The 45,618-nt window shown below is 68.2% G+C and carries 37 protein-coding genes and 1 pseudogene; 11 read left to right on the top strand and 27 right to left on the bottom strand.

The genetic code is table 11. From position 1 onward, the window contains the following. The 4 genes from E3T25_RS07930 to E3T25_RS07915 form a co-directional block, all read right to left on the bottom strand. A partial coding sequence (locus E3T25_RS07930) for a PadR family transcriptional regulator (RefSeq protein ID WP_134373532.1) occupies nucleotides 1–462 on the bottom strand: 462 nt, incomplete at its 3' end. A 2-nt stretch (nucleotides 463–464) separates the two neighbouring features. After that, nucleotides 465–1,346: a DUF4097 family beta strand repeat-containing protein gene (locus E3T25_RS07925; protein WP_166785973.1), complete on the bottom strand. Its 882-nt coding sequence runs from the start codon at nucleotides 1,344–1,346 to the stop codon at nucleotides 465–467. Nucleotides 1,347–1,550: 204 nt separating this feature from the next. Continuing rightward, nucleotides 1,551–2,225, bottom strand: a complete 675-nt coding sequence (locus E3T25_RS07920) for a universal stress protein (RefSeq protein ID WP_158250183.1) — start codon at nucleotides 2,223–2,225, stop codon at nucleotides 1,551–1,553. Between the two features lie 120 nt (nucleotides 2,226–2,345). Continuing rightward, a complete protein-coding gene (locus E3T25_RS07915; protein WP_104169461.1) occupies nucleotides 2,346–3,140 on the bottom strand; it encodes a CPBP family intramembrane glutamic endopeptidase in 795 nt (264 codons plus the stop codon). A 433-nt stretch (nucleotides 3,141–3,573) separates the two neighbouring features. Between E3T25_RS07915 and E3T25_RS07910 the strand changes: the two genes are divergently transcribed. Both E3T25_RS07910 and E3T25_RS07905 read left to right on the top strand, forming a co-directional pair. Beyond that, nucleotides 3,574–4,761, top strand: a complete 1,188-nt coding sequence (locus E3T25_RS07910) for a M20/M25/M40 family metallo-hydrolase (RefSeq protein ID WP_241980735.1) — start codon at nucleotides 3,574–3,576, stop codon at nucleotides 4,759–4,761. A 287-nt stretch (nucleotides 4,762–5,048) separates the two neighbouring features. Next, a complete protein-coding gene (locus tag E3T25_RS07905) occupies nucleotides 5,049–6,200 on the top strand; it encodes an NRAMP family divalent metal transporter (protein WP_134373538.1) in 1,152 nt (383 codons plus the stop codon). 453 nt (nucleotides 6,201–6,653) lie between these two features. Here E3T25_RS07905 and E3T25_RS07900 read toward each other — a convergent pair whose 3' ends face one another. The 6 genes from E3T25_RS07900 to E3T25_RS07875 all read right to left on the bottom strand — a co-directional run bounded on the left by E3T25_RS07900 (nucleotide 6,654) and on the right by E3T25_RS07875 (nucleotide 12,862). Beyond that, a complete protein-coding gene (locus E3T25_RS07900; RefSeq protein WP_134373530.1) occupies nucleotides 6,654–7,355 on the bottom strand; it encodes a GntR family transcriptional regulator in 702 nt (233 codons plus the stop codon). 97 nt (nucleotides 7,356–7,452) lie between these two features. After that, nucleotides 7,453–9,225: an acetyl/propionyl/methylcrotonyl-CoA carboxylase subunit alpha gene (locus tag E3T25_RS07895; protein ID WP_134373528.1), complete on the bottom strand. Its 1,773-nt coding sequence runs from the start codon at nucleotides 9,223–9,225 to the stop codon at nucleotides 7,453–7,455. Nucleotides 9,226–9,352: 127 nt separating this feature from the next. Continuing rightward, the gene (locus E3T25_RS07890; protein ID WP_338145474.1) at nucleotides 9,353–10,996 is read right to left on the bottom strand and encodes a 5-oxoprolinase subunit B/C family protein; all 1,644 of its coding nucleotides are present in this window, start codon (nucleotides 10,994–10,996) and stop codon (nucleotides 9,353–9,355) included. A gap of 4 nt (nucleotides 10,997–11,000) precedes the next feature. Continuing rightward, complete coding sequence (locus E3T25_RS07885; protein WP_134373524.1) at nucleotides 11,001–11,774, bottom strand: LamB/YcsF family protein; 774 nt, start codon at nucleotides 11,772–11,774, stop codon at nucleotides 11,001–11,003. Nucleotides 11,775–11,871: 97 nt separating this feature from the next. Then, nucleotides 11,872–12,531, bottom strand: a complete 660-nt coding sequence (gene yczE, locus E3T25_RS07880) for a membrane protein YczE (protein WP_166784770.1) — start codon at nucleotides 12,529–12,531, stop codon at nucleotides 11,872–11,874. Between the two features lie 127 nt (nucleotides 12,532–12,658). Beyond that, nucleotides 12,659–12,862: a dodecin family protein gene (locus tag E3T25_RS07875; RefSeq protein ID WP_104102676.1), complete on the bottom strand. Its 204-nt coding sequence runs from the start codon at nucleotides 12,860–12,862 to the stop codon at nucleotides 12,659–12,661. 126 nt (nucleotides 12,863–12,988) lie between these two features. On the opposite strand from E3T25_RS07875, the gene E3T25_RS07870 reads away from it, so the two are divergent. Further along, nucleotides 12,989–16,198 (top strand): efflux RND transporter permease subunit, encoded by a 3,210-nt coding sequence (locus E3T25_RS07870; protein WP_134373522.1) that lies wholly within the window; start codon nucleotides 12,989–12,991, stop codon nucleotides 16,196–16,198. Between the two features lie 218 nt (nucleotides 16,199–16,416). Here the strand turns inward: E3T25_RS07870 and E3T25_RS07865 are convergent, their stop codons facing one another. Continuing rightward, nucleotides 16,417–17,031 carry a DUF4232 domain-containing protein gene (locus E3T25_RS07865; RefSeq protein WP_158250305.1) on the bottom strand — a complete coding sequence of 205 codons (615 nt, stop codon included), beginning with the start codon at nucleotides 17,029–17,031 and terminating at the stop codon, nucleotides 16,417–16,419. Between the two features lie 142 nt (nucleotides 17,032–17,173). Here E3T25_RS07865 and E3T25_RS07860 point away from each other — a divergent pair, with 142 nt between their 5' ends. Next, a complete protein-coding gene (locus E3T25_RS07860; RefSeq protein ID WP_104102667.1) occupies nucleotides 17,174–18,535 on the top strand; it encodes a protein kinase domain-containing protein in 1,362 nt (453 codons plus the stop codon). A 65-nt stretch (nucleotides 18,536–18,600) separates the two neighbouring features. On the opposite strand, the gene E3T25_RS07855 is transcribed toward E3T25_RS07860, so the two are convergent. The 7 genes from E3T25_RS07855 to E3T25_RS07825 form a co-directional block, all read right to left on the bottom strand. Continuing rightward, the gene (locus E3T25_RS07855) at nucleotides 18,601–19,881 is read right to left on the bottom strand and encodes a hemolysin family protein (protein WP_104102664.1); all 1,281 of its coding nucleotides are present in this window, start codon (nucleotides 19,879–19,881) and stop codon (nucleotides 18,601–18,603) included. A 444-nt stretch (nucleotides 19,882–20,325) separates the two neighbouring features. Next, nucleotides 20,326–21,522, bottom strand: a complete 1,197-nt coding sequence (gene hutI / locus E3T25_RS07850) for an imidazolonepropionase (protein ID WP_134373520.1) — start codon at nucleotides 21,520–21,522, stop codon at nucleotides 20,326–20,328. After that, complete coding sequence (locus E3T25_RS07845; RefSeq protein ID WP_241980733.1) at nucleotides 21,519–23,042, bottom strand: formimidoylglutamate deiminase; 1,524 nt, start codon at nucleotides 23,040–23,042, stop codon at nucleotides 21,519–21,521. The genes hutI and E3T25_RS07845 overlap by 4 nt, the downstream gene beginning before the upstream one ends. Then, nucleotides 23,039–24,259, bottom strand: coding sequence for an allantoate amidohydrolase (locus E3T25_RS07840; protein WP_198415649.1), 1,221 nt, complete (start codon nucleotides 24,257–24,259; stop codon nucleotides 23,039–23,041). The genes E3T25_RS07845 and E3T25_RS07840 overlap by 4 nt, the downstream gene beginning before the upstream one ends. Nucleotides 24,260–24,272: 13 nt before the next feature. Next, nucleotides 24,273–25,961, bottom strand: coding sequence for a urocanate hydratase (gene hutU, locus E3T25_RS07835; protein ID WP_134373518.1), 1,689 nt, complete (start codon nucleotides 25,959–25,961; stop codon nucleotides 24,273–24,275). Nucleotides 25,962–26,006: 45 nt separating this feature from the next. Continuing rightward, the gene (locus E3T25_RS07830; protein ID WP_134373516.1) at nucleotides 26,007–26,678 is read right to left on the bottom strand and encodes an IclR family transcriptional regulator; all 672 of its coding nucleotides are present in this window, start codon (nucleotides 26,676–26,678) and stop codon (nucleotides 26,007–26,009) included. Between the two features lie 215 nt (nucleotides 26,679–26,893). Further along, the gene (locus tag E3T25_RS07825; protein ID WP_134373514.1) at nucleotides 26,894–28,414 is read right to left on the bottom strand and encodes a SulP family inorganic anion transporter; all 1,521 of its coding nucleotides are present in this window, start codon (nucleotides 28,412–28,414) and stop codon (nucleotides 26,894–26,896) included. Between the two features lie 236 nt (nucleotides 28,415–28,650). Here E3T25_RS07825 and E3T25_RS07820 point away from each other — a divergent pair, with 236 nt between their 5' ends. Beyond that, nucleotides 28,651–29,013, top strand: coding sequence for a MerR family transcriptional regulator (locus tag E3T25_RS07820; protein ID WP_233191505.1), 363 nt, complete (start codon nucleotides 28,651–28,653; stop codon nucleotides 29,011–29,013). Between the two features lie 1,027 nt (nucleotides 29,014–30,040). Here the strand turns inward: E3T25_RS07820 and E3T25_RS07815 are convergent. After that, nucleotides 30,041–30,559, bottom strand: a complete 519-nt coding sequence (locus E3T25_RS07815) for a hypothetical protein (protein WP_134373510.1) — start codon at nucleotides 30,557–30,559, stop codon at nucleotides 30,041–30,043. A gap of 634 nt (nucleotides 30,560–31,193) precedes the next feature. On the opposite strand from E3T25_RS07815, the gene E3T25_RS07810 reads away from it, so the two are divergent. From E3T25_RS07810 to E3T25_RS07790, 4 genes are all read left to right on the top strand, one after another. Further along, on the top strand, nucleotides 31,194–31,541 hold the full coding sequence (locus tag E3T25_RS07810; protein ID WP_134373508.1) for a DUF3140 domain-containing protein: 348 nt from the start codon (nucleotides 31,194–31,196) through the stop codon (nucleotides 31,539–31,541). Between the two features lie 1,018 nt (nucleotides 31,542–32,559). After that, complete coding sequence (locus E3T25_RS07800) at nucleotides 32,560–32,733, top strand: CsbD family protein (RefSeq protein WP_134373504.1); 174 nt, start codon at nucleotides 32,560–32,562, stop codon at nucleotides 32,731–32,733. Nucleotides 32,734–32,851: 118 nt separating this feature from the next. After that, nucleotides 32,852–33,097: a hypothetical protein gene (locus E3T25_RS07795; RefSeq protein WP_134373502.1), complete on the top strand. Its 246-nt coding sequence runs from the start codon at nucleotides 32,852–32,854 to the stop codon at nucleotides 33,095–33,097. A 372-nt stretch (nucleotides 33,098–33,469) separates the two neighbouring features. Continuing rightward, nucleotides 33,470–34,714, top strand: coding sequence for an IS256 family transposase (locus E3T25_RS07790; RefSeq protein WP_134373500.1), 1,245 nt, complete (start codon nucleotides 33,470–33,472; stop codon nucleotides 34,712–34,714). A gap of 314 nt (nucleotides 34,715–35,028) precedes the next feature. On the opposite strand, the gene E3T25_RS07780 is transcribed toward E3T25_RS07790, so the two are convergent. The 5 genes from E3T25_RS07780 to hutH form a co-directional block, all read right to left on the bottom strand. After that, nucleotides 35,029–35,397, bottom strand: coding sequence for a hypothetical protein (locus E3T25_RS07780; protein WP_134373498.1), 369 nt, complete (start codon nucleotides 35,395–35,397; stop codon nucleotides 35,029–35,031). A gap of 426 nt (nucleotides 35,398–35,823) precedes the next feature. Beyond that, the gene (locus E3T25_RS07775; protein ID WP_134373496.1) at nucleotides 35,824–36,453 is read right to left on the bottom strand and encodes a Pr6Pr family membrane protein; all 630 of its coding nucleotides are present in this window, start codon (nucleotides 36,451–36,453) and stop codon (nucleotides 35,824–35,826) included. Nucleotides 36,454–36,977: 524 nt separating this feature from the next. After that, the gene (locus E3T25_RS07770) at nucleotides 36,978–37,247 is read right to left on the bottom strand and encodes a DUF4913 domain-containing protein (protein WP_134373494.1); all 270 of its coding nucleotides are present in this window, start codon (nucleotides 37,245–37,247) and stop codon (nucleotides 36,978–36,980) included. Between the two features lie 152 nt (nucleotides 37,248–37,399). After that, nucleotides 37,400–39,082, bottom strand: a complete 1,683-nt coding sequence (locus tag E3T25_RS07765) for a M23 family metallopeptidase (RefSeq protein ID WP_134373492.1) — start codon at nucleotides 39,080–39,082, stop codon at nucleotides 37,400–37,402. A gap of 165 nt (nucleotides 39,083–39,247) precedes the next feature. Further along, on the bottom strand, nucleotides 39,248–40,798 hold the full coding sequence (hutH, locus tag E3T25_RS07760; RefSeq protein ID WP_104102589.1) for a histidine ammonia-lyase: 1,551 nt from the start codon (nucleotides 40,796–40,798) through the stop codon (nucleotides 39,248–39,250). Between the two features lie 115 nt (nucleotides 40,799–40,913). Here hutH and E3T25_RS07755 point away from each other — a divergent pair, with 115 nt between their 5' ends. Continuing rightward, nucleotides 40,914–41,678, top strand: coding sequence for an IclR family transcriptional regulator (locus E3T25_RS07755; RefSeq protein WP_104102587.1), 765 nt, complete (start codon nucleotides 40,914–40,916; stop codon nucleotides 41,676–41,678). Nucleotides 41,679–41,868: 190 nt separating this feature from the next. On the opposite strand, the gene E3T25_RS07750 is transcribed toward E3T25_RS07755, so the two are convergent. The 3 genes from E3T25_RS07750 to E3T25_RS07740 form a co-directional block, all read right to left on the bottom strand. Beyond that, the gene (locus E3T25_RS07750; RefSeq protein ID WP_134373490.1) at nucleotides 41,869–42,936 is read right to left on the bottom strand and encodes an alpha/beta hydrolase; all 1,068 of its coding nucleotides are present in this window, start codon (nucleotides 42,934–42,936) and stop codon (nucleotides 41,869–41,871) included. A gap of 97 nt (nucleotides 42,937–43,033) precedes the next feature. Then, complete coding sequence (locus E3T25_RS07745; protein ID WP_134373488.1) at nucleotides 43,034–44,146, bottom strand: FUSC family protein; 1,113 nt, start codon at nucleotides 44,144–44,146, stop codon at nucleotides 43,034–43,036. 62 nt (nucleotides 44,147–44,208) lie between these two features. Then, the gene (locus E3T25_RS07740) at nucleotides 44,209–44,688 is read right to left on the bottom strand and encodes a GNAT family N-acetyltransferase (protein ID WP_134373486.1); all 480 of its coding nucleotides are present in this window, start codon (nucleotides 44,686–44,688) and stop codon (nucleotides 44,209–44,211) included. A gap of 262 nt (nucleotides 44,689–44,950) precedes the next feature. On the opposite strand from E3T25_RS07740, the pseudogene E3T25_RS07735 reads away from it, so the two are divergent. Continuing rightward, nucleotides 44,951–45,618 (top strand): annotated as a pseudogene (locus tag E3T25_RS07735) (DEAD/DEAH box helicase); the annotation flags it as partial.

Here is a 45,618-nt window from a genome sequence, read left to right as displayed (position 1 = left end):
GCCGGCGGCGGCCCCGGCCGCGGTGCGCGCGGCATTGCCGGCGGCGGTGCCCGCCTTGCGTGCGCTGCGGGCATCCCCCGCCTGGCGCTTGGCGGAGGCCAGGTCGAGGCGCAGATTGCGCATCGCCTCGCTGACTCCCGACCGCACGTCGTCGGCCAGTCGCCTCACGGAGTCGGCGACCTCGGTCTCGAGGTCGTGCAGGTCACCCTGGCGGGCCTGGAGTTCGGCGCGGCCGGCGTCGGTGATCTCGTAGACGGTCTTGCGGCCATCCGTCGATTTGGTCACGAGTCCTTCCTCTTCAAGCTTGGCCAGGCGCGGGTAGATCGTGCCGGCGCTCGGGATGTACGTTCCGCCGAAGCGGTCGCTGAGCGCCTGGATCAGTTCGTAACCGTGCCGCGGCTGCTCGGCGAGCAGGCTGAGCAGGTAGAGGCGGAGGCTGCCGTGGGCGAAGACGGGGGTCATTCTCAGACCTCCCCGTTGGCGCGGGCGTCGCCCGGTTCGGTGTTTGTTCGTTCGCCGGCCGGGCCCGCGGACGCAGGCTCGGTGCTGCGACGCACCACCGTGATGTCGCCCGACACCGAGTTGGCCTGCAGCTCGAGCCAGCTGCCGTTGAGTGTGCCGGTGCTGGACTCGAAGCCCTTTCCGAAGGTGCCGCGAATCGTCTGGTCGTCCAGCTGCAGCGTGCCCGAGACGGTGTTCAGCCGGTAGCGCGTCGCCACATCGGCGCCGAGGCGCACGGTGAGGCTGCCGCTGATCGTGTTCGTGTTGATGGAATCGGGCGTGCCCTCGATGTCGAGGAAAACCTCGCTGTTAACCCCGTCGAGACTGAAGCGACGGATGGCCCCGCTCGCCGTGCAATCGCCGGAGACCGTGTGGGCGATGATGCTGCCCTCGAGGCCGCGCACCGACAACTCGCCGTTCACGGCGTTGAGCTCCAGGTCCCCGGTGACGCCGTCAACCACGATGTCGCCCGACACAGTGCTCAGCCGGGCGCCGTTCGTGAGGCCCGAGATCAGGGCCTCGGCCGAGATCACGCCGAGCTTCAGGGCCACGCCGCGGGGGACCAGGATGCTGACGTCTGCCTTCGCGGTGCCGCGGAACGATGCGAAGACCTCGATGAAGTTGTCCCAGCGCAGCTGCGGGTGGTCGATCTCGAGCGTGTCGCCGTCGACCGAGATCTTGAGGTCCTTGCCGGTCACGCTGTGCACCTCGATGCGAGTGCCCGGCTCGTCGTGGCCGATCACGTCGATCTTTCCGCCGATCATGCCCACCTTGAGCGCCCGAACGACCTCGATGTCGATCACCGTGGTCTGCCCGGGGCTGACCAGCCATTTTTCCAAAGCCATGGAATTCTCCTTTTCGGGGGCGGCGTCCGCGCAACGGATGCTCACCACCTGTTCACGATATATCGCGTCTTGTTGAGATTCACGATATATCGCGAGTGGCGAGCGGACAAGCGCCGGCGGGAACTCTCAGCCGGGGTTCAGCTCTCGGTCCAGCTTTCGGTTCAGGCTTCGATTCAGGCTTCGATTCAGGCTTCCGTACGGCGGTCAACTCTCCGGCTCGATGGTCAGGCCGAGGCGGGCGGCGCGCTCGGCCGACTCGATCGATTCGACCGGGGCGGCTCGCACGGTCAGCAGCGGGATCGGGGCTTTGTTGGCGATCTCCCGCGCCACGCTGCCAAGGAAACGCGAGCGGCGCTGCCGGTGGGAGCCGAGCGCGAAGAGGTCGTAGGCGCCGGAGCCCGCCCGGCGCAGGATCTGCTCGGCGGCGCCCCCTGTGGCCCGGGTGCTGAACGGGTGCACCGCAAGGTCGGCCAGCTGACCGACGGCGGCGGACTGGATGCCGGCGGCGATGCGGTCGAGCCTGTCGGGGGAAACGTCGCGCGCGACGTCGTAGTCGAGCACCGTCAGCAGCGTCACGGTCTGCAGCCTCGCCCCAAGGAGCAGCACCACCGTGACGGCGGCGTGGTCCGCGGCCTCGGAGCCGTCGATGCAGACGAGCACCCGCACGTCTCCCTCGAGGGATTCCCCGGGAATCACGGCCGCCTCGGCCAATTCCTCCCGCTCGAGGTAGACGGCCAGGCCGGCCAGCGCGATGGCGAAGGGGCCGGCAGCCAGACCGAGAACCACCCAGATCGGGGCGTCGTGGCCGCGGCGGATCATCACGAACGCCGACGCAAGTCCCACCAGGACCCAGCCGACCGCCACCAGAAGCGGTGTCACCCAGACGCCTTCTGCCCACATGCCCTCAGCATTGGCGGCCCGCGCCGAACTTGCAAGGGGGCGAGGTCCGGCGGCCGGGGCATCCGTCGACCGGCTCGCCGCCTGAGCGCCGCCTGAGCTTCAGTACAGGAAGATCGGCAGCCAGTCGCGGGTGTGGGCGTGCACGATCACGAGGAAGACGACCGCGTCGAAGAGCAGGTGCACGATCACCACGTAGGTCAGTGATTTGGTGAGCGCGAAGGTGTAGCCCTGCAACAGTGCGAAGGGGAACGTCATCAGCGGCCCCCAGCTCTGGTAGCCCAGTTCCCACAGGAACGAGGTGAAGATCACGGCCTGCAGGAGATTGGCCTGCCAGTCGGGGAAATGACGCCTGAGCAGGGCGAACGCCGTGCAGATAAAGAAGAGTTCGTCCCAGATGCCGACGAAGCCGACGCCCACGAACAGGCGGGCGATCTCGTCGGGGGCGGTCACGGCCGGCCAGTTCTGGTAGGCGCCGGAACGGATGAAATAGGTCGGCAGAATCAGATAGCCCAGCAGCAGCACAAGCGGCAGGTACCAGCGTTCGAGGGAGGTCCAGCGCTGGCCGGTGCGGATCGGGAACCGGATCGCGTGGTCGCCGAACGCGTAGCGGGAGAGCAGGTAGGGCACGAGCACGGCGACGGTCAGCACGGTCCCCATCAGCGCCATATTCGGGTAGCTGATGTCGGCCTCGACCGAGATGGTGCTGATGATCAGCAGCCCGATCGCGATCAGGAGCAGATCCTTGAACAGGGCCCGGTCGATGGCGAAGGCGAGCCCGATGGCCGCGGCGAGTAGCGCGTAGCCGGGCAGCGGCTCGCGCGCCCCGAACAGCAGCACGGCGGAGGCGGAGAGCAGCGCGGCGGGGACGAGTCCCCAGGAGGCGCGCGGGCGCATCCGTTCGCTCGACGTTGCCGGTCCGGCGCCGCTGCCGGCGCTCGTGCCGCCTGTGAATGGGCTGCCCGTGCTCCCACTCGTGCCCGCTGCCCGTTTCGCTGACCCTGCCGCGCCATCGCCCATGAGATATGGTACCCAACCCGGGCGGGGAACGGCCGGTGCGTCTCGCCTCGCGACCGGGCATCGAGGCCCGGCGATGAACCAATTCGACGGAGATTTTGGGAGCAAGGAAGGTTTTCCAGGGTTTAAGGACCGATTCGGACGAAATCTCCGTCGAATTCGTTCGGGGGGTGCGGGCGGAACGTGTCGCCGGCTGCCCGGCCGGCTACCTCGCCGGCTACCCGGTCGCGAGATCGGGTGAATCGTCGCCGTGCAGCCCTGAAACCGACGTTTCACCCGCTTTCGCGGTCTGCGGCGCCGCTAGGTTGAGGGTGTGCATTCAGAGAGCGAACCGGTGGGCGTGGTGCAGAGGCTCATCGGCATCGATTCCGTCAACTCCGACCTGGTGCCGGAGGCTGCAGGCGAACGGATGATCGCAGCTTGGTGCAAAGACTGGCTCACCGCGCGGGGGTTCGAGGTGCACCGCCTCGAGGAGCATCCCGGGCGGCCTACGATCGTCGGCATCCGGCGCGGCACCGGGGGAGGGCGTTCCCTGATGCTCAACGGGCACCTCGACACCGTCGGCGTCGGCGGTTACGCCGGGGATCCGTTCGCGGGCGAGCTGCGGGACGGTCGCGTCATCGGCCGGGGAGCATTCGATATGAAGGGCGGCGTCGCGGCGATCCTGGTCGCGGCGGCGCGGGCGACGGGAGTCGGGGGAACCGGGGCCCATGCGGCCGGGCCGGCCGGGGCATCCGTTCTCGCCGGAGACGTCATCGTCACCCTCGTGGCGGACGAGGAGTTCGGCAGCCTCGGCACCATGGAGGTGCTGCGCAGCTTCCGCGCCGACGCGGCGATCGTCGCCGAGCCGAGCGAGCTGTGCCTCACGCTCGCCCATCGCGGTTTCGCCTGGTTCGAGGTGGAGCTCACCGGGCTCGCCGCCCACGGATCCCAGCCGGAGCGCGGCATCGACGCCATCGTGCACGCCGGGCTGGTGCTGCGCGCCCTCGATGAGCTCCGGGCCGACATCGAGGCGGCGCCGGCGCATCCGCTGCTCGGCCACGGTACCGTGCGCGTGTCGACCATCGCCGGGGGTTCGGATGCCGCCACCGTCGCCGCCGCCTGCACGCTCACGATCGAGCGGCGCATGCTGCCCGGCCAGAGCCCCGACCGGGTCGAGGCCGAGCTCCGGGCGCTGCTGGAGCGGCTCGCCGACGTCGTCGTCGGGTTCCGCTTCAGGCTGACGCGGCTCGTGGCGCGTGCGGCGTTCGAGGCCGATCCGGAGTGGCCGATCGTGCGTCTGGTGACCGAACGAGCGACGGAGGTGCTCGGACGCCGGCCGGATGTCCGCGGCGAGCCGTTCTGGACCGACGCCGGGCTGCTGCACGAGGCCGGCATCCCCTGCCTCGTCGTGGGCGTGGACGGTGGCGGAGCGCACGCCGACGCGGAGTGGGCGGACGCGGCATCCGTCGACGCGCTCACCGAGATTCTGACCCGCACGATCGCCGATTTCTGCGGGTAGTCCGCGCGCCCGGCGATCCCGCCCGAACCCTGCCTCGGCCCCATCGCCGTCCCTGCCCCGCTGCACCCGGCCGGCCGGGGGAGTCCATGTGGGCCTCATGGTTGTGCTGATTGTTGAACAATATGTAGGCTGGCTCGACATCAGTGACCGCCGGTGCTGACCTTCCGAGAAGTGAGCGCCCCATGGTTTTCAACGTCGTCCGCGCCAGGATTCGAGCGAAAACCGCAGGCGTGAAGAAGAAGCTGCGCGGCCCGCGCCGGGCGCAGCGTAGCGCGCTCCTCGGCGCCATGTTCCTGATGGCGACCAGCGCCGTCGGACCCGGCTTCATCGTGCAGACCACAAGCTTCACGGTGCAGCTCGGCGCAGCCTTCGCCTTCGCCATCCTGGTCTCGATCCTGGTCGACATCGCGGTGCAGCTGAACGTCTGGCGGGTAATCGGCGTCAGCGGTAAGCGAGCGCAGGTACTGGCCAACACAGTGCTGCCCGGCGCCGGCTGGTTCCTGGCCGCGCTGATCTGCCTCGGCGGGCTCGTGTTCAACATCGGCAACATCGCCGGTTCCGGCCTGGGTGTCAACGTGCTCTTCGGCCTGGACGCCAAGCTCGGCGGCATCCTCTCGGCGGCCGTCGCGATCGCGATCTTCCTCAGCAAACGGGCCGGGCTCGCGCTGGACAAGGTCGTCGTCGTACTCGGGGCCGTGATGATCGTGCTGATCGCCTACGTGGCGATCGTGTCGAATCCGCCCCTCGGCCTCGCGGTCAAGAACGCGGTGCTGCCCGACGACATCGACGTCCTCATCATCACTACCCTGATCGGCGGCACGATCGGCGGCTACATCACCTACGCCGGCGCGCACCGGATGATTGACGCCGGCGTGACCGGACGGGCCCAGATCACCGAGATCACCCGCAGTTCGGTGCTGGGCATCATCATCACCGGCGTGATCCGGGTGCTCCTGTTCCTCGCCATCCTCGGCGTGGTCGCCGGGGGTTTGGACCTGACCAGCGACAATCAACCCGCGGAGGCCTTCCAGGCCGCGGCCGGCGAGATCGGGTTCAAACTTTTCGGCATCGTGCTCTGGGCCGCGGCCATCACCTCGGTGATCGGGGCGGCGTACACCTCGATCTCGTTCGTGACCACTTCACAGACCTCGCCCCGCACCCGCAGCATCGCCACCGTCGTCTTCATCGCCGTGTCAACGTTGGTCTACACGCTGCTCGGCCAGGCCCCGGCCACGCTTCTGATCATGGCCGGCGCGGTCAACGGGCTGATCCTCCCGTTCGGCTTCGCTGTCATCCTCTGGGTGGCCTGGCGCCGCCGCGACCTGCTCGGCGGCTACGTCTACCCGAAGTGGCTGCTGGGCATCGGCGTGCTGGCCTGGCTGCTGACGCTGTTCCTCGGCTATCAGTCCCTCGGCGGACTCGCGACGCTTTGGGGCTGACGGATGTGCCCGACCCCCACCCTGCACGGCCCGCCGCGCGCCGCCGCTCCGACGGCCCCCGAAGACCCCCGAAGACCCCCGAAGACCCCTTGAGACTCCCGAAGTCCCCTTGAGACTCCCGAAGGCCCCCGAAGGCCTCCATTTCTCGCTGCTGTCCGCCGACCCGGTGCCCCCTTTCTCCGTCGCCGACATCCACCCCGCTGCCTGCTTGATCGCCCGCCTCTGTGGCTAACTCAGGAGTTTTGTTTGCGTGGTCACCGGCTGGTGCTGGCCGCCGCACTGGTCCGCGGCTGCGGTGCGCGGCCCGGCGGGATCTCCTGAGTTAGCCACAAACCAGCGCAGCGCGGAGGAACAGCGCGGAGGAACAGCGGAGGAACAGCGCGGACGCGCAGCACAGCCGCACGCAGGCAGCTGAGGGGAGCGGGGCCGGGCAGCCGTGCCGGATACCGCCGGCTAGCGGACGGACTCGGCCACGATCGACAGCAGCTGGGCCTCGGCGCGCTGCAGGTAGCCGGTGAGCAGGGCCGCGGCATCCGTCGACCGGCCGGCCGCCAGCAGCTCGACGATGCGGGCGTTGTCGTCGACGTAGGGCGCGTGGAAGGTGGCCTCCTCGCCCATCGAATGGAAGACCAGGCGCATCTCGGCGAGCACCTGCGCCATCAGCAAATCGAGGCGGTCGCTGCCGGCCAGGGCCACGACGCCGGCGTGGAACTCCTGGTTGGCACCGGCCATGCCCGGGACCGATCCGGCCTCGCGGGCCTTCCGCGCGCTCGCGACGGTCTGGCGCAGTCCATCCAGCCTCGCCGGGGTGAGCTCCCCGGCCGGTGTGAATGCCAGGGCACCCGGCTCGAGGTAGCGCCGCACCCGGTAGATCTCCCTAATGTCGTCTGCGGTGGGCCGGGCGACGAAGACGCCCTTGTTCGGGATGCGGGTGACCACCCGTTCGGCGCTGAGCGTCGCGAAGGCCTCGCGAAGGGTGTTGCGCGAGACGCCGAGCGCGTCGCAGAGCGGCTCCTCGGGGAGCTTCGTGCCGGGCGGCAGGTGGCCGGCCGCGATCCGCTCGCGAAGCACCCCCGACACCCACTGGCCGGTCTCGGCGTGACGCGCCGACGCGGTGCGGTGACGCAGGTCGGCGAGGGTCTCGGCGAGGGTCATGGTGCCCACGATACCGCCCGGTCGGAGCGGCGGCCCGAGGACGGGCGGGGTGTTCCGGCGGTTCCGGCGGGCAGCCGGAACCGGGCGACGGATACGCTCAGTCCCCGATCGAGGCGACCGCGCTGTCCACCGCCACCGTGTCGCCGGGCTGAACCAGCTGCTCCCGCAGGATTCCGCTGCGGTGCGCCACTACGATCGACTCCATCTTCATGGCCTCGAGTACGAGCACCGGGTCGCCTGCGGCCACGAGCGCACCGGATGGGGCCATCCACTTCACGACCGAGCCGCCCATGCTGGCCCGGAGGGTGTTTGGGTCTGCGGCGGGGGCCGAGTGGCCCCCGGTGGGAAGGCCGTCGGCAGCGGTGACAGCGGCCGCACCGGCCGCGCCGCCCAGCCCGCGAAGGAGACTGTCGAGGAGGGCGGCAGGCAGGCCGAGCGCCATCCGTCGCCCGTCGACCTCGATGGTGATGGTGTGGCGGGCGGCCTCCGGCGGCACGGGATTGAACTCGGGGTCGCTGGGCAGTTCTTCGGAGAAGTCGGCCTGGATCCAGCCGGTGTGCACGTCGAGGTGGTCGGGCGCGGTGAATGCCGTCGAAGTGACCACGGCACGGTGGAACGGCAGCACGGTGGGCAGGCCGGTGATCTCGAACTCGGCAAGGGCTCGGCGGGCGCGGCGCAGGGCCTGCTGCCGGTCGGCGCCGGTGACGATCAGCTTGGCGAGCAGGGAGTCGAACCGGTCCGGCACGATGCCGCCTGCCCTGACCCCGGAATCGACCCGGATGCCCGGCCCGGTCGGCACGGTAAAGGTCGCCACGGTCCCGGGGCACGGCAGGAACCCGCGCCCCACGTCTTCGGCGTTGATTCGGAACTCGAACGAGTGCCCCCGCGGTTCGGGGTCGGTGAAGATGGGAACGGGCCCGCCGGCTGCGATCTGCAGCTGCGCCAGTACCAGGTCGATGCCGCTGGTCTCCTCGGTGATCGGATGCTCGACCTGCAGCCGGGTGTTCACCTCGAGGAACGAGATGGTGCCGTCCTGCGCGAGCAGGTACTCCACGGTGCCCGCGCCGGTGTAGCCGGCGGCCCGGCAGATGGCCTTGGCCGAGGAATAGATCTGGTTTTTCTGCGCAGGGGTGAGGAACGGCGCGGGCGCCTCTTCGACGAGCTTCTGGTTGCGGCGCTGCAGCGAGCAGTCGCGGGTGCCCACGACGATCACGTTGCCGTGGGTGTCGGCGAGGATCTGCGCCTCCACGTGGCGGGGTTTGTGCAGGAACCTCTCGACGAAGCACTCGCCGCGGCCGAAGGCGGCCGTCGACTCGCGCACGGCCGAATCAAAGGACTCCTCGATCGCATCCATGTCCCAGACGACCTTGAGGCCGCGGCCGCCGCCGCCGAACGCCGCCTTGATGGCCACAGGCAGGCCGTGCTCCATGGCGAAGGCGCGCACCTCGGCGGCGGTCTCCACGGTGCCCTCGGACCCGGCGACCAGGGGAGCTCCCACCCGGATGGCGATCTCACGGGCGGAGACTTTGTTGCCCAGCACCCGGATCGCGGCGGGCGTCGGACCGATCCAGAGAAGTCCCGCGTCGATCACGGCCTGAGCAAAGTCGGCGTTCTCCGAGAGGAAACCGTAGCCCGGGTGCACGGCGTCGGCGCCGGAATCCCGGGCGATGCGCAGCAGCTTGGCCACGTTGAGGTAGCTGTCGGGCGGGCTGTCGCCGCCGAGTGCCCAGGCCTCCGTGGCGGCCGAGACATGCAGGCCGTCGGCGTCGACGTCCGCGTAGACGGCCACGGAGTCGAGGCCGGCGTCGTCGCAGGCGCGAGCGATGCGCACGGCGATCTCGCCGCGGTTGGCGATCAGAACTTTCTGCATGGTTCGGCTCTCATTCGGGGCGTGTGTTCGGGGGGTGTTTGGGGCACGCGCGGGGGCTGCGCCGCTCAGCGCGTGGCGTGCCGGCAGCGCAGCGGCGCAGCAACCGCGTAGCGCGTGAGGGCGGGTATCAGGGGGAGGCGGGGACGGGGTCGGCTGGAAGGGGCTCGGCAGGCACGGGCGTGAAACGGATGCGCGCACCCGTCGGCAACTGTGCCGCGAGGTCGAGGTCCTCGGCGAGCACGACGCCGATCACGGGGTAGCCGCCGGTGACCGGGTGGTCCGCGAGGAACAAAACCGGCAGGCCCGACGGCGGCACCTGGATGGCCCCGCGGGCCGTACCCTCGCTGGCCAGCTCACCCGGCCGCGACCGGGCGAGCGGCTCACCGGCCAGCCGCAGGCCGATCCGATTCGACTGATGGGTGACGGTCCACTCCGCGTCGCCGAACCGGTCGACGGATGCCGGCTCGAACCAGTCCGCGCGGGGTCCCGGCACGAAGCGCAGCACGGTGACCTCGGCCGGGGCCGGCGGCGGGGTCTCGGGGTGGTGCACGGCGCTGCCGGGGGCGGGCGGCAGCATCCGGAGCACGGTGCCCGAGGTCAGCGGGGCCGGACCGATGCCGCTGAGGGTGTCGGTGGACCGGCTGCCGAGCACCGGGTCCACGTCGATGCCGCCGCGAAAGGCCAGGTAGCTGCGCGCGCCCGAGCGGGGGGCTCCGAGCGACAGGGTCTGCCCGGCGAAAAGGGAGACGGCGGAATCCATCGGCAGCTCGCGGTGGCGGCCGGCGGCATCCGTCACCGTGAGCGGCAGAACGGCACCGGTGACGGCGAGCACCTGGTCTGCCAGCGCGGTCAGGGACAGGCCGCCGAGGGCGTTCTCGAGCACGGCGGCCGTGGCCGGATTTCCAACGACCCGGTTGGCGCGCCGCAGGGCGCCACGGTCGAGTGCGCCGGACGCGGTCACGCCTTGGTCGGCGTAACCGGGGCGGCCGAGGTCCTGCACGGTCGTCTGCGCGCCGGGGGAGAGCACGCGGATGCCGGTGGCGGGGGTGGGGGCCGCGGTTGCCGCGACATCGGGAGTGGCCGCCGCTGCCGGAGTCCCAACCGCGACTGCGGTCTCCGGTACGAGGACCCCCGCGGCTGCGACCTGCTCGCGCACCGCGCGGAACCGCACCCGGTCACCCGGGCGGATCAGGGCCGGCTGCGAACGCTTTAGGTCCCAGAGCAGGGCGTCCGTGCGGCCGAGCAGCTGCCAGCCGCCGGGGGAGGCGCGGGGGTAGACGGCGGAGTAGTCGCCGGCCACGGCCACGGAGCCGGTGGGCACCGAGCTGCGCGGCGAGCTGCGCCGGGGCACGGTCAGCACGGCGCTCGCGCCGGTGAGGTAGAGGAAGCCGGGGGCGAAGCCGCCGAACGCGGCGGTCCAGTCCTGGCCGGTGTGCGCGGCGATGACGCCCTCGCTGCTGAGGCCGGTGTGCGCGGCGACGTCGGCGAGGTCTTCCCCGTCGTAGACGGTGTCGATCCGCACGAGCGCGGCGTTTGCGGGGGCGGCCGGCAGCACCTGCAGCTGCCGCAGGGCGTCGGCGAATCCCCGTGCGGCGGAGGCAGAGACGCCGGTGATCAGCACGGTTTCCGCGGCGGCGAGCACGTCGAGCTGCCCGGCCAACGGATGCCGCTGCAGGTGTGCCTGCAGGTCGAGCACGTCGGCCAGGCTGGGCAGTCCGACCAGCACGGCGCGGTCGCCGACGGCTCGGATGATGCGAACGGGATCGGACACGGGGCTAGACGAAGCTTCGAATGCGGATTCCGGCATCCTGCAGCGCGGAGCGCACCGCACCGACCAGCGCGACCGCGCCGGGGGTGTCGCCGTGCAGGCAGATGCTTTCGGCCGTCACCGTGAGGAGGCTGCCGTCGACCGTGCGCACCTGGCGGTCACCGGCCAGGCGGAGCGCCTGCTCGGTGACAGCGTCGGGGTGCAGCAGCACGGCGCCGGGCCGGGACCGCGAGACCAAAGAGCCGTCGGAGTTGTAGGCGCGGTCGGCGAAAGCCTCCACGACCGTGCGGAGCCCCGCCGCGTCGGCGAGGCGCTGGATCTCGGAATCGGGCAGCACCATCACGGGCAGGCTCGGGTCGACGGCGCGGATCGCGTCGACGACGGCCTGCGCCTGCACCTCGTCGTGCGCGATGGTGTTGTAGAGGGCGCCGTGCGGTTTGACGTAGCTGACCCGGGTTCCGGCGACCGCGGCCAGGGCCTGCAGCGCGCCGATCTGGTAGATCACCTCGTCGGTGAGGTGACCGGGCTCCATGTCGATGAACCGGCGGCCGAAGCCGGCCAGGTCCCGGTAGCCCGGGTGCGCGCCGACCGTCACGCCGGCTGCGGCGGCGGCGGTGCAGGTGGCGCGGATCGTGCTCGGATCCCCGGCGTGGAAGGCGCAGGCCACGTTCACGCTGGAGACGGAGGAGATGATCGCTGCGTCGTCGCCGAAGGACCAGTTGCCGAAGGATTCCCGGACATCACTGTTTAGATCGATGCTGTCTGAATCGATGCTGGACATCCGGGTCTCCGTCCGTGGAAGTTTGGTTAAGGATGCACCACTTCCACAGATTGTTCAACAATGTATTGGCGGGTGGAAGCCCGATTCGGCGCCGGAGTCAGTTCGCGGGGCTGTCGATCGAGGGCTCGGAGGGCGGCACGGAACCCTCGAGGGTCTCCTCGAGCCGGGCGTCGTCGTTCTGGGGCAGGGTGATCGCGAAGAACGGGATCGTCCAGTGGCAGAGCGGGCCGACGAGCACGGCGAAGAGCACCGTGCCGATGCCCACGTTGCCGCCGAGCGCCCAGCCGATGCTGAGCACGGTCACCTCGATGCCCGTGCGCACGATCCAGATGCGCCAGCCGGTGCGCTGGTGCAGGCCCGTCATCAGCCCGTCGCGCGGGCCGGGGCCGAAATGCGCGCCGATATAGAGGCCGGTAGCGATCGCCAGCACCAGAAGCCCGGCCGCGAACAGCAGGATGCGCACCCACAAATCCTGCCCCGTCGGGATCAGCCAGAGGCCGACATCCGCCGCCGGCCCGACGAGCAGGGCGTTCAGCACGGTGCCCACGCCCGGCTTCTGGCGCAGCGGGATCCAGAGCAGCAGCACGACGCCGCTGATCAGGATGGTGACCAACCCAAAACCGAGGCCGGTGCGGCCGGATATGCCCTGGGTGAGGACGTCCCACGGGGCCACGCCGATCTCGCCGCGCACAATCAGCGCGATCCCCAAGCCGTAGAGGAAGAGGCCGATGAGGAGCTGGACGAGGCGACGGGTCATGGAAGTACATCCAATTGCACTATCGGCCCGTTATCAAGTTGCCAGGCCGACCCGGCCCGGCGTCGCGGATGCCGCCTTCCGCGCCGCCGGCGACCTGTCGGGCCGGCCGCTCGTGCGCAGACCGTGCCTAGTCGTCGAGAACGAAGGTGACTTCGATCACGACGTCGTACGAGGTAATCTCACCGTCTGTCACCTCCACCTTCTGTTCCTTGACCCAGGCGCCGGAGACCCCGCGCAGGGTCTTGCTCGCCCGGGCGATGCCGACGGCGACGGCATCCTCGAAGGATCTGTCGGACCGGATGCTGAGTGTTGTTACGCGTGCCACAGACATAATTGCTCCTTGTCGTTCGGGTTGATGGTGCGTCTTGCGGCCGAGGGTACGCCCCTCCGCCTGCCTCGGCCCGACGGATGCCCCGGGCAGGGAAGTCTGCACACCCTGCAATGAGATACTGAACGGGTGCATTTTCTCGCTGTCTTGAGCATGAAGAACCGGGCGCTGATCGCGCTGATCACCATCGTCGTCGCCGTTTTCGGCAGCCTCGCCCTGACCAGCCTCAAGCAGGAGCTGATCCCTTCCCTGCAGCTGCCGCAACTGGTGGTCTCGACGAGCTACCCGGGCGCCTCGCCCGAGGTCGTCAACGACGACGTGTCGACGCCGATCGAGACGGCGATCCAGGGCATCCCCGGGCTCGAATCCACCTCGACGACCAGCAGCACCAACGCGTCGCTGGTCAGCGCCACGTTCACCTACGGCACCGACCTGGTCAAGGCCGAATCGCGCATCAGCCAGGCCATCAACCGCATCAAGTCGACCATGCCTGAGAACCTCGACCCGCAGGTGCTCTCCGGCAGCATCGACGACTTCCCGGTGCTCTCCCTCGCCGTGTCCGGCGGCGACCGCGACACCCTCGCCGACGACCTCAAGCGCAGCGTACTGGGCGACATCCGTGATGTGCAGGGCGTGCGCGAGGCAGCCCTGGTCGGCGACGTCGGCCGCCGCGTGACCATCACGCCGGATGCCGCGAAGCTGGCCGAACGCGGCCTGACCAGCCAGGGCATCCGCAGTGCGCTGGAACAGAACGGGTCGCTGATCCCGGCCGGTTCGCTGACCGAAGACGACACCACCCTCTCGGTGCAGACCGGCTCGAAGCTCGGCGAGGCCGAGGACATCGCGGCGCTTCCGATCCTCGCCCCGGTGCCCGGCGCGGGTCTGACCACCATCGGCGACGTCGCCAACGTCGCCCTCGGCGAGAACCCGGTCGCGAGCATCTCCCGTGTCGACGGGCAGCCGGCCCTGACCATCGCGGTCACCAAGGTGCCCGCAGCGAACACGGTCGACGTGTCCGAGGCCGTGCGCGCGATCCTGCCCCAGCTGGAGGCGGCGGTCCCCGGCGCGACCTTCACGGTCGTCTTCGACCAGGCTCCGTTCATCCAGGAATCGATCGACGCGCTCACCGAAGAGGGCCTGCTCGGACTGATCTTCGCCGTTCTCGTGATCCTCGTGTTCCTGCTCTCGGTGCGGGCGACCCTGGTCACGGCGATCTCGATCCCGACCTCGGTGCTGATCACCTTCATCGGCCTGCAGGGCGTGGGCTATTCGCTGAACATCCTCACCCTCGGCGCCCTCACCATCGCGATCGGGCGCGTCGTAGACGACTCCATCGTGGTGATCGAGAACATCACCCGCAACCTGGTCGAGGGCGCCGACCGCGCCGCGACCATCGTGCGCGCGGTGCGCGAGGTGGCCGGGGCGATCACGGCATCCACCATCACCACCGTCACCGTGTTCCTGCCGATCGCGTTCGTCGGCGGCTCGACCGGGGAACTGTTCCGGCCGTTCGCGCTAACCGTCTCGATCGCCCTGCTCGCGTCGCTGCTGGTGTCTCTGACCATCGTGCCCGTGCTCGCATACTGGTTCCTGCGGCCGGCCAGGGCGGTCGCGCCCGCCCCGGTGGTTGAGCTCGTCGAAACCCCCCTGGCCCTTACTGCGGAGGTCTCGACAGGCTCGCCCATCGTCAGCGTCGAGCCCACGACCTCGCGCCGCACCCGCCACAACGGCAGCGCGGACGCCCCGCCCGAGGAGCGCCCGAGCCGCCTTCAGACCGGCTACCTCCCGGTCATCCGCTGGACCCTGAACCACGCCGTCGCGACACTCCTGGTCGCGGTGCTCGTTCTGGGCGGCACGGTGGCCCTGGTTCCCTATATGAAGATCAACTTCCTCGGCTCGACCGGGCAGACCACCTTCCAAGTCACCCAGACACTGCCGGTGGGCACCAGCCTCGCAGCTCAGGACGACGCCTCCACGGCCGCCGAGAAGTCCCTTCGCGGCACCGACGGCGTCGAAATCGTGCAGGTCTCCATCGGTGGCGGCAACGCCCTGGCCGCATTCGGCGGCGGCGTGTCGTCAAACACCGTGACCTACTCGATCACCACCGACGGGGAGGCCAACCCCGACGAGGTTCAGGATGTCGTGCGAGACCAGCTCACGGCCCTGAACGGAAGCGGAGAATTCTCGATCTCGTCCGGCGGAGGGTTCGGCGGGACATCCGATATCGCCGTGGATGTGACCGCGGCCACGAACGCCGACCTGCAGAGGGCCACCGACGCGGTGCTCGCCTCCGTGGAGGACCTCGACGCGATCAAGGAGAGCTCAAGCAATCTGGCGGCCTCACGCCCCTACATCGCGGTGACCGTCGACCGGGATGCCGCGGGTGCCGTGGGCCTGAGCGAGCTCGCCCTGGGCGCACTGGCGTCGCAGGCCATGCAGCCGAGCGTGATCGGATCCATCGTGATCGACGAGACGACCCTGTCGGTCTACCTGCAGTCCGAGGCTCCGCCGACGACGACGGCCGAGCTCGCGGCCCTGAGTATCCCGACCCTGGCCGGACCGGTTGCCCTGGACACCCTGGCCACGGTCGAGCAGGTCGAGGGTCCGTCCACCCTCACCACGACGAAGGGGCTGCGCACGGCGACCGTGTCCGCCACCCCCAGTATCGACGACCTGGGTGCGGCCAACGCGCAGATGACGGCAGCCCTGGCCGACACCGCTTTGCCGGAGGGCGCGACGGCGACCCTCGGCGGGGTCACCGCCGACCAGACCGAGGCGTTCGCGCAGCTCGGGCTCGCGCTGCTGATCGCCATCCTGATCGTCTACATCGTGATGGTGGCGACCTTCCGGTCGCTGCTGCAGCCACTGCTGCTGCTGGTGTCGGTGCCGTTCGCGGCGACCGGCGCGATCGCCCTGCAGGTGATCACCGGCATCCCGCTGGGTGTGCCCTCGCTGATCGGCGTGCTGATGCTGATCGGCATCGTCGTGACCAACGCCATCGTGCTGATCGACCTGGTCAACCAGTACCGGCGTCGCGGGCAGTCGGTGCGGGAGGCGCTGGTCAACGGTGCGTCCCGTCGTCTGCGCCCGATCCTGATGACCGCGCTCGCCACGATATTCGCGCTGCTGCCGATGGCGGTCGGCCTCACCGGAACGGGTGGTTTCATCTCGCAGCCGCTGGCCCTCGTTGTCATCGGCGGGCTGGTCTCCTCGACCGTGCTGACCCTGGTGGTGCTGCCCGTGCTGTACTTCCTGGTCGAGGGCGGCCGGGAGCGCCGGGCCGAGCGGCGCGAGCTGCGCGCATCCGCCGGCGCCATCTCCGACGTGTCCCGTGCCTGACTTCTGCACAGTGTGAGCCGCGCGGCGAACGGCCGTATGTTTCCGCGCATCCGCCGGGCCGAGCGGCGCGCATTCGCCGGGGTTGTGCACGCAACGCTGCGGCTAACTCAGGAAACCTGTGTCGGCTGCAGCCCCTGCCCCCGGAATCAGGCAACGGATGCCGCGGCCTGCCCCGGATCTCCTGAGTTGGCCACCGTGCGGCCGAAGCCGGCCCGGCTCTAGAAGCTGACCGGGGCCGGGGCCAGCGGGCCGGTGCGCACGAGCACGGTGCTGTCGTCGTCACAGCCCTCGATCGGGTTCGGCGTGGCCACCCGGCTCGCGGTGTCCCAGCCGGGCAGCGTCACGTCGAGGGCGCCGACCGGCACGAGGGGACAGCCGTACGCGCCGGCTTGGCCGAGGTGCAGCAGGCTGTACGCGGATGTCCCGGGCGCCAACGCGAGGACCGCCACCGGGTACCAGCGTCCCGGCTCGGTGTCGGAAGCGGACCCGACCGGCACATTCGGGGCCGCGCCGACCAGAGTCGTCACCGGGTAGCCCTCGACCGTGCACGCCGCCGGGCCGGTGTTCGTGAGGCGCAGGTCCCAGTAGAAGTTGCCCATGCCGCTGTCCTGAGGCCTCGACTGCAGCGACAGCGCCAGTTGGTTCGGACCGCAGGTGCCGGCGGAGGCCGAATCGGCGGGAGCGGGTGTCGAGGACTGCGTGGCTGGGGAGGTCGGGGTCGAAGCTGCCGTCGGGGTCGAACCGGGCGGCGAGACATCGCCGGTCGGGGGTGAACCCGGCCCCGCGCATCCGGCCAGCACCAACGCCGCCGCGCACCCCAGTCCGACTGCCATTGACCGCCCTCGACCCCGCATCACCGTCATAGCCCCAGTTTCACACTGCCTGGGCGTTGTCGCCCAGGGACACGGGCGCGGGCCAAAGATGTGTAACATCCCCCGCGAAGCTGACCTAGACTCATTTCCAAAGGGGGGTCTGATGACCACGCAATTTCCGAAGTTCCTGGAGGCACGCTACCGGGTTAAGGACCTGATCGGCCGCGGCGGAATGGCCTCGGTCTACCGGGCCACCGACGAGCGTCTGGGTCGGGACGTGGCGATCAAGATCTTCGAACTTCGCGCCACCGACGTGCCCAATATTCAGCGCCAGCAAGCCGAGATCAACGTGCTGGCAAGCCTGAACCACCACAGCATTGTCACCCTGTTCGACGTCGGTGTGGACCGGACCGAGGCGGACCACCCGCAGATCTTCCTTGTGATGGAGCTCGTGGACGGCGTCAACCTGCGTCAGCGACTCGACCGGGATCCGATGTCGACGCGGCACATCGCCCAGATCGGTTACGACCTGGCGGAGGGGCTCGACTACATCCACGGGCGCGGCGTCATCCACCGTGATATCAAACCGGCGAACATCCTCCTCGCGGAATACAGCTCGGATTCCCGAGCGCGCGCGCGGCTGACCGATTTCGGCATCGCCCTGTTCCCGGACAGCGCGCGGGTGACCACCCAGGGGATGACGACGGGCACGGCCGCCTATCTCAGTCCGGAGCAGGCCCGGGGAGAGAACCTCGGCCCGGCGAGCGACATCTATGCGTTGGGGCTCGTGCTCCTGGAATGCTTCACCGGTGAGACGGCGTTCCCCGGGGAGCCGATCCCGTCGGCCCTGGCCAGACTCCAGCGCGACCCTGCCATCCCGCAGGAACTCGCCCCGGAGTGGCGGCACCTTCTGTCGACCATGCTGGCCCGCAAGCCGGAGCAGCGCCCGCCGACCGCGGAGGTGGTGCTCGCTCTGCACCAGGCTGTTATCGCGGAAACCGGCCGCCATCGTAGTGCCGTGGATCACCTCGTCAGCGACGAACCCGCACGGCTGCACGAGGTCGCGCGCCTCGACATTCTCGACACTCCCGCCGACGGCGCCTTCGACCGGATTGCCGCGCTCGCCGCCCGGTTGTGCGATGTGCCGATCGCGATCGTCAGTATCGTCGACACCGACCGTATCTGGTTCAAATCGCATCACGGCCTCGACCTCGAGGAGATCCCCCGCGATCCGGGCCTCTGTGCCTCGGCCATCATGTCCGAGGGACCCTGGGTGGTAGAGGATGCCCGCACCGACCCGCGCGCGCTCGCAAACCCACTCGTGGCCGAGGAATTCGGCCTGCAGTTTTATGCCGGAGTACCCCTGACGACCCGGAACGGTTACAACCTCGGCACCCTGTGCGTTATCGACTTCCGACCGCGCGCCATCACCGCGCCCGAGCTCCGCACCCTCACCGACCTTGCCGCTCTGGTGATGAGCGAACTCGAACTGCGGCTGGAAAGCCGGCGCGCCGCTCTTTCCTGAAGGGAAGCGGCCCCATGAGCGGTCAGGCGGTGTGGCCAGGCGCAGTGGTCACGCGGAGTCCTCGCTCAGCCAGCACCGACCTCGATGACGCTGACGCGCAGCCCGTCGAGAGCGGCGACCCGCAACTGGTAGTCCCCGGCCGAGACGGTGTCGCCCACCTGGGGCATGCGTCCGAGCCGGTAGGTCACGAAGCCGGCCGCGGTCTCATAGGGGCCGTCCTCGAGTTCGACTCCTGTGGCATCCGTGAAGTCTTCGATATTCAGGCCGCCATCCGCCAGCCGGGCCTGGCCGTTCTCGTCGGAGTGTCCCTCGGGCACAGGCAGGTCGTATTCGTCGTGGATCTCGCCCACGAGCTCCTCAACGAGATCCTCGAGAGTCACGATACCGTCGGTGCCGCCGTATTCGTCGACGACGATCGCGATGTGCACGCCGGCACGGCGCAGCTGGGTCATGGCCGGCAGGATGCGATTGGTGCCGGGAAGGAAGACGATGGCCCGCACCACCTCGGCTACGGTCGTCGCGCCGGGGTGGGCGTCGGGGTCCAGGAGATCGCGCACGTGTACGAAGCCCAGCACCTCGTCGATTGAGCGGCCGATCACCGGGTAGCGCGAGTGCGGCAGCGACCGGATCTCCTCCAGGGCGGCGGGAATCGTCTGCGTGCCGACCAGGAAGTCGACGTCTCCGCGATGGCGCATCACCTCCTTGACCAGCCGGTTGGTGGCGTCGAGCACTTCACTCAGGATGTGCCGTTCCTCGACCTCGAGGCCCTCGTGTGCGTCGACGAGGTCGCGCAACTCCTCATCAGACACGAGCTCGCTCCGGGCGTGCGGGTCTCCGCCCAGGAGCCGCACAACGGCGTTCGTCGAGACGGACAGCAGCCAGATCACGGGGCGCATCAGGGTCGCGAAGACCTGGAGCGGTGGCGCGAGCGCGAGCGCGAAGCTGCTGGCCTTCTGCAGCGCGAATCGCTTCGGCACGAGTTCCCCCAACACCAGGGAGAGGTAGGCGACGAGGAGCGTCAGACCGACCAAGGCAAGCGTGTCCGCGGCGCCTTTCGACAGCCCGAGTACCACCAGCAGTGGGGCGAGGTCGGGCGCCAGCGTGGAGGCACCGTAGGCGGCGGACAGGAATCCGGCGACGGTGACGCCGATCTGCACGGCCGCCAGAAACCGGTTCGGGTCCCGGGCCAGGTGGGCGACCGTTTTGCCACGGGTGCTTTCGCGTTCCAGCGCGCGCAGCTGGCTCTCGCGCAGGGACACCAACGCCAACTCGGTCGCTGCGAACACGCCGCCGATGAGCACGAACAGCAGCACGAGCGCCAGGTTGAGCCAGGTATAAACGTCCATGCCGGTCATTCTAAAGCCGTTCGAGGACTCCACCCGGGCCGCGCCGCTGCGTCGGCTCCTCCGGCGTGTGGCTAACTCAGGAGATCCGGCGAGTCGGCTGCTCATCGGGTCGCGGTGCCGCGGAATTGCAGGGGGCGTGGTGACGAAGCCAGCCATTCTCCTGAGTTGGCCACGGGCGGGTGGGCTCCTGGCCGGCCGGCGAGCTGCCTGGACGTCGGCTGGCTGGCTGTCCGGCGACGGAGTGTCCTGGCCCGGGAGGTGGTCTTCAATGCCTCGCGTGCATAACTCCTGCGATTTCTCGGGACCGGCGCCGGACATCCGCGGAATTCCGGGGGTGCCCGATGAGTGATTGAGCAATGTGCAGGAGTCATGCACGACGGGGTGGGTTGGAGGGGGACGGCGAGGGAGAGGGGACAGTGAGGGCGCGAGGCGGGAATCCCCCGGTCAGGCCGGGAGCGGTGATGGGCCGCGGCGGCCGGCCCGCACACCCTGCCGCCAGACCGCCCAGGTCAGCGGCACGCCGGGGCGGTAGGCGAGATGAGCGACGGATGGCGCGTCAAGCACCTGCAGGTCGGCCCGCCCGCCCACGCGCAGGGCTCCGACCGCGTCCGTTCCCGTGTCGCGGCCGAGAGCCCGGGCTCCGCCGCGGGTCGCCGCCCACACCGCCTCCTCGATCGTCAGACCCATTTGTAGCACCGCGGTGGCCACGCAGAACGCCATCGACGTCGTGTAGGAGCTGCCCGGATTGCAGTTGGTGGCCAGGGCGATGCTCGCGCCGGCGTCGAGCAGCCGCCGGGCCGGCGGGAACGGCTGCCGCGTGGAGAGGTCGCAGGCGGGCAGGAGGGTGGCCACGGTGGCTGAGGCGGCGAGGGCGTCGAGGTCCGCCGGCTCGAGGTGGTTGCAGTGGTCGACGCTCGCCGCGCCGAGCTCCACCGCGAGGCGCACCCCGCCGCTGAATCCCAGCTGGTTGCCGTGCAGGCGCAGGCCGAGGCCGGCGGCGCGGCCGGCCAGCAGCACCTCCCGGCTCTCCGCCACATCGAACGCCCCGACCTCGCAGAACACGTCGACGAACTGTGCGTGCGGAGCCACCAGGGCGAGCATCGGCCCGGTGACCAGGTCCAGGTAGTCGCGCCGGTCGATGCCCGGCGGCACGATATGCGCGCCGAGGAATGTGACGACATCGGCGACGGATGCCGCCACCCGAGCCGACCGCGCCTCGCTCGCCAGGTCGAGGCCGTAGCCGGTCTTGCTCTCGAGGAACGTGGTGCCCTGCGCCTCCGCCTCTCGCCGCAGCCGGGCCGCCGTGGCCGTGAGCTGCGCCTCGGTTGCGGCGCGAGTGGCAGCCACGGTGGTCAGGATTCCCCCCGCCGCGTAGGGCTGCCCGCCCATCCGGGCCTCGAATTCCGCGGCCCGGTCGCCCGCGAACACCAGGTGGGTGTGGCTGTCGACCCAGCCGGGCAGAGCGGCCCGGCCGCCGGCATCCGTGCGGACATCGGCCGCCGGTGCCGCGGACGCCGGTCCGATCCACGCGATGCGGCCGCCCTCGATCACGAGGGCGGCGTCGGCGAGGCGCGGGGCGCCGTCCGCCTGCGTGGTCAGTTCCCGGATACCGGTGATCAGCTCGGTCGGTTCGGGGGTCATGGTCGTTCTCCTGACGCGAGCGCGGCGGTGCCGTCGAGCGCGGCGAGGGCGTCGCGCAGCAGGAGCTCGGGTCGCAGCTCGGGTCGCAGCTCGGGTTGCAGCGTGCTCGGCGGGCGCCCGCCAGGCCCGCCCGCGCCACCCACCAGCACCCCGGAGTCGGCGACGACGCGTCCGCCCACGATCACCCGGCGCACGTCGGCGGCCGTTGCGGTCAGCGGCAGCTGCTCCGGCAACGATCCGGCTGTGCGGATGCTGTCGCTCGCCACCTCCACGAGGTCGCACAGGTCACCGGGGATGAGGCGCTGCCGGCCGAGTCCGAGCGCGGCATAGCCGTGGTCCGAAGCGGCCACGAGCAGTTCGGCGGGCGTGAACCGGCCGCGCCGGCCCGATGCCAGGCGCTCGCCGGCCTCCAGGCCGCGCATCTCGAGCAGCGGGTCGATGACGGCGTTCTGGTCCGAGCCGAGGGCTATCCGCGCGCCGGCCCGCTGCAACGCCAGGGCCGGCCCGATCCCGTCGCCGAGGTCTGCTTCCGTGGTCGGGCAGATCACAACCGAGGCCCCGGATGTCCCGATCAGCGCCACATCCTCGTCGGTGAGGTGCGTGGCGTGCACGACGCTCAGCCGCGGAGCGAGCGCCCCGATCCCGGCCAGCACCTCGGTTGGGGTCCGGCCGTAGGCGGCCCGGCAGTCCGCGTTCTCCTGAGGCTGCTCCGACAGGTGGATGTGCAGTGGAACGGCATCGGGCAACCCGGCGAGCGCCTCCCGGATCGCGGTCGGGGACACCGCCCGCACCGAATGGATCGCCGCGCCCAGGGTGATGCGGGCATCCGTGCCGGCCTGGATGTCGGCCTGGCTGTCAGCAGGGGAGCCGTCGCCGTCATCGGCCGTGGCAGCACGGCCGAGCGCTGCGCGCAGCGAGTGCCACCGGGCCAGCCAGGCGGCCGCCGATCCGTCGCCGAAGGCGCGCTGCGCGGGGGCGAGGGGCATCCCGATCCCGCCGTCGAGGTAGAGCGTGTCGAGCAGCACCAGACGGATGCCCACCTCCCGTGCCGCGGCCGCCAACGCCAGTTCCATGGCGTGTTCGGCGGGGTAGCGGGAGCCGCCCGGCCGGTGATGCAGATAGTGGAACTCGCCGACTGCCGTGAAACCGGAGGCCAGCATCTCGGCGAACACCGCCCGTGCCAGCAGGAAGTACCGCTTGGGGTCGAGGCCGGCGGCCACCTGGTACATGGCCTCCCGCCACTGCCAGAAGTCGCCGCCGGCGTCGTGGGTGCGGCCCCGCAACGCCCGGTGGAAGGCGTGCGAGTGCGCGTTGGCCAGCCCCGGCAGCACGGTGCCGAGCCGCACGTCGCCGGGCCGCGGCTCGGAGCGCGGTGTGACAGCCTGAAGGCGCCCGTCCGTGCCCACCTCCAGCCGCACGCCGGGCAGGGCAGCCCCGTCGACCAGCGCCAGTTCGCACCAGTAGGCGGCCACCGGTGTCCCCGACTGTCCAGCCCCAGCCTCGACCCCCCGCGCGCTCACAGCACGCTCCGCAGCAGGGTCTCCAGGGCGTCGATCCCGGCGACGCAGTCGCCCACCTCGGCGAATTCCTCGGGGGAGTGCGAGACGCCAGTGGGATTGCGCACGAAGAGCATGGCGCTCGGCACGCTCGCTGCGAGCACGCCTGCATCGTGCCCGGCGCCCGTCGGCAGGGCCGGAACGAGGGCGTCACCGCCGAGCACCGACCGGAATCGTCCCACGAGCTCGGGGTCGAACGTCACCGTTCCGGTCCAGGACTCCTCGGTGACGGCCACGGAGCATCCGTTCACCAGGGCGGCCTCGCCGACGGCCGCCTCGATTGCGGCGACTAGGTCGCGGGTCTCGGCGTCGGTGGGCGCGCGGGCGTCGAGCCAGGCGTGCACGGATGACGCGATCACGTTGGTCCCGCCCGGCACCACCTCCAAACGGCCGACCGTGGCGCGCGCGCCGGGGTGGTTCTCGGCGGCATCCTGCACGGCGACGATCGCGCGGGCGGCGGCCACGAGCGGGTCGCGGCGGTCTTCCATCGGGGTGGCGCCGGCGTGGTTGCCCTGGCCGGTCACGGTGAGGCGCCAGCGCCCGTGCGCGAGGATCGACGACGCCACCGCCACGGGCCGGCCGAGGTCGACCAGGCCGCGGCCCTGCTCCACGTGCAGCTCGATGAAGAGGCCGATTCGGGCCAGGGCGTCCCGGTCGGCGCCGAGGTGCGCAGGGTCGAGCCCGGCGCGGCGGGCAGCCTGGGCCAGGGTGATCCCGTCGGCGTCGATGAGTGCGCGGGCCCGGTCGGCGTCGATGCCGCCGGTCAGCAGCCGGGAGCCTAGGCAGGCGATCCCGAATCGGGAGCCCTCCTCCTCGGCGCAGACGAGCACAGCGCAGGGGCGGGACGGCGTGAACCCGGATGCCCGCAGCCGCGCCACGGCCTCGAGCGCACTGACCACGCCGAGGGGGCCGTCGTAGGCGCCGCCGCCGGGAACGGAATCCAGGTGGCTGCCCGTGACCACGGCATCCGGCCCCGGCTCTCCCCACCAGGCCCAGAGGTTGCCGTTACGGTCGGTCTCGACGTTGAGCCCGAGGCGCTCGGCGCGCAGGGCGAACCAGGTCCGCAGCTCGAGGTCGGCACCCTGCCAGAGGTGCCGGGAGTAGCCGCCGCGGCGGGAGTCCCGCCCGGTGTCGGCGATCTCGGCGAGTCCGGCGAGCATTCCGTGGGCGAGCTCGCTCATGCGCACACCCCACTCACTCCGACTCCCACATCGGCACGCGCAGGCCGCGCTCCCGGGCCACCTCCTCGGCCCGCTGATACCCGGCGTCGACGTGCCGCATCACGCCGGTGCCGGGGTCGTTGGTGAGCACCCGGGCGATCTTCTCGGCGGCCAGGGGGGTGCCGTCGGCCACGATCACCTGGCCGGCGTGGATGCTGCGGCCGATCCCGACGCCGCCGCCGTGGTGGATCGACACCCAGGTGGCGCCCGACGCCGTGTTCAGCAGCGCGTTCAGCAGCGGCCAGTCGGCGATCGCATCCGACCCGTCCAGCATGGCCTCGGTCTCCCGGTAGGGCGAGGCGACCGAGCCGGAGTCGAGGTGGTCGCGGCCGATCACGATCGGCGCGCTCAGCTCGCCCGACGCCACCATCTCGTTGAACTTCAGGCCGGCCCGGTGCCGTTCCTGGTAGCCGAGCCAGCAGATCCGGGCGGGCAGGCCCTCGAAGTGCACGGTGTTCTGCGCCTTCGTGATCCAGCGGCGCAGGTGCTCGTCCTCGGGGAACAGCTCCACGATGGCCCGGTCGGTCGCCGCGATGTCGGCCGGGTCGCCCGAGAGCGCCACCCAGCGGAACGGGCCTTTGCCCTCGGCGAACAGCGGGCGGATGTATGCGGGCACGAACCCGGGAAAATCGAACGCCCGCGCGCAGCCGCCGAGCTCCGCCTCCGCCCGGATCGAGTTGCCGTAGTCGAAGACCTCGGCACCGGCATCCTGGAAGCCCACCATCGCGGTGACCTGTTTGGCCATGGATGCCCGGGCGCGCTCGGTGAACTCCTCGGGCTTCGCGGCCGCGTAGTCGTGCCACTCCTCCGCAGTGACACCCTCCGGCAGGTAGGCCAGCGGGTCGTGCGCGCTGGTCTGGTCGGTGACGATGTCGATCGGCACCCGCCGCTCCAGCAGCTCGGCGAACACGGTCGCCGCGTTGCCGACCACGCCCACGGAGAGGGCGCGCTTCTCGTTCTTCGCCGCGAGTACCCGGGCGATGGCGTCGTCGAGGGTGGGTGCCAGTTCGTCGAGATAGCCATGCTCGACCCGGCGCAGTAGCCGGGACTCGTCGACGTCGACGATCAGCACGGCGCCGCCGTTCATGGTCACGGCCAGTGGTTGCGCGCCGCCCATGCCGCCGGCCCCACCGGTGAGGGTGAGCGTGCCGGCCAGGGTGCCGCCACTGTGTTTGTGAGGCCCGCCCTCACGGGCGGCGATCTTTGCGGCCACGGCGGCGAAGGTCTCATACGTGCCCTGCAGGATGCCCTGGGTGCCGATGTAGATCCACGAACCCGCCGTCATCTGGCCGTACATCGTCAGGCCGAGGGCCTCGAGGCGGCGGAACTCCGGCCAGGTCGCCCAATCGCCGACCAGGTTGGAGTTGGCGATCAGCACCCGCGGCGCCCACTCATGCGTGCGGAACACGCCGACCGGCTTGCCGGACTGCACCAGCAGCGTCTCGTCCTTTTCCAGCGTGGTGAGCGTGCGAACGATGGCGTCATAGGCCTCCCAGTTGCGGGCGGCCTTGCCCGTGCCGCCGTAGACCACCAGGTTCTCCGGGTGCTCGGCCACCTCGGGGTCGAGATTGTTCATCAGCATCCGCAGCGGGCCCTCGGTCTGCCAGCTCTTCGCGGTCAACTTGGTGCCGCGGGCGGCGCGCACGGGGCGGGATTCGGACATCACTGTCTCCTAAGGGGTTCGGGGGTTCGGGCGATTCGGGGTCGATCAGTCCGTAGGGAGGTTGGGGACGGCACGGCTGAGACCGGCGGACACATGCCCGGCAGCCTGAACCAGCAGCGGGCCGTAGCGACGGATGTCCGCGGTCTCCACCCGGTAGCTCGGGATGACCAGGCTCAGGGCGGCGATTGTTCTGGCCTCCGAACGGATCGGCGCGGCCAGGGCCGTGACATCCGTTTCGACGCCGCGTTCGACGACCACGTAGCCGGTCTCCGGGGTATGCCCGGTGAGCACCTGCCCGGCCGCGGAGCGTTCGAGCGGCACGGTGCGGCCGACCCAGCTCGTGTGCCGCACCGAGTGGGTGCCCTCGACGATGGCGATGTAGAGCCCGGTGGCGTTGTGGCCCTCGACGCTGAGGTAGACGGACTCGCCGGTCTCGGCGACGAGCCGCTCCATGGCCGGGCGGGAGAGGGTGACCAGCGACTCGCTGCTGAGCGACTGCGCGCCGAGCTGGATGATGCGGCTGCCCGGCAGGTAGGCGCCGTCGTCGGTCTTGTGCACGAAGCCGCGGGTCTCGAGCGTGCGCAGCAGGCGCAGGGCGGTGCTCGGTGCGAGGGCGACGGCGCGTGAGCTCTCCGAGAGCGTGAGCCCGTCGGCGTCGCAGATCACGGCGAGCAGGTCGAGGGCTCGTTCCACGGTTCGGGTGGACGACTCGGCCATGGGTGCTCTCCCGGTTCTCGTGCGGATGCTGATGTCATCCAGTAAAACTCAAGTGTCACTCTATGGCAAGGGGCGGATGGGGGACCCGTTCCCATTCACCGGGTCCAAGGCATGACCGCGAACACCGCTCACGTCCTCGCCGACTCCTCCACCTCTCGCGAACTTGTCTACGCCGCGGCGGGGAGTCGACGAGGGATGCTGCTCAGCCGGTCGGGTCAGTGACCTCCGCCGAGGTTGCCGGCGAGGCGGGCGTGGATATTGGTGCTGGCATCGTTCATACCCACGATCACGGCGCGTTTGCCGAGACGTTCATATTTGTTCGTGATGGAGTCGAGGGCTGCGACGGTGGAGGCGTCCCAGATGTGGGAGGCGGCCATGTCGATGACGATGCGGTCCGGGTCTTCTGCGTACTCGAACTGGGTGGTGAGGTCGTTGCTTGACGCGAAAAAGAGCGCGCCGGTCACGGTGTAGTACGCAGTCGGGACAGACTCATCATTGGACAAGCTGCGTTCAACGTCTACGAGGTGCGCCACCCGGCGGGCGAAGGCGACCATTGCCACGAGAACCCCGACGACTACGCCGATGGCGAGGTTGTGGGTAATTACGACCACGGCGACTGTGGCGACCATGACCGTAGTTTCGCTTTTTGGCATCCTCTGAAGTGTGGACAGACGGATGCTGTGCCAGTCGAAGGTCAGCACCGAGACGATGATCATCACGGCCACCAGGGCGGCCATGGGGATGATGGCGACGACATCGCCGAGAGCGACGACCAGGATCAGCAGGAATACGCCGGCAAGGAACGTGGAGATGCGGGTTCGGGCGCCGGAGGCCTTCACATTGATCATGGTCTGGCCGATCATGGCGCACCCGCCCATGCCGCCGAAGAAGCCGGAGAGCATGTTGGAGACGCCTTGACCCCAGGTTTCGCGGGTCTTGTGGGAGTGGGTGTCGGTGACCTCGTCGACGAGTTTGGCCGTCATTAGGGACTCGAGGATGCCGACCATGGCCATGGCCAGCGCGTAGGGGGCGATGATCGTGAGCGTCTCTGCGTTGAGGGGAACGTTTGGGATGAAGAGTTCGGGGAGGCTCTTGGGCAGTTCGCCCTGGTCGCCGACGGTGGGCACGTTGATTGCGATGGTGACGGTTGCGATGGTCAGCACCACGATGGCGACCAACGGGGCGGGGATAATCTTGGTGAACCGGGGCATGATGACCATGATGATGATTCCGATCGCCACCAGCGGGTACACCATGAACGGCACCCCGAGCAAATGCGGCAACTGTGCGATGAAGATGAGGATGGCCAAGGCGTTCACGAATCCGACCATGACGCTGCGCGGGATGAAACGCATGAGCTTGGCCACACCCAGCACGCCCAGGATCACCTGCAGGAGCCCGGCCAGGATGACCGTGGCGATGAAATAATCCATGCCGTACTCGCGTGCTACCGGGGCGATCACTAGGGCGATGGCTCCCGTTGCGGCGGTGATCATCGCGGGGCGGCCGCCGAGGAACGCAATGGATACGGCCATCACGAAGGACGAAAACAGTCCAACCCGTGGGTCGACGCCAGCGATGATGGAGAACGAGATCGCTTCCGGGATCAGCGCCATCGCGACGACGAGGCCGGCGAGAACTTCTCGGGTGAGGAGCCGCGGAGTTCGAAGTGCTGTCATCACCGATGGTTCGGCTTTGTAACGGTCGGGCGTGGGGGATTTTTGAGCGAGTGCCATGGGGCCTCCAGGGACGGGGCTCGCGGTGGCGGGCCAGAATAGGGCGAAGGGGAAGGGGAAGGGGAAGGGGAAGGGGTGCGCCCGGTGCGCACAATCATCCGCCGATACGGCGAGGATGGATGGTGGGCTGTCACACATTGTCAGCCGACGATCACAACTCTACCCTAACGTTAGGGTTATGTTCGAGTCCACGCATGAGAGGTCCCGCCATGTCATCGACTGAGCCAACGGCAACTATGCATATCGGCGAACTGGCCGAACGCACCGGACTGTCACTGCGAACCATCCGCCACTACGACGAAATCGGTTTGCTCAGGGCCTCAGGCCGGACCGATGGCGGCTTCCGCCTCTACACGGACGAAGATCTGGCCCGGTTGATCCTGATCCGGCGCATGAAGCCGCTGGGCTTCTCGCTTGAAGAAATGATGTCGCTCCTCAAGACCATCGACACACTGGACGGCGCCATCGAGGGTGCCGACATTGCCGCCGTGAGGTCAGACCTGGAGTCCTTCATCGCACAGGCCGAGGAGCGGCGCCAGGGTCTGCGGGATCAGCTCGCAATGGCCGACGAATTCCTTGCTCTTCTGCGCCAGCAGTGAGCGAGTGCCCTGCGGTGGACTCAGGTGGCTGAAGGTTTAGAACAGCTCACTTCTGCGAATTCACGGGACTCTGAGTAGTGTGACCCGCTGTCGCCCTGACGACCGCCGCTCGAACGCAAACGGCATCGCTGACGGTGACGACAGCTTTTTCGAAGAATGTCCTTGCCGTCGAATCCGCTGCAACATGTGAAGCCCGCGGACTCGGCAAGGCCGTGCTGTCCGTGAGCCTAAGCGTCTCTGACGACGAGCGCCTCAATGAAGTGCCGGGCCAGCGAGCCCCGCCGATCGAGATCGATGCCCCTCTGGCGCTGGAGCCGGGAACCCCGAAGGCAAAGCAGTTTCGGGCTCCCGCTTCTCTCAGACGTTGGCGACTGCTGGTCCAGCCACTTCGACTTCACAATTTGTCATTGTCGATGTCGACGAGTTCGACGCCATCCGGGCCAGCGAGATAGCGACCCCACGCGGAGGCAATGCGTCAGCGAATATCGACGTAGTCCTCACACTCGACTCCTCGGGATCGATGTCGTGGAATGACCCTGGTGGGGCCTGCAAGACGGCCTCGAAGTCCTTCGTCGATTCTCTGCGAACCGGGGATCAGGCTGCTGTTGTGGACTTCGACCATTCAGCATCGGTGTATCAATCGATGACCACAGACTTCGAACTCGAGCCGCGGCAAGCGATACCATCGTTTACACGGTCGGCCTCGGGTACGGGACCAACACCGCCCTTCTGAGCTCGATCGCGGCCTCGACCGGCGGAACATAAGAACAGGCGCTGAGGGAAGCCAGAACCACTACAGCCACCCACATCGACAACCAGTTTCTGTGCGCCATGCATTCAGGATGGCCTAATTCACCAAAGACCTTCCAACGAACACGGCCCGAGACATCGAACGTCCCGTTCACGCTCAGGTAACGAGACACTTCAGTAATTTCTGCTGTCCAGCCCACGGCCACGTGATTGACGATTCGGGCACCGCATGACTCCACGCGGCATCAGATCCAGCGCCGCTTCCAGCGGGTCGGTTTCAGCCGAGTGCGGCAGAGCCAAGTGCCGGGTAATCGGGCGGGAGATAGGCCCCGACCGTGAGTGTGTACATTGCCGGCATGTCCCACGCGCCGGGGACCTCAATCTCCTGGGTCGATGCTCCTGGATCAATCGAGGCAATCTCGTAACCGTCCTCGGAGGAGCCCCAGTGGCCCTCTGCATCCTGAACCAGTGCGTCCTGCTTCAGGTACAGACGAAGGTCCGTCTCGTCTCCGGTCCGGAAGTTCTCGAGCACGATCCAAACCGAACCGCCCTCCCGGCGCTGGATATCGACGGTGCCGGTGGTTTCTGCTGCCTGCGAGACGAACTCCCCGCTGAGAGGCAGTTGCTGCTCGAACTCGCTCAGCTCAGGCGTTTCGGCGGGGGCGGATGTAATCGGCGAGCTTGAGGTGGGCGTTGGTGGCGACGAAACAGGATTGGACGCAAACGCGCATCCGCCCAACAAAGCGACCGGAATCCCGATCGCGCCAATCCATCGAAATGCCCGTATCCGCCCCATGCCGTCCACCCTAGATGCGCGCACCGCATCAAACAGCGATTCGACGCAAGCGAGGCAGCATCACTTGTTGGCAGAGGTTATGAATGCCCCGCCTGCAGCCCCGGCGAACAGCAAACATCAACGCCGCACGTCCTGGACGGCAAATCCTCGGCAGTTCGGCTCTCCGCCAGCAAGGGCTGGCACCCACTGGGAGAGCCAGTCACACACGCAGTCCTAAATCGTGCGACGCAGACTTACGTGCTCAACCTAGATTCCGGTGTCCATTACCCGGACGAGCAATGGCAGTGGTTTGGCACCGCCGACGGAGATTCGCCGTGGGTGCCATTGTCCCTGATCAATATAGACCGGGACGAATCCGGCAAAGCGGCAAGCGAGATCGGCGTCGAGAATAGTTGGAACGCTCGTTCACCTAATATCTCGTACGGAGCTACGACTTTGGGTAACGGGGGCTGAGAGTTCTTCCTCGAACGGATCGAACCGTTTGAGGAATTGACGCAAGCCCTACTCGCCAACATTCGTGCAGACGGGTTCAGAGATTGAATGTGTGGCTCGACCCTACTTCGTGAAAGTTGAGATCACACGCAAAGCCTGAACGACCCTTGTTGCCGCGCATCATCACCGCAATGATGGATTTATGGCAGATAAGCAGAACGATGTCGATGAGATCTGGGATGACTGGAAAGACGCGGTCACGATGACCGCCAGTGAGATCGAATCGTGGCTCGACACGGACGAATCCAAGGAGGTCGGACAAAAAATCGATGGCAGCGGAGAGTCCATCGGGCACAAGTCCGGTCGCAGGATCGTGACAATTCTTGGAACGAAGAAAGCCGATCTGACTGCGTCCGATGTCGAACACATGCATAAGGTGGTCAGCTACGTGAAGCGGCACAAGGCACAGGGACCGGATTCTGATATCGAGCACTCACGATGGCGATACTCGCTGATGAACTGGGGAAATGATCCACTGAAGAAGGTATGACGTAATAGAAAGGTGCGGAGTTCACCAAGCGCGCCGCTGCATGAGCGCCTGTTTCATCATGGGGCGGGTTCGGGAGGTGCGACGATTTCGGTGAATCCGGCTCGGTGGAACATGAAAACGGGGTTCCGACAAGTCTCACAAGCAGCGTTTTGGCGCACCTGTATATAGGCGTGTTAGCGCCGACGCAGCGTGGTTCGTCCTGTGCGTCGTGGCGTTTGGGACTGCCCCGCCGACGCAACGATCGCTGAAAAGGGTCTCGCACGAGCGACCACCGCACCGATCCCCCGGAAGCTGGTCAGCGTCCCCGCCTGGATCTCCTCCTCCCCGCGGCGCACTACGCTGCACCTGCCCGAGCACTGGCACTGTGAGAAACCCTGGACGGCCCTGTTCGACCAGAACTTCCGCCCACGACAACCCGCCTAATCGGACCAACCAACCAGCCAGCATCGGCATCAACTGGAGTGCCAGGGATCACCCCGGGCCGCGGGACCCAGACCTCACCCGCACTTGAATCTCCCCAAGCCCGCCAAACCGAAATCAGGACTCGCTCAGAGGCACACCGGTGGATTGAGGCTAGGAGTCAGCGGCCCCCACGCCCGATAGACCTCAGAGCCGCGTTCACGCCGAGGGCTGTCCGGGCGCGGGCGCGGGGTGCAGGTGCTGCGTGTTCACGGGCTTCAAGTTCGACCACGTCTGCCTTCTATCGCATTTGCGCGGCGCAGATCCAACTTGTCACGCTTGCGGAGCTCCTGATCACAACGGCGCACGACGTAGAAAACCAAGCTGACGACCATCAAAACAACAACGATCACGGCGACGANGATCACGGCGACGATCCACAACACATCGGCGGTATCCATTCGTGTTCCGCCCTTGGTAACGCAGGCGTTGGCGGTCTAGATGGCTTTCCTGAAAATGCGCTTCGCATGCTAGCCCCCCCCCCCCGGGTGCACTCCCCGCAGGTGTGTACATACGAGTTGATGCATATGATTATTGCGGAAACGAAAGGAATGAAAACTTGAGCGGCACTGACAAATTCAAGAATGACGGAGAAAAAGTCATCGGTATGGCTAAAGAAGCGGCGGGTGATGCCACGGACAACGACAAACTCCAAGCCGAAGGCAGGGCCGATCAAACAAAAGCCGACCTGAAGCAGGCGGGCGAAGACATCAAAGTCGCCTTTCGAGGTTGATCATCATCGCGCCCGAACGGCAGCGCCAGAACCGAGAGACTCCTCGGAGGATCGCGCGCCGCGCCGTCACGCTTATCGTTCGCCGCTACCGACAAAACTCGGAGATTAGAGGATCAGCATGAATGGCAATGGCAGCACCCAGAATGAACCGATTGAGGCCCAGCACTCTCAATCGGATGACGACAAGGTCGCGGGGATTCTCGCACAGGAGGAGGCAGACCTCGCTGGCCACAGCAAGCCCCAAGTTCTCGACGCGTTGCGTGAAAGATTCGCAAATACTGGTTACACCCTGAGCGAGGCAGCTCTCCAGGACCATGCACGTCGTATTGCCGGACTGGACCCGAATGATTTCTCAAGCAAGTGACCGTGACTAAGTAGCGGCGCGCGGCGGCAAATTTTTTTGGATGCCAATAGGAGCCAGCGAAACCAGGCGGCGATGCAAATGTCTCGTTAACTCAGGACGCGGCCAGTATTTGACTTGAGCGACACTCCGAAGTGCGCTTCGACGCTGCCCGTATTCCCCGGGTGAGCCCACCGTCGTTTCTCTGCCCCGTCGCAGCTATGGCCTGGAGAATCTTGGCCCGGCGTCATCTTGAACTTGAAATGGTACCCACCGGGGTTACGTCCCCGTGAGTGGTGTGGTTTCCCGCTCTTGAGTGTTGCTTCGTCAACGTGAAGAGCCACCGTGGGATGGTCAGTGAGTACCGATCAAAGAACTCACAAAGGACACCACACGATGGCTCTAGACCAGTCTGCCCTGCTCGACCTGCTGGGAGAACTCAAACTCACCGATGTCACCGACCGCATCCGCGTCGCGACCGAAACCTTGTATCAAGAATTGATCGATGCGGAGGCGACCGCGTTCATCGGTGCAGCCCCGTTTGAACGCTCCGGCGACCGCACCACCCGCCGCAACGGCACCCGAGCGCGCACCCTGACGACCACGGCCGGGGGCCTCGATCTGAAGATCCCGAAGCTGCGCGCCGGGTCGTTCTTCCCCGCGCTCCTGGAGCGTCGCCGTCGGGTCGACCAGGCGTTGTTCGCTGTCGTGATGGAGGCCTACGTCCACGGTGTATCGACCCGGAAGATCGACGACCTCGTCAAAGCGCTCGGTGCTGACACCGGGATCTCCAAGTCGGAAGTGTCCCGGATCTGCGCAGGCCTGGACGCCGAGGTCGCCCAGTTCCGCGACCGCACCCTCGCCGCGCAGGACTTCCCCTACGTCTTCCTCGACGCAACCTACTGCAAAGCCCGCGTCGGCCACCGGATCGTGTCCCAAGCCATCGTCGTCGCGGTCGGCGTCGCGGCCGACGGACGCCGTGAAGTCCTGGGTTTCGACGTTGGTGACAGCGAGAACGAGGGCTTCTGGACCAGCTTCCTGCGGTCGTTGAAGACTCGCGGTCTCGACGGGGTCAAGCTGGTCATGTCTGACGCTCACACCGGCCTGAAGAAGGCCATCGGGACCGTGTTCCAGGGCGCCGGCTGGCAGCGCTGCCGGGTGCATTTCATGCGCAACGTCCTCGCCGTGGTGCCGAAGGGATCGCAGGAGATGGTCGCCTCGATCATCCGCACCATCTTCGCCCAACCCGACCGCGAACATATCGAGAAACAGTTCCGCGAGGTGACCACGATGCTCTCCCGCTCGCACCCGAAGGTCGCCGCGATGCTCGTCGACGCGCAACCCGACCTCCTCGCCTTCGCCGGCTTCCCGAGGCGGCACTGGCGCCAGATCTGGTCCACGAACCCGCTCGAACAGGTCAACAAAGAGATCAAACGCCGCACCGACGTCGTCGGCGTGTTCCCCAACGCGGCAGCCCTCCTGCGCCTGGCCGGGTCGGTGTTGATCGAGCAGCACGACGAGTGGGAAGCCGGCGAAAGACGCTACTTCTCCGAAGCATCAATGCTCAAGCTGGCCACCATGAACAACCCCATCGAGGTCATCGACGAGGCGGTGATACTCCCCGAACTCGCCGCCGCCTAAGCTAGAACTACTGACCTGCACGGTGTTGAGAAATTCCACCACTCAGCGGGACGTGACCCCCACCGGGCCTGCCTCTCGCTCGCGCCACTGCGAGCCCGGTAACGGTGTGCTCCGAAATGGGTGGTCGCTCCGATTCGGCCAGGCCGCGAAGATCCCGAATACGATCTTTCCGGGGTGACGTCCGTCTGATCTGACCGGTGTGTACCCGGCGCCTACGACTCGGTCAAGGGCAGTGACGGGGACGAAATTATCGCACTTACATGCGACGTTGTCCTCGTCACTGGCGTGCTGATGAGCCATCCGGGGACCGGGACTCATCCGAGCAGAGTGGTATCCGTTTCTCGGGCCAGGCACTCGGTCTGAGCGTGAAACTCGGCGTGGTGTTCCGCTGTCCTAATAATGATGGACCAAGGCGACCCGTCCAGTCCCGACAACATCGTCGCATTTTGCCAGACGTACAGCCACAGGCCGAGCATGGCCTCGTCGACCGCGGCCGGGGTCTTTAGATGGTGGTTGCAGATCGCAAACGTCGTGACACTCAAGTGATCGTAGATCAGGCCGAACGCGGCCTGATTACCGGAAGCCATGCTGAGCATCAGCGTCTGTTGATCGGATGCCTCAGACTTCGGCGTCACTGCACTGGTCCGCTTCGATAGCTGGCGTCCGTTGACATTGTGCTGCACATAGGTTCTCCACTGCTGAAATGCCGAGGCTCGTGACATGTGGTGAAACTTGATTATGACCAAGTGATCTACGTGCGATACAGGTTGAGGTCATCGCGACACTAGCACTCGCTGCCGGTCTGGGGCTGTCTCCTGACCGGTTGAGTCGTGATTCGAGAAGATATCAGTGCCGGACACCGACGCCTCACCGGAATTTACAACGCCGGTGGAAGCGAAATGGACTTTCCACATTTCTGCTGACTACCGCGGAAGTCGCAGGCCATATTGGCCAACTCCTCTCGGCCGACGACGACTGGCCGATCAGTGGCCTCACCCAAGATGAAGTGGTCCTCCTCCTCGGCGAAATCAGCGGTTGGGGAGCCTACGACGCACGGCTATTGGTCATGCCACCGGACGCCTCGGTTCCGAACACCGTAAGGGGTTCGGCTACCGTATCTCTGCCAGCGCGGGGCTGCGAAGGGGGTTCAACCGACTTAAGGTCCAGATGACGGCGGCGAAAATGACGGTGGCAACAGCGATAGCAAGGGCATAGAGCGCGACGATGCCGTATCCCTGTGCCGGGTTCAAGAAGGGGTAAGGCACCCATCCGTCGGTTGCCCCGCGGAGGAGCACGACCATGATCCACACGATGGGGTAGATGAGGGCAATCCATAGTTCGTTCCATCGGAGTGGGCTGCGGTCGTTGAAGATCAGCCAATCGAGGGCTGCGTAGAGGGGCAGGACGACGTGCAGCACGGTGTTGGCCCAGGCCAGAGAGACGCCTCCTTCGAGCCCGGCGAGCAGCAAGTTGTAAACGAATCCGGTGATAACTATGTAGGTTGTGGCACACCCGCGCGCTAATACCAAACGTAGGGATTGGTGTCTCCCGGAGAAGGAAACGAAGGCGGAGACTGCCAGCACAATGACCACAATGATGTTGCTCTGCATCGTGAAAAACCCAAAAAAGTTGAAGGGGTTGATCGTGGCGTGGGTGGCTGTGTCGAAGAATGTCGACACGATCGCCGCTATGCCGAGGAGCACGATGGTCAGGCGAAGTGAAGGAGCAAGGAGTTTCATATTTCGTCTCTGATCGGTGGCGCGGGTGCTGTGCACCTCTGTGTCAAGAATCCTAAGGGCTGCGACTTACACGGCAGATGCCAGTGCTGGGGAACTGATGCCCCTGAATTTGATTTCACGGCCCGGGGTGCATGCGCGAAGGATCGATGGGGCCATTAGCTCCCAGGCCTTTCGGTCGCTGGCGCACGAGCCACGACCGCGGTTCTCTGCGGGACCTGGACGGGTCGGCCAGGCATTCGCCCGGCTCGCGCGGCGTGACTATGTCAGTCGCGAAGCAGCGCATCGCAGCGAACGCATCCGAGAGCGCGCTGCTCCTTTTCCTGCCCAAGGGCGCAGTGGTGTTGACCATGACGCGGACAGCGTTTGAGAACTCCGCCCGTGCAGTTGAGTTCGGGCAGCACTGCTACGGGGCCCGACTTCTATAGCTTCGAAAACACCCTCGTCGACAAATGATCGGGCACCTGACCCGGAATCTCAGGGATGCAACAACCTAAGTATCGAGACTGTCGCTGCGGTGCGTCCCGCTAGAGTTCCACGCCGTTAGGCGGCATCAACGCGGGCACGATCCTGGCGGTTGTGCCCTTGCGGCGGTAGAGGTGTCCTTGCTCAGGGTCGCCGTCCATGACGCTGGCGTCGGCTTGAATGATGGCGTGCCAGAGGGCCTTGAACCGGGCGACTTCTCCCGGGTGGAGCCACCAATGGGCGCACCACGGTATGGGTTTAGTTCCGACGACCTCGACAGTGGCGAGGTCGCTGGTGAGCCAGTCGAGGAACATTTGGCGGACGTCGACCATGGCCTCGTCAATGCTCGGTCGAGTCGCAGTCGTCGTGCTCCGCCATGTGCTGCCAAGTTGATCATGGAGTGGTTTGGGTCGGCGTTTATCTGCACGGCACGCGCGGCCGCGTCGGGCGTAAACGACCCCAGTTTGGCGCGCTCACGAGGCACTCAGCCGAACTGCACGCCGCGCTGCACCAGGAACGGCTGCGGGTCGACGGCGGTGCCGTCCGTTCGCACCTCGAAGTGCAGGTGGCAGCCGGTGGAGGCCCCGGTGCTGCCGACGCTCGCGATGACCTGCCCGGCGATGACCGTCTCGCCGACGCTCACGAGGGTCTGGCCTTCGGCAAGATGGGCGTAGCCGGTGGCGATACCGTTGCTGTGGTTGATCAGGATCCAGTTGCCGTAGGTGCCCAGAGGTGCTGCCGTGGCCACGACCCCCGCGCTCGCCGCATAGACGGCCGCCCCGCACGCCGCGCCGATGTCGGTGCCGCCGTGGAAGTCGTTCACCTCTGGCAGCGGTTTATCGTGCCGGGGACCGAAGGCATCCGTCAGGGAGCCGACCGCCGGCGCGGCCCAGCCCGCACTGCTCGGCTGGCCTCGGAGCCGGCCGCCGAAGTCGTCGGTGCCGGCCGCGGGAACCAGGTTGGGCAGCGGTGTCAGAACCAGGGCGACCGGCGTGCTCGCCGCGAGATCGGCGACCTTAGCGGAGGCCGCATCGAGCTCCTGCTGGGCGCCCTCCATGGCGAGGCGGGTGTCGGCGAGCGGGATGGCCTCGATCGCTGCCCGAAGTGCGGCGTCCTGGTCCTGCAGCGCATTCTCACGTTTCGTGTCGGCGTCGACCTGGGCCTGCACCTCGTCGAGGCTGTTCGTGAGCCGGTCCAGGCTTTCGAGCGTGGCGAGCCGGGTGAGCAAATCATTACCGTCGCTGCTGCCCGCGAGCAGCACGTCCACGGCCTCGGGCCCCGATCGCTGCAGGGTGGCGCGAACGAGCGTCGCCAGCGCCCGCCGGGATGCCTCGGCCCTGGCGGCGGCGTCGGCGCCGTGGTCGCGCACCAGATCGGCCTGAACGACAGTGGCGTCATAGTCGGCCTTGGCCCCGGCGTAGGCCAGTTTCGCTGCGTCGTAGGCGGCCTGAGTGGCGGCGGCGGCCGTTCGGGCGTCTGCTGCTGCTGCCCGGGCGGCGGATGCCTGGGCCTCGGCCGTGCGGGCGGCCGCGGCCGCTTGCTGGGCTGAGAAGGCGGCGGCCTGCGCTTCTACTGCTGCTGCAGCTCGATCGGCTGAGGCTGATCCGGCATCCGCGGTCAGCTCTGCCGGTGCCGGTGCCGGTGCCGGTACCTGTGCAGTCGGCTCGGCGGCCGGTTCAGGCTCCGTGGGTGCGGACGGCTCTTCGCCCGACGCTGGGGGAGTGGTGGGTGTTGGTGTCGGGGTCGGCTCACCCGTCGGCTCCGTGGTGGGGGCTGGAGCCGGTGCCGGTTCGAGCGTGGGGGTAGGGGTGATTGTTGGATCGGGCTCGGGCTCGGGCTCGGGCTCGGGGACGGGTGTCGGGGTGAGCGTCGGCACCGAGGAAGAAGTCGGCGCATTGATGGGGCAGGGCGCGGCGGCCGAGTCGACCGGATCCGCGGCCGGCGGGGCATTCGTCGGGAGGAGCGTGGGACATGTCTCAGGGACAGCGGGCACCGCGGCAGCCGGATCCTCCGTTGCAGCAATAGGGGCGTCGTCGGCGAGGGACCGTGTGGGTGTCCCGAAAATCGTGAGGGCGACGATGACGGTGGCGGCGAGCGGCGTCGCGAGGTACCGCGGCGGGACCGGGGGCAGGGAAAGGCGGAGACGAGATCGGGGGGAGAGGTTCATGAGTCTCCGCAGTTCACTGTTTCAGGGCATCGATTCAGGGTATCGACGGGCAATCCCGGGGCGGTTGCAACGGGTTAGCGGGTCACATCATGACATGGGCCTGAGGGGCCGACAAGCGATTGACGCAGCCCGGATGCCGTGCTGCCCTGCGACGCCTGCGGGGCCTCAGGCCAGCGGCCCGACCACGCCCGCCGCGGCATCCCGCACCGCGCCCGACGCCACGAGGCCCACGATCGCCTCGATCTCGGGGGAGAGAAACCGGTCGTGGCCGGGGCCGTCGGCCACCGTGCGTACGAGGGCCCGCACCGCGCCGGTGGCCGCGCCGGGAGTGAGCGGCGCGCGCAGGTCGAGCGACCGCGACGCCGTCATCACCTCGATCGCGAGCACCCGGCCGAGGCCGTCGATCGAGTGCCGCAGCTTGCGGGCGGCCGCCCAGCCCATCGACACATGGTCCTCCTGCATGGCCGACGACGGGATCGAGTCGACGGATGCCGGCACCGCCAGCCGCTTCAAAACCGACACGATCCCGGCGGCGGTGTACTGGGCGATCATCAGCCCCGAGTCGACGCCGACCTCGTGCGCCAGGAACGGCGGCAGTCCCTTGTTGCGGTTCGCGTCGAGGTGGCGGTCGGTGCGCCGCTCACTCATGCTCGCGACGTCCGCGGCGGCGATCGCGAGGAAGTCGAGCACGTAGCCCACCGGGGCGCCGTGGAAGTTGCCGTTGGACTGCACCCGGCCGTCAAGGGTGACCACGGGATTGTCAACCGCGCTGGCCAACTCGCGGCCGGCGATCAGGGCGGCGTGGTCCATCGTGTCCCGGGCGGCGCCGTGCACCTGCGGGGCGCAGCGGATGGAGTAGGCGTCCTGCACGGTGGGGTCGTCGGGACCGGAGTGGCTGGCGAGCAGCGGGGAACCGGCCAGCAGCGCGCGCAGATTGGCCGCGCTCGTGGCCTGGCCGAGCTGGGGGCGGAGGGCCTGCAGGTCGGCGGCGAAGGCGGCATCCGTGCCGAGGAGGGCCTCGACACTCATGGCCGCAGCGATGTCGGCGGTCGTGAGCAGGCGGGACAGGTCGGCGAGGGCGAGCACGAGCATCCCGAGCATGCCGTCGGTGCCGTTGATCAGGGCGAGCCCCTCCTTTTCGGCCAGCACGACCGGGGTGATGCCGGCCGCGGCCAGGGCCAGACCGCCGTCCATCAGGGTGCCGGACGCATCCCGCACCAGCCCCTCGCCCATCACCGCGAGCGCGCAGTGCGCGAGCGGTGCGAGGTCGCCCGAGCAGCCGAGCGAGCCGTATTCGTGTACGACGGGGGTGATCCCGGCGTTGAGCAGGGCCGCGTAGGTCTCGGCGACCACGGGCCGCACGCCGGTGCGCCCGGTCATCAGAGTCGACAGGCGTAGCAGCATCAGCGCGCGCACGACCTCGCGCTCGACTTCGGGACCGCTGCCCGCGGCGTGCGAGCGCACCAGGCTCGCCTGCAGCTGGGCGCGGCGGTCGCTCTCGATGAACGTCGTCGCAAGAGCCCCGAATCCGGTAGAAATCCCGTAGTGCGGGTGCACGTCCTGCGCGAGTCCCTCGATGATGCGGCGGGTCGAGGCGACGCCCTCACGCGCCGCCGCGGGCAGCAGGACGGGCGCATCGTGGCGGGCCACCGCGGTGACGTCGGCGAACGAGATCGGGCCGGTACCCACGGTGACGGATGCGCTAGCGAGGTTCATACTCCGATTCGACACCAGCCGGACCGCCTGCACGACGGGATTAGAGTGGATGCTGTCCGGGATACCGGACATTCAGCGGTGCCGTTCACGCACACCGTTCACGGGAGGCAGGCGCATGACCCCGTCGAAGGTTCCGGCGGCGCAAAGCACGCTGCGCATCCTCTCCCATCTGGCCACGCAGCGTGGCCCGGTGCCGGCGTCCCAGATCGCCACGGCCCTCGGCCTGCCCCGCTCGAGCGTTTACGACCTGCTCGCGGTGCTCGCCGATCAGGGCTTCGTGGTGCACCTGCCCGAGGAACAGCGATACGGCCTCGGCCTGGCCGCCTTCGAGCTGAGCTCGGGCTTCTCCCGGCAGCAGCCCCTCTCACACCTTGGCCGTCCGCTCGTCGCTGCGCTGGTCGACCGGCTCGGTGAGAGCGCCCACCTCGTCGTGCTGCACGGGCGCGACGTGATCTACCTCGTCGAGGAGCGCGCCCCCCGTCGCCCGTCGCTGGTGACGGATGTCGGCGTGCGCCTCCCGAGCCACCTCACCGCGAGCGGGCGTGCGCTCCTCGCCGCGCTGCCGGCAGCCCAGCTGCGGGCGCTGTACCCCAACGCCGCCGCCTTCGCCACGCGCCACGGCCGGGGACCACGCACCACGGCGGAGCTGCGCACCCTGCTTGAACAGGTGCGCCGAGACGGGTATGCCCTGGAGGACGGGGAGATCACGGAGGGGATGGCATCCGTCGCCGTGGCCGTGCGCGACCACGCGGGCTGGCCCGCCGCGGGCATCGCCGTCACCTTCCCACGCGAGCGCATCGCCGAGGTGGACTGGCCGGCGCTCGCCGCGCAGCTCGGCGGCACCGCCGCGCAGCTCTCCCGGCGCATCCGCGGCACGTAGTCCTGCGGCACATGTGTTGCCTGCCCTCGGCTCCCCGCCTCCGCGCTGCCTGCCGTGGCTCGCGGCCTCCACAACGCTCGCGGCGCACCCTGTGGAGGCGGGCGCACGTTAGAACATGTGCCCGCTTCCCTACCCTGCGCCGCGAGGACGCGCCGCATCGCCGGCCCGCCGCCGCCAGACGGCCTCGCGGCTACTCACCGAGCGTCGTGTGCAGGAAGGCAGCCACCTTCTCGCGCATGGTTGCGTCGAGGATGCCGATCGAGTGCAGCGTTCCCGGCACCGTCACGAGCTCGTGGGCGACGCCCGAGCGTTCGAGTGCCGCCGCATACCCGGTGGCCTGCGACAGCGGAATGTACTCGTCGGTCGACGAGCCGAGGAATACGGGCGGATCGCTGCGGTCAAGGGTGCTCGCCGGCGACGCGGCTGTGGCATTGGCGCAGTCGCGCAGGGTTTCGCAGCCGACGTAGTCGCGCACAATGTTCTGCAGCCCCGCGGGGGCCCGGCCCGTGACGAGCGCCTTGTGGCTGAGCTCGAGCGGCGCGGAGAGTTCGGCGACCGCGGCGACCCGGGCCCCCGTGGTCAGCGACTCGGAACCGCGGGTGCCGAGCAGTGCGGCGAGGTTGCCGCCGGCCGAGCCGCCGAACACGCCGATCCGGTCGGGGTCGATGCCGTGGGTCTGCGCATTGACGGGGTCGCGGACCCACTCCACGGCCAGGGCGACGTCGTCGAGCGCGGCGGGGAACACGGCATCCGGTACCATCCGGTAGTTCACCGAGTAGGCGACGAATCCCTCGGAGGCGAGCCAGGCGCAGACTGCGCGCCAGTCGCTGTTGCCCTTGTCGCCTCGAGCCCAACTGCCGCCGTGGATGGAAATGACGGCCGGACGCAGCGCGGCCGCCGCGTCCTCCGATGACAGCACGACAGGCGGCGCCGCCTCGAGGGTCGTTTCCGCAGCGGGGGTGATCGCCGGCGAGCACACGTCGAGAGTGAGCACGGCACCGTCCGCCTGGGTGCCGTACTCAACATTTTCGTCGACCGTGATGCCACCTGGCCGCTCGAATGTTCGGATGCCGACGATCTGGGTCGTGACGAGCTCGCTGCGCTGGTCGCCGGGTTCGTCGGGCGTCACGGAATACAGCTGGGGGCGGAAGCCGCCGAGGAGGGCCGTCGCAGCCACGGCGATGCTCACCGCGCCGGCAATCGTCAGAAAACGGATGCGATGCGAGCCGAATCGGGGATGGCGTGGGCCGGTGTTCACGTGTGCTCCGAGCTGCGGGGTAGTGCAACGAGACTAATTCGTTTCTCGCGCCGCACCGAATCCCGTCCGAAGGCGGGGCGGGGCGTCCTCGCCTGGATTAGCGCGTCGGCGTCGGGTCCGGGGCGGCGTCGGCCTGGTCGCCCTCGTCGGCCTCCGGCAGGATATGCGGCCGAAGGGCGGTGAGAATGCGGGTGACGTCCATCGCGACCGTCGCCGCGACCCCCAGCGACATCACCGGGGCAGAGTTTCGCCGCTCGTCCAGCTCGGTCATCAGGTCCGTCAGAGCGGCACCCGCCTCGGCGAATGCCGCCTGCTCGTCATCATCCGTGTCCCAGTCCCGCAGCACGGCGGCCGCGGCGTGTAAGGTCCGGCCGAGCGCCGGCCGCAACTCGGGGTGCAACTCGAGCTGGACCGGCTGCCCCCAGACCGCCGCGGCCAGCACCTCCGTCAAGTCGCGCACGTGGAAGGTCACGTCCTCAAGGGCCGACAGCTCGTCGTAGTCCGAGCGAAGATCCCGCTGATGCACGCGGGCGCGCGGGTTGCCCTTGCGACTGTCATCGGCGTGACTGACCGCCACGCGCACCGCGCGGCCGACCGCCACGAGTTCCTGACTGCGGAAGGCCCAACCGTCCCGTTCAGGCGGCCAGCTGTCGGCCAGGGCGTCGGCCACCTCCGAGAGCTGGTCGGCCAGGGCGCGGCGAAAGCGGATCAGCTGCTGGCCGACGGCTTCGAAGGCCAACGGCGGAAAGAAGAGGAGGTTCACGGCGAGGCCGATCGCGATTCCCAGCGTCATCTGCACCAGATACCCGATGGAATAACCGTCGGCATTCGGCCCGCCGACGATCAGCACGAACAGCGCCGTCACCGGAATGTACTCCCGGCTGGCGCCGAACCAGCCGGTGGCCGAGATCGCGGCGCCGACGCCGACCGCGAGCGAGATTGTGAGAACGTTCGGCTCGCTCAAAACGATGACCGCCCCCGCGAGCAGGATTCCGACGGTGAGGCCGCCCAGGGTCTGCAGGGCGTTCCGCACCGAACTCATCAGCGTCGGGTACATGCTCACTAGCGCGCCCAGCGGGGCGTAGTAGGGGTAGTCATCCGCCACACCAGGCAGCAACGGCGCGATCGACCAGGCGATGGCGACGGCGATGGCGGCCTTGACCGCCTGCACGATTCTCGGGCTGGTCGCGGCCACTCCCAGCCAGGACACCGTCCTCCGTGCGCGATGCACACTCACCTGCGCCAAAGTGCCGGCGGCTGCCCGATCCCGGGTCATGGCAGGGTTCCCGGGATCGTCTTGGCAAAGCAGACGCTGAAGGCTTCGCCCACGTACTGACCGAATAGGGGAACCTCCCGGTAGCCGACGCTCCGATAGAAGGAGAGCGCGGCATAGCTCTCCGGTCCGGTCTCCAGCACGATTTCTCGGATGCCGCGGGCCGCGGCATCCGTCTCGATCCCCGCCAGCAGGCGGGCGGCCACGCCGCGGCCCCGGGCGTCGGGGTGCACGAACATGCGCTTCAGCTCCGCCGCGCTGGTCGTACCGGCCCCACCAACCAGCGCGGCGATCCCCACGGCGCGGGCCGTCGCATCCCGCACGACGTACACGGCGACACCCGGCTGCTCGAGCTCGTCGACGTCGAGCAGAAAGTTGCTCTCCGGTGGGTACAGCGAGTGGGCGTAATCGCCGCTCAGTCGCAGCAACGCGGCGATCTCCGGCTGCCGCGGGGACTCAATGTTGATGGTCGTCAGCATGTGAACAGAGTAAGCGGTGAAGGTGATCCGTGACATTGCGGCATCGATCAGGTAACGTAGATAGGTCGGCTCTTGACACCGTGTGTTTCTTTGTGTGCGCGGATGGGTTTGTAAGTCAGGATGGGCCGGTTTCCCAGTAATCCGCTGGTGAAAAATCACTGTATGTGAACGGCCCCGGCCATAGACTGCCCGGGTTCTCAGGTTGCGTCGCGTGTGCGGCGTTGTTCTGCCATGTACCCAATACAACCCAGGAACATTTTTCATGCCTAAGAACTTCGATCCCAAGTACTCCGCCAAGGGTGGACCGTCCAAGGGCGGCAGCAAGAGCCCCGGACACCGCAGCCACAACGCCGCCGAGGGTGCACCCAAGAAAGCCCGGTGGAACGCCGGCGAGCGGGCCGACCGTGCCGCCGGCCGCCCCGCAGGCAATGACCGGCCGGCCTACGGTAACGGCCGCCCTGCCGGCAACGACCGCCCGGCCTACGGCCAGCGCTCCGAGCGCCCCGCCTACGGCGACCGCCCGAACCGCAGCGACCGTCCCTCTTCTGGTGGTGCCCCGCGCGGAGACCGTCCCTCGTACAACAGCGACCGTCCCCGCGGCGACCGTCCCGCGTACAACACTGACCGTCCGTCCTACGGCGATCGCGCCCCGCGTACGGATCGTCCGGCGTACAACAACGACCGTCCGCGCACGGACCGTCCGTCCTACGGCAACGACCGTCCGTCCTACGGCGACCGTGCCCCGCGTACGGATCGTCCGGCGTACAACAACGACCGTCCGCGCACGGACCGTCCGTCCTACGGCAACGACCGACCCTCCTACGGCGACCGCGCCCCGCGTACGGATCGTCCGGCGTACAACAACGACCGTCCGCGCACGGACCGTCCGTCCTACGGCAACGACCGACCCTCCTACGGCGACCGTGCCCC

Source organism: Cryobacterium sandaracinum (assembly GCF_004403415.1).
In the GTDB taxonomy this organism is placed as follows: domain Bacteria; phylum Actinomycetota; class Actinomycetes; order Actinomycetales; family Microbacteriaceae; genus Cryobacterium; species Cryobacterium sandaracinum.
The sequence above is the reverse complement of the archived record's forward strand: the minus strand, read 5'-3'. Positions and strand labels throughout refer to the sequence as shown.

Coding starts and splice junctions, on each gene's coding strand:
- E3T25_RS07925 (WP_166785973.1), bottom strand. CDS start 1,346: ATGGCTTTGGAAAAATGGCTGGTCAGCCCCGGGCAGACCACGGTGATC.
- E3T25_RS07915 (WP_104169461.1), bottom strand. CDS start 3,140: ATGCGCCCGCGCGCCTCCTGGGGACTCGTCCCCGCCGCGCTGCTCTCC.
- E3T25_RS07905 (WP_134373538.1), top strand. CDS start 5,049: ATGTTCCTGATGGCGACCAGCGCCGTCGGACCCGGCTTCATCGTGCAG.
- E3T25_RS07900 (WP_134373530.1), bottom strand. CDS start 7,355: ATGACCCTCGCCGAGACCCTCGCCGACCTGCGTCACCGCACCGCGTCG.
- E3T25_RS07895 (WP_134373528.1), bottom strand. CDS start 9,225: ATGCAGAAAGTTCTGATCGCCAACCGCGGCGAGATCGCCGTGCGCATC.
- E3T25_RS07885 (WP_134373524.1), bottom strand. CDS start 11,774: ATGTCCAGCATCGATTCAGACAGCATCGATCTAAACAGTGATGTCCGG.
- yczE (WP_166784770.1), bottom strand. CDS start 12,531: ATGACCCGTCGCCTCGTCCAGCTCCTCATCGGCCTCTTCCTCTACGGC.
- E3T25_RS07875 (WP_104102676.1), bottom strand. CDS start 12,862: ATGTCTGTGGCACGCGTAACAACACTCAGCATCCGGTCCGACAGATCC.
- E3T25_RS07865 (WP_158250305.1), bottom strand. CDS start 17,031: ATGGCAGTCGGACTGGGGTGCGCGGCGGCGTTGGTGCTGGCCGGATGC.
- E3T25_RS07860 (WP_104102667.1), top strand. CDS start 17,174: ATGACCACGCAATTTCCGAAGTTCCTGGAGGCACGCTACCGGGTTAAG.
- E3T25_RS07855 (WP_104102664.1), bottom strand. CDS start 19,881: ATGGACGTTTATACCTGGCTCAACCTGGCGCTCGTGCTGCTGTTCGTG.
- hutI (WP_134373520.1), bottom strand. CDS start 21,522: ATGACCCCCGAACCGACCGAGCTGATCACCGGTATCCGGGAACTGACC.
- E3T25_RS07840 (WP_198415649.1), bottom strand. CDS start 24,259: ATGAGCGAGCTCGCCCACGGAATGCTCGCCGGACTCGCCGAGATCGCC.
- hutU (WP_134373518.1), bottom strand. CDS start 25,961: ATGTCCGAATCCCGCCCCGTGCGCGCCGCCCGCGGCACCAAGTTGACC.
- E3T25_RS07830 (WP_134373516.1), bottom strand. CDS start 26,678: ATGGCCGAGTCGTCCACCCGAACCGTGGAACGAGCCCTCGACCTGCTC.
- E3T25_RS07825 (WP_134373514.1), bottom strand. CDS start 28,414: ATGGCACTCGCTCAAAAATCCCCCACGCCCGACCGTTACAAAGCCGAA.
- E3T25_RS07820 (WP_233191505.1), top strand. CDS start 28,651: ATGCATATCGGCGAACTGGCCGAACGCACCGGACTGTCACTGCGAACC.
- E3T25_RS07815 (WP_134373510.1), bottom strand. CDS start 30,559: ATGGGGCGGATACGGGCATTTCGATGGATTGGCGCGATCGGGATTCCG.
- E3T25_RS07810 (WP_134373508.1), top strand. CDS start 31,194: ATGGCAGATAAGCAGAACGATGTCGATGAGATCTGGGATGACTGGAAA.
- E3T25_RS07795 (WP_134373502.1), top strand. CDS start 32,852: ATGAATGGCAATGGCAGCACCCAGAATGAACCGATTGAGGCCCAGCAC.
- E3T25_RS07790 (WP_134373500.1), top strand. CDS start 33,470: ATGGCTCTAGACCAGTCTGCCCTGCTCGACCTGCTGGGAGAACTCAAA.
- E3T25_RS07775 (WP_134373496.1), bottom strand. CDS start 36,453: ATGAAACTCCTTGCTCCTTCACTTCGCCTGACCATCGTGCTCCTCGGC.
- E3T25_RS07770 (WP_134373494.1), bottom strand. CDS start 37,247: ATGGTCGACGTCCGCCAAATGTTCCTCGACTGGCTCACCAGCGACCTC.
- E3T25_RS07765 (WP_134373492.1), bottom strand. CDS start 39,082: ATGAACCTCTCCCCCCGATCTCGTCTCCGCCTTTCCCTGCCCCCGGTC.
- hutH (WP_104102589.1), bottom strand. CDS start 40,798: ATGAACCTCGCTAGCGCATCCGTCACCGTGGGTACCGGCCCGATCTCG.
- E3T25_RS07755 (WP_104102587.1), top strand. CDS start 40,914: ATGACCCCGTCGAAGGTTCCGGCGGCGCAAAGCACGCTGCGCATCCTC.
- E3T25_RS07740 (WP_134373486.1), bottom strand. CDS start 44,688: ATGCTGACGACCATCAACATTGAGTCCCCGCGGCAGCCGGAGATCGCC.